The following is a 57,671-nucleotide window of genomic DNA, read 5'->3' on the forward strand; positions in this document are numbered from 1 at the left end:
CGGGCCGAGTGCGAAGCCGGCCCTTCACGGCGATGCAATATTCACTCCTGAGGTCCCCCGCGCGCGCGTGGACATCCCCCGCTTCGGGATCGAAGACCACCTGAACGGAGCCGCTGTAATCCCAGAGTTCCAAAAAGATGATGCCTCCCAAATCACGGCGGCGGCGAACCCAGCCGTTGGCCCTTACCGAACTGCCGATCTCGACCGCCCCGAAATCCCCGCACCGCGAAGACCGCTGCCAGGATTTATCGAAAAAATCCGTCCGCATTCCCTCCAGCTCCTTCTCATTGGAAAACAACATACGATCGAGCCGCCTCCGTCCTCATCTTATGCCCGTTCCCGGGCCAGTATCCCCCAGAGCTCCTCGTGCATATCCGTCCGACAGGCCCCCCGAGGTTCCACAAAACGTCCTATAATTTTTGAATCGATGCCTTCATGGGCGAGGCAGGCTCGGGCTTCCTCCGCGCCATCGGGCGGCAGGGCCGCCACCAACATCCCCGAGGAAATCAGGTGCAGGGGATCGAAGCCGATTGCGGTGGCAGCCCGGCGCGTGAGGGGCGAAACCGGGATCGCGTCAAAGTCCAGCGCGATGCCGAGCCCGCAGGCATTGCGTATCTCCAGCAAGCCCCCCTCCAAGCCTCCCTCGGTCGGATCGTGCAGATAGCGCGCGAAGTCCCGAAGCAGGCGGGCCTCCCGGACGACCGACAGGTCCCCCTGCCAGGACCGCACCTCCTCCAACTCGGAGGGCTCGAGGCAAGACAAAAGATCCGGCCTGTCATGGGCCAGGATGGACATCCCCTCCAGTCCGGCGTGCCCGGTCACCAGGACGAGATCTCCCTCCTCGATCCGATCGGCACTCAGGATACGACGCGAGGGACCCAGCATGGTCCCCACGATGACCGGCCTGTCGTAGCGGTCCGTCAGTTCCGTGTGCCCTCCGACAACGGCAATGCCCATATCCGCGCAGGTCTCGTGCACCTCAGCCATGATGCGCTCAATCAAGGGCAACCCCTCGTTTGAGGGAACGATGAGCGTAACGATCAACCAAGCGGGGTCCGCCCCCTTGCAGGCGACATCGTTGGCATTGATGTGCACCAAAAGGCGTCCCGCACCGACGGTGGCTCCCACCACGGGATCCGACGCCGCGACGAGATAGGGAGCGTCTGACCACTGGATCACCGCCGCATCCTCCCCCAGACCGCCGCCGACTGGGACGTCGGGGCGTGGCGCGCCGGAGTAGCGCAGCACCCCCTGCAAAAGCAGGTCGGGCGGCAATTTTCCCACGATCGTCTTCTCGCTTTCCAGCATGGCACCCTTCCTCCTAAGCCACAAATCGCACACCGTCTTCACACCCGGACGGAAAACTGCAGGCCGCTCTCTCGTTCAAGCATTTTAACACCCGACAAGACGACACGCATCCAGAAATCGCCGAAGCCCGGCTTCGGGCATACAGGATAAGACGGGGACCCCTTCCGCCCAGGGCGGAGGGCTCCCCGTTTGCCGTCCACGCGGCCGCGGGCCGCGAAAAGCGCCGTTCGATCGTCAGGACAAAAGCGTCAGCATGACTCCCGCGGCGACGGCCGTGCCGATGACCCCAGCCACGTTGGGCCCCATGGCGTGCATCAGGAGATAATTGCCCGGATTTTCGGCCTGCGCCACGCGTTGAACCACGCGGGCCGCCATGGGGACTGCGGACACCCCCGCCGAGCCGATCATGGGATTGATCCGCCCGCCCGTGAGCACCTTCATGAGCTGGCCGCAAAGCACGCCGCCGGCGGTGCTGAAGATGAAGGCCACCAGCCCAAGCAGGATGATGACCAGCGTACGGGCCTGGAGGAAATATTGGGCCTCCATCGTCGACCCGACGGCCAGCCCCAGGAATATCGTGGTGATGTTGAGGATCTCGTTCTGGGCGGCCAGGCTCAGCCGATCGGTCGCCCCGCACTCCCGCAGGAGATTGCCGAACATCAGCATGCCCACCAGAGGGACGGAGGCCGGGAGGATCAGCCCCGCCACGATGGTGCAGATGATGGGGAAGAGGATTTTCTCTCGCTTGCTGACGGGACGGAGCTGCCCCATTCGGATGGCCCGGTCCTTCTTGGAGGTCAGCAGTTTGATTATGGGGGGCTGGATCAGCGGAACCAGGGACATGTAGCTGTAAGCGGCCACCGCAATGGCCCCCAGGATCGCCTGCTGCCCCAGCTTCATCGTCAGATAGATGCTGGTGGGGCCGTCGGCCCCGCCGATGATCGCGATGCTGGCGGCCTGTCTGATGTTGAAGCCTATATCGAGGCCGAACTGGGCCGCGATGGGCCCCACCCAGTTGGCGCTGATAAAGGCTATGAAAACGCCGAACTGGGCCGCCGCCCCAAGAAGGAAGGTCGTGGGATTGGCGAGGAGCGGTCCGAAATCCGTCAAAGCTCCTATACCCAAAAAGATGATGATGGGATAGATTTCATGCTGGGCTCCAAAGTAGACGTAGCGCAGAAACCCCACCGCCCCCTCGGCGTCGGACATGATTCCGGACAGGGGCAGATTGACCAGGAGACATCCGAAGGCAATGGGCACCAGCAACAGGGGTTCGAATCCCTTGCCGATGGCCATGTAGAGGAGAACCAGGGCGACGATCAGCATGACCACGTTGCCGGTCCCCATGGACGAGAACAAAACGGAGAATCCCGAGTTGTTCACCAGGTCGCGTAAGGCTGTGAGATACACTTCCATGACTGCGCTATCCCTCCCAAAATCCCCCCGGCCAGCGACGGGGGCGTCGTCCCGTCGAAACGGGACAAGTTCGAACCCTTCGAGTTCGATTTGGCCTTCAAAAAGACAACTTGGGATAACATAACACAAAAAGCCCAAATAAGCACGCCGCCCCCTCGGGAAACGAGAAGAATGCCACACGAGCCGAAAAGGTATTGCCCCTCGGCTCGTCCTCTGCGTGAATTCCGCCCCATTGGCCGTTCCGTGTGCTAAAATAACGTGATTTGTCGGTTTCGTTCGAGTGCGGGTACGAGATATTCAATTCTGCAAGGACGGGGTGTTCTGAAGATGAAGAGAAACAGGGAGTTGCCCAAGGGCTATTCGCCCGACACGATGGAGGAGAGGTGGTACGAGTCCTGGATGCAGGAGGGATTGTTCGACGCGGAGGTCGATCCCTCCCGTCCGGCGTTCTCCATCGTCATTCCGCCCCCCAACGTCACGGGCTCCCTCCACATGGGACACGCCTTCAACAATACCTTTCAAGATATCCTCTGCCGGACGAAACGCATGCAGGGGTTCAACGTCCTCTGGCTTCCGGGCACGGACCACGCGGGCATCGCAACCCAGAACGTCGTCGAGAAAAGCCTCGCCGCCCAGGGGCTGAGCCGTCACGACCTGGGGCGCGAGGCCTTCGTGGAGAGGGTCTGGGAGTGGAAAAAGGTCTATGGGGATCGCATCATCACCCAGATGAAGCGATTGGGCAACTCCTGCGACTGGCGGAGGGAACGCTTCACCTTCGACGAAGGTCTGTCCCGTGCGGTCCGCTCCGTGTTCGTGCGGCTCTATAAAAAGGACCTGATCTACAGGGGCAAGTACATCATCAACTGGTGTCCGCGCTGCCATACGGCCCTCTCCGATCTCGAGGTGGAATACGAGGAGAGGCCGGGGAGCTTCTATTATGTGCGCTATCCGTTCGTGGATGGCTCGGGGGAGATCGTCGTGGCCACCACCCGTCCGGAGACGATTATCGGCGACGTGGCCATAGCCGTCCACCCGCGGTCGGAACAGTACCGCGATCTGATCGGCAAGAGGGTGCGTGTGCCGCTGACGGACCGCGAAATTCCCATCATCGAGGACAACATGGTGGATCCCGAGTTCGGAACCGGTTGCGTGAAGATCACCCCGGCACACGACCCCAACGACTTTCTGGTCGGGCTTCGGCACGACCTGCCGCAGCTGCAGGTCATCGATTCCGAGGGGATCATGAACGAGAACGCCGGAAAGTATCAGGGGATGACGATCGAGAAGGCCCGCAAGGCCGCGGCGGAGGACCTGGAGGCTCAGGGCCTGTTGGTGCGCTCCGAGGAGATCTCGCACTCCGTCGGGCATTGCCAACGGTGCAGCACGACCGTGGAGCCGTATCTCTCCGAACAGTGGTTCGTCCGCGTAAAGCCCTTGGCCGACCGAGGCGTTCAGGCCGTAAAGGACGGACGCATCGCCTGGATTCCCGAGCAGTGGGAGAGGACCTATTTTCAATGGATGGAAAACATCCGCGACTGGTGCATCTCGCGCCAGCTCTGGTGGGGACATCGCATCCCGGCATGGACCTGTTCCGAGTGCGGGCACATCACCGTCGCGGAGGAGGACCCGACGGCCTGTGAGCGGTGCGGGGCGCCCGATATTCTTCAGGACGAGGACGTACTGGACACCTGGTTCAGCAGCGCGCTCTGGCCCTTTTCCACGATGGGGTGGCCGGACGAGACCCCGGAGCTGAAATATTATTACCCGACTTCCCTGATGGTCACGGGATTCGACATCATCTTCTTCTGGGTCGCCCGCATGATCATGATGGGACTCGAATTCATGGACGAGGTGCCGTTCCGGGACGTCTACATCCACTCGCTGATTCGGGACGAACACGGACAGAAGATGAGCAAATCCAAGGGGAACGTGATCGACCCGCTGGACATGATCGACAAATACGGCGCCGACGCGCTGCGCATGGCCCTCGCGGCGCTCTCCACCCAGGGGCGCGACATCCTGCTCTCGTCCGGCAGGATCGAGACCTATCGACTCTTTATGAACAAGCTCTGGAACGCGGCGCGATTCGCCCTCATGAACCTCGACGACGAGCGCCAGGCCATCGACCCCGCACAGTTGCGGCTTCAGGACCGCTGGATTCTGGACCGCACTCAGGAGATGACGGAGCGGATCACCGGCCTGATCGACGCCTACGACATCGGATCCGCCGCCCGGGCCCTGTACGACTTCCTCTGGGGTGACGTCTGCGACTGGTATCTGGAGATGGCCAAGCCGGCCCTCAGGGGCGACGAAGGGGAGACCCGCAAAAAGGCGGTTCAGGGCACCCTCGAGGAGGTTTTCCACACGACCCTGCTTCTCCTTCACCCCTTTATTCCCTTCGTGACGGAGGAGCTGTGGTCCGCCTTCGGCTACGGCGGGACCTCCGTCATGCGCACGGCATGGCCCAAGCCCAGGGAGGAGTTCCGATTCGAGGTCGCGGAGGCCATGCGCAACGTCCAGGAGACGGTACGCGTCCTGCGCAACCTGAGGGCCGAGGCGCGGGTTGCCCCCCAACAATGGATGAACCATGCGACCATCCGGATGGACGACGCCGAACTGAGGGATACCCTCGAGGGGGCCCTGCAGCAGATTGCCGGATTGTGCCGCATCCGGGAGATCGCGATCCTTCCGATGTCCGCTCCGCGCCCCGCGGCCTCGCTCTCCTCCGTCGTCGCCTCCGCCGAGGTCAGCCTGCCCGTAGGGGATGTCTTGGACGTAACGGCTGAGATTGCCCGGCTGACTCAGGAGGTCGCCTCGATAGAGAAGACCGTGAATGCGAGCCGGGACCGGTTGAACAAACCCGATTTCGTGGCCAGGGCCCCGCAGGAAGTCGTGGAGAAGGAGCGTAACCGTGTCGCGGAGGGTACGGCACAGATCGCCCGGCTGAAGGAAAATCTGGAGAGCCTCAGCCGCTGACCCCGGCGGGCACAAGATTCGAAGCACAAGACGAGGACGCGGGGCCCGTGTTTTTTCCACAGGCTCCGCGTCCTCGTCTCATGCCTCGGGGTTGTTTCCGCCCCCGGATACTTGTTCCATGGTCTCGGGGCTCATCTGGGCAAAGCCGACCTTCCAGGCCATGACCGCCGCCTGGGTGCGGTCTCGAAGCTCCAGTTTCTTGAGCATGTGACTGACGTGGTTCTTCACCGTCTTCTCGGAAAGCACGGTTTTCTCGGCCACCTCGAGGTTGCTGTAGCCCTGGGCCAGCCAGTAGAGCACCACCTTTTCCCTGGGAGAGAGCTCCGCCAGCAGGTCGCTTTCGCTCTTGCGCTTGGCGAAGCTGGTCATCAACTTTCCCGCCACCCGCGGATCGACGTAAGGCTCCCTTCGATACGCGGCACGAATCGCCGCGATCAGCTCCACACGGCCGGAGGACTTCAGGACGAACCCCATCACCCCCTCGGCCGAGAGGGTCGCCAGGCAATCCTCGTCGTCATAAGCGCTCACGGCGATGGGGACGACCTTCAATTTGAGGCTGTTGATCTCGCGGGCCAGCTGGACCCCATCCATCTTGGGCATATTGATATCGAAAAGAACGATGTCGGGATTGTGTTCGCGGAGCAGCTGAAGTGCCTCCTCTCCGTTGGAGGCCTCGCCCACGACCTTGACCTCGGGTTCCAGTTCCAGGATTTTACGCAGACCGTCACGAAAGAGCTTGTGGTCGTCCGCCAGAACAATCTGGATCACTATAAGCCCTCCTTCAGCAAAGATGTCGGCCGTGAAGACAAGCGGGCCGCGGACTCGAGAGCCGGAAGGATGAGAATTTCTCCGAACAAGGCCGCCATCGCACCTTCTTTTTTTGAGAAAATGTGGTATAGTGTTCCGGTGCTCAAGTTCCATGCGCGCCTGTAGCTCAGTGGATAGAGTGACGGCCTCCGGAGCCGTAGGCCGGGCGTTCGAATCGCCCCAGGCGCGCCAAATCTTCCTCCCATTTTTGAATTCTTTCGTTTCCTCCCAGTCGGGCAAAGGAGCAACTTCATACGGTCAATGATCCGGATGCCCTTGGGCTCCGGTTGCCGAGTCGCTCAGAAAACGTTCAATGAAGGCTTGCAGCTCCTCGATTCCCGCCCGATTCTCCCCCGAGGTGACGATGGGAACGTCTATGGAGCGAAGCCCCTCTTTCACATAGTGTTGCAGCATCGTCCGATGCCGTCCCCTGGCGATCTTGTCCGCCTTTGTGAAGACCACCAGGATCGCTTTGCCGCAGTCGCCCAGCCATTCCTGGAGCGCGCGGTCGTTCCCCAGCAACCCGTGCCGAAAGTCCACGAGGTGACAGATCAGGCACAGCGTCCTCCGGCGTTCGACGTAGGACGCTATGAGCCGCGACCATTCGCTCCTCTCCGTCTTGCTGCGGGAAGCGTAGCCGTATCCGGGGAGGTCGACAAGCCGAAAGGGAACGGAGCACTGGACGGAGTAGAAGTTGATGCTGCGCGTCTTGCCCGGAGTCGCCCCCACGTGGGCCAGCCGCGTCCCCAGCAGCGTGTTGATCAGCGTCGACTTTCCGACGTTGGAGCGTCCGGCGATGGCGATCTCCGGTGCCGCCTCGGGCGGCAACTGAGAGGACGCGAAACAGGTCGCCTCGAGCGAGGCCCTCCAGCGCATCAGTCCTCCAGCCCTTTTCCGAAGACGGTCATGACGTCCTCGGCGTAATCGAAACGCATCCCCTCGGTATAGTCCCTGGAGATCTCCTCGACGTCCACCCGGTTGGCCGAGGGCAGGACGATATGATGGATCCCATGGCGCCGGGCCGCCAGAATTTTCTCGCGGATTCCTCCGACGGGAAGGACCTTCCCCCTGAGGGAGATCTCCCCCGTCATGGCGATGCCCGGGCGTACCCGACGGCCGCTGACCGCGGACAGGATCGCCGTCGCCATCGTGATTCCGGCCGAGGGGCCATCCTTCGGCACCGCCCCCTCCGGAACATGGATGTGGATGTCCACGGACTTCCAATCGAACGCCCCAATCCCGAGGGCATCGCTTTCGGAGCGGAGGTAACTCACGGCCGCCCGCGCGGATTCCTGCATCACCTCGCCCAGGTGGCCCGTCAGGACCAGTTCCCCCTTGCCCTTCATCGTCACGACCTCGATGAGAAGGACGTCGCCCCCCGCCTCCGTCCAGGCCAGACCGACGACGTTGCCCGTCTCGAAATCCTTGGGGACGGAAAGGTCGTAGAGTTTTTTGGGGCCCAGGTATTCCTTGAGATCGTTCACCTTGACCGCGACCGGAAGGATCGGGGCCTCGGACTTGTCCGCCGCCTCGACGAGACGTCGGGTGATCTTGCGCACGATGGTCGACAAGGCGCGGTCCAGGCCGCGCACCCCGGCCTCCCGCGTGTAGGAGGCGATCACCTTCTTGATCACGGAGGCCGAGATCTTTATGTCGGAGCGCTTCAGCCCATGCTCCTTCAAAATACGCGGAAGGAGGTAGCGCAGGGCGATCTGCACTTTCTCCTCGGCGAGGTATCCCGGAAGAGGGATCAGTTCCATACGGTCCAAAAGAGGCTTGGGAATCGTATGGGTGACGTTGGCCGTAGTGATGAAGAGCACCTCGCTCAGGTCGAAGGGGACCTCGAGGTAGTGGTCGGTGAACGTGGCGTTCTGCTGCGGATCCAGGACCTCCAGGAGCGCGGAGGCGGGATCGCCCCGAAAATCGTTCCCCAGCTTGTCGATCTCGTCGAGAAGCACGACGGGATTGCAACTGCCGGCCCGAGCCAGCTTCTGAACGATCCGACCCGGCAGCGAACCGATGTAGGTCCGACGGTGTCCCCTGATCTCCGCCTCGTCCCGGACCCCACCGAGGGAGACGTTGACGAAGCGCCGGTTCAGCGAGTCCGCGATGGAACGGCCCAGAGAGGTCTTTCCGACTCCGGGAGGGCCGACGAAACATATGATCTGTCCCCTCATGTTCGTCCCGGCGTGCCGCCGGACGGCCAAAAATTCCAGAATGCGGTCCTTGGCCTTATGGAGACCATAATGATCTCGATCGAGGCGCCTCTCGGCCCGGGCGATGTTCTCGTTTTCCTCGGTTCTGAGGCCCCAAGGCAGATCCAGAAGCCAATCGAGATAGCTTCGGATAACCGCGGCTTCGGGGGAGATCGGCGACATCTTGGAAAGACGGGACAGCTCCCGCTTGGCCTTGTCGCGAGCCTCGTCGCTCATCCGCGAGGCTTCTATCCTCTCCGCATAGCGGAGCTGCTCCTCCTCCTCGCCCTGCCCCTGACCGAGCTCGTTCTGGATGATACGCAGCTGTTCTCGAAGATAATATTCCTTCTGATGCTTGTCCACGACGGAACGGACACGATTCTGAATGTCGTGCTCCAGCTCCAGGATGTCGATCTCCTCCGTCAGAAGACGCAGAAGAAAGGCAAGGGCGGATTCCACATCCTGAATCTCGAGCAGCGCCTGCCGCTCCTCTATTTTAACGGATATGTGCGATCCGACCAAGTTGATGAGCTGTCCCAAGTCGCCCAGTTCGGAGATCGATGCCATCACCTCGCCAGGAATGCGGGGCTGAAGCGTGTTGTAGTGCTCGAAGCTGCTCAGGACCCGCCTCCGCCAAGGCTCCAGGCTTGAGGAATCCGGCTGGTCCCACGCCATGGGGAACACGTGAGCCGTCAGGAACTCCTTGTCGAGGAGGTACTCCTCCACCCGCATCCGCGACACGCCCTCGACCAGGACCTTGGTCGTCCCATCGGGAACGCGCACCACCTGGAGGACGTTGCAGAGCGTCCCCACCCTGTAGAGATCGTCGCTTTCGGGGTCCTCCGTCTCGTTGTCCTTCTGGGCGACGACAAAGATCTTCTTGTCCTGGAGAAGCGCGGATTCCATGGCCCTGAGGGAGCGGGGACGCCCCACGAAAAGCGGCATGATGATCCCCGGGAACAGGACCATATCCCGAACGGGAAGTACGGGACAGACCCTCTCCTCCGGGGGAGGGGTCTCCTGCGAGGCCACGACCGCAATCCTTGCCGCCACCTCAGGCGACCTCCTTGGTCTCGTGAAGGAGGTTTTCGAGAGAAATCTTTCGGTCGACGAAGTCCGCCGTAATCGACAGGATGTCCGACTTGTCCTCCATCGAGGGCAGCTCGTAGAGGACATCCAGCATCAGGTTCTCCATAATGGAACGAAGCCCGCGCGCCCCCGTCTTCTTCTTGACGGCAAGTTCGGCGATGCGCGCAAGAGCTTCGGGCGTAAAGTCCAGATGAACCCCCTCCATGGAAAGGATCTTCTGGTACTGTTTTACCAAAGCGTTGCGGGGTTCCTGGAGTATGCGGATGAAGGCGGCCTCGTCGAGCTCCTCCAGGGCCACCAGGACCGGAATGCGGCCCACCAGTTCGGGGATGAACCCAAAGGCCATGAGATCCTCGGGCTGGATCTTGCGCACGATATCGTAACGCCTCTCCGATCCGCGCACGGAGAGCTCGCCCCCGAACCCCAGGGATCGGTGAAGCTCCCGCCTGGCCACGATGCTCTCGATCCCCTCGAAGGCCCCTCCACAGATGAAAAGAATGTTCTCCGTGTTGATCTGAATGAAGTCCTGGTGAGGGTGCTTGCGTCCGCCCTTGGGGGGAATGTTTGCGACGGTCCCCTCGAGGATCTTGAGCAAAGCCTGCTGGACCCCCTCGCCGGAGACGTCCCGGGTTATCGAAGCGGACTCCGATTTTCGCGCAATCTTGTCGATCTCGTCCAGATAGATGATCCCTCTCTCGGCGGAGGGAAGGTCGTAGTCCGCGGCCTGAAGCAGACGCACAAGAATGTTCTCGACATCCTCCCCCACATAACCGGCCTCGGTCAGGGTCGTCGCGTCCGCGATCGCGAAAGGGACGTTCAGCTTACGAGCCAGAGTCTGGGCAATCAGGGTCTTGCCGGACCCCGTGGGGCCCAGCAGCAGGACGTTGCTCTTCTGAAGGTCGATCTCCTCGTTGCGCAGCTCGATGTTGTTGCGCACCCTCTGGTAATGATTGTAGACCGCAACGGACACCACCCGCTTGGCCAACGACTGCCCCACGACGAACTGATCCAGGAAATCCTTCAGCTCGCGGGGTTTGATGGGGACAAGCTCCGCAGGGGACTCCTTCAAGCGCGGAGAAGGGGGAGCTTTCGTCTGCTCCGCCGCCTCGCCCTTTTCATCCGCCAAGATGATATTGCAGAGCTCCACGCACTCGTTGCAAATCCAAACGCCCGGACCGGCAATCAGACGATAGACCTCGTCCTGAGGTTTGCCGCAAAACGAACAATGGACGCTCTTTTGTTCGGTTTCGTTTCTGTTGATCCTCTTCAATGCCCAACAACCTCCACAAAGAAACGGGGGTCCGCCTCGCGGAAACCATCCCGTAAAGGGCCCTGTATCAAGAAACACGTTAAGGGGACGGCATGCCGCATCCCCTTAAAACTTTCCGTAATGGATTCGGTAAAGACCGTTCGTTCAAGCAGAAGATCGGCTCCCCAAAGACCTCCAAGCGCCTCACTCGATTTCTCTTTCGCCCGCCGTCGGACGCGCAACCCCTCGGTCCGACGTGCCCCCTTGTCGGCCCGACGAAAAACTGAGGAGACCTCAAAATCCAACGGCGCAGTCGCAGAAACCTGCTCGGCCCGAACGCCCTGCACCGTACCCGCTCACAGCCCGTCGACCGCGAACGGCCCGGACGCGTGAGGAATCGAGGTCGGAACCGCGGCGACTATCTCGCGTCGATGACTCGGTCGATCAACCCGTACTTCAGGGCCTCCTCCGCAGTCATAAAATTGTCCCGGTCCGTGTCTTGGGCGATGCGCTCCACGGGCTGCCCCGTATGGGCGGCCAATATGCGGTTCAAACGCTCCCGGGTTTTCAGTATGTTTCGCGCGTGAATCTCAATGTCGCTGACCTGCCCACGGGTTCCTCCGGAGGGCTGATGGATCATCATCTCGGCGTTCGGCAACGCGAGGCGCTTCCCCTTAGCTCCGCCGGCGAGCAAAACGGCAGCCATGCTGGCGGCCAGCCCCACACAGATCGTCGACACCGGACTTTTGATGTACTGCATCGTATCGTATATGGCCAGCCCTGCGGACACGCTGCCCCCGGGACTGTTGATGTAGAGGTGGATGTCCTTCTCGGGATCCTCGCTCTCCAGAAAAAGCAGCTGTGCGACGATCGCATTCGCCACCCCGTCCTCCACCTCGGTCCCCAGGAAGACGATGCGATCTTTGAGCAGGCGGCTGTAGATATCGTAACTCCGCTCTCCCCGCCCCGTCTGCTCGATGACGTAAGGAATGAAATAACCCATTCGGATGCTCCTATTCTTCGCCGGAGCCGCTCTCCGCCGGAGGAGCGGACAACTCGTCCACATCCCGGACCTTGATGAGGCTCATGAGCAACTTTCTGATCTTTCCGTAACGGATGTCGTCCAAGACCTGCATCATCAAGTTTCTGTCCTTGTACAGAAGCCCCAGAATCCTGTTTCGGTCAATGCCGTAGAGGGCCGAACGGCGGTCCACCTCCGACTCGAAATCGTCCTTGGAGACCTCGACGTCGCGCGCCTTGCCGATGGCATCCAGGACGAGGGTATGACGCACCATCTCGGCGGCCTTGGTCCGAAGAAGGTCCTCATAAGCGCCCTCCCCCTCGCCCGTCAGGCCGAGAACTTCCTTGAAATCCTTGCCGAAGCGTCGTTTTGCCTCTTCATCATCCCGTTTTCTGAGCACCTGAACCTGACGTTCCACCATGCTGTCCGGGACATCCACGACCGACCGTCTGGAGACCTCGCTTACCGCACGATCGACGGCATGGGCCTCGTTTTCGACCTTCAAGCGTTCCAAGATATTGTCGTAGAGCCGCGCGCGGAAGGCCTCTTCCGTAGCGATCTCCGTATCCTCTCCAAAAAGCTTCTTGTAAAACGCCACGTCCAGTTCAGGAAAAACACGTTTTCTGACGGACTCCACGGTCATCGAGTAATGGACGCGCTTACCGGCCACCGAGGGATCCTGATACTCGGGTTCCACGTCGAATTCCGTCTCCGTGGACTCGCCTGCGGCCTTGCCGAGCAACGCCGAACGCACCTCTCCGCGCACGACCTCGTCCGCAAGGTCGATATCGCTCTTCTGGGGGTCGCTCTCCTTGAGCGGCTCATCGTCCAGAATACGGGTCGTGAAGTCGACGGTAACGACGTCCCCCTCCTCCGCCGGGCGCTCCACCGGCTCCAGCCGGGAATGACCATGCATGACGCTGCGGACCAAGTCGTTCAGCATCTCGTCCGTGACCTTGGCGTTCAACCTCTCCACTTCTATCTCTTCGAGAGCGGGCAGCTCCGTCTCCGGCATGACCTCGAAGGCAAGTTCGCAGACCACGGGAGCCCCCTCCTGGATGTCGCTCACATTTATGGAAGGATCGGAGATCGTGTCCAGGGCGTAGTCCTCGACGACCTGCTGCAACGCCCCGGGGAGAATCTTCTCGAGGGCCTCGTTGTAAAGGGATTGGCGTCCTACGCGCATCTCGATCACTCGGCGCGGGGCGTGTCCCTTGCGAAAACCCGGTATGGCCGTCTCCCGGGAAATCTCTCCAAGCGCCTCGGCAAGGCCCTTGGAGAATTCGGCAGCCTCGAACTCCACCTTGACCCTGACGATATTCTTCTCCTGCCCCAACAACTCCGTCTTCATCTCTCATACTCCTTTCGACCTGTCGAACGGGCGTATTATACCAAAAAATCGGGCCCGGCCCCATAACACTCGGCTTTTTCAGGGAATATCCGCCTTTTTGAAGCCTCCTTTTCCGGGTCTCTATGCTAGAATGAAGCTCGTCCGGTTTTTCGAGGACCGTCTGTCGGTCGTTTCGTCAGCCACTCAAAATCAAGGAGGAAGTAGATCATGCCTATGCAAATAGGATTGGACGAGCTGTTGTCCATGCTGCTGGCCCGCGTTGACGGCCTCGCGATGGATTCCGAAAATCAGAAGAGCCGCTTCAATATCATGTTCCGCATTCTTTACAAGAAGGGACTCTTCTCCGAGGCCGACGCCCTTGAGTCGGTTCGTGAGGAGCATCGCATTCTCAAGGAGCTCGGGATGCTGGAGAAAATGCCCGAGGAAGAATCTCTCAAAGCCGCCGCCGATACTCTGATGCTGTGGGTCAAGGGCGATGTGGAGGCGATCCGCAGGTCCATCGAGGAGTACGACAAACGGCTCCAGGAGGCCATGGCAAAGCAGCAGAAGCCGAAGATCGACGTGGCGTCCGCAGCGGTACTGAACCAGCTGGACCGCATGGGCGGAAACCCTCAGGGCGGAAAAAAACTCATTCTCTAACCCTACCTTGCGTTGTTCCCAATGTCCCGCTTTGGCCTGGCGCTGGTAAGACTTTGGAGGCAAGCCGCGAGCCGCGCATATCTGGTGGCTTTGTTCGATGCGCTTCTCGTCTCGCTCGCCACGTATCTCGGGTACTCCATACGCCTGACCCTTTTCATCCCGGACCATTATGTCGTCGACTGCGCCCGAGCCGCACTTGCCTTCTCGAGCTGCACGTTGTTCGTCTTCGCCCTGGGAGGACAGTACAGGGTGATGTGGCTCCAAGCGGGATTGGAGGACTATCTTCGCTTCGCGAGGCTCTACCTTCTGGCCGCTCTGCTCTTTTTTCTCGCGCAGACCGTCTGGCGCTTCGCCCTGCTTCCGCGAACCTCGCTGGCAATCATGTTCTTCTCGGCATTCGTTCTCTGCAGCGCCCTGCGGGTCTCCTGGAGGCTGCTGCACGAACCGACTCCGGCTCAAGCCATCCGGCAAAGGGCCCTCATCGTGGGAGCGGGCGAGGCGGGCATCCTGCTGGCCCGGGATCTCAACAGAAACCCAGGTAACCTTGTCCCCGTAGCCTTCGTGGATGACGATCCCCAGAAGATCGGCAAAACGGTCGACGGGCTGGAGGTCGCGGGATCCACCGAACAGCTGCCCGAGATCATCCGCGACCGAGCGGCCAAGGTCGTCCTGATCGCGATCCCGTCGGCGCACGGACGAAAGATTCGTTCCCTCTACAACCGGCTCGCGCCTTTAGGCGTCGAGGTCCGCATTCTCCCCACCCTGGGGGAGCTCGCAGGAGGTCTCATCTCCTTCACCCGGCTTCGCAACGTCAAATTGGAGGACCTTTTGGGCCGGGATCCCGTGACGATGAACCTGAAGGAGACCCTGCACTACATCCACGGGCGCAGCGTCCTGGTCACGGGAGCGGGCGGATCCATCGGCAGCGAAATCGTTCGGCAGGTCGTCCGCAACGCCCCCAAGGAAGTCCTGCTCCTCGGGCACGGGGAACAGTCCATCTACCTTCTGCTCGAGGAAATGCAGAGGAGCGCCCCCTTCCTTCCGCTGCACCCGATCATTGCGGACGTCGCCGACGAAATTGCGATCGGGGACGTTTTTCGTCGATGGAGGCCTCACGTGGTCTTTCATGCCGCGGCACACAAACATGTCCCCCTCATGGAGAGCTCGCCCCGGGAGGCCATGCGGGTCAACGGGCTCGGGACGCGCACCGTTGCCAGGGCCGCCGGCCGGGAGGGCGCCGAACGCATGGTCCTGATCTCGACGGACAAGGCCGTCAACCCCTCGAGTGTCATGGGGGCCAGCAAACGTCTGGCGGAGAAGATTCTGGAGCGGGAGCAGAGGCTCCATCCGGGGACGGCCTACATGGCGGTGCGGTTCGGCAACGTCCTGGGAAGCCGCGGAAGCGTCATTCCGAAGTTCGAACGCCAGATCGCGGCCGGAGGCCCCGTGACCGTCACGGCGCCCCGTATGAAGCGCTATTTCATGCTGATCCCGGAGGCCGTGAGCCTGGTTCTGCAGGCGGGGGACATCAGCAGGGGCGGAGAGCTCTTCGTCCTGGACATGGGAGAGCCCGTCGTCATCACCGAGATGGCGGAGCTCCTGATCCGTCTTCACGGCTACGAGCCCTATCGGGACATTCCGATCGTCTTCACCGGAATCAGGCCGGGGGAAAAACTCGAGGAGGAGCTTTTCTACGATCCGTCCTCGGTCCACCCGACCCCCCATCCCAAGGTCTTCTCCGCCCATTTGCGGGAAAGCCAAGAGTCGGAGGATCTGGACTCCCGGCTGGAGCGAGGCATCGCCCATCCTGAACTCGCCCTTTCCCTGCTTTGCGAGCTGGTTCCGGAATACATTCCCTCCTCCCGGAGGGATCACTGAAGGGGCTTTTCCAGGGACTCGATCAATCGCAGCTTCTCCGCCCGCCTCAGCCTCTTGAGCCTCCACTCTCGGCTCATGGCTTCCTCACGGCTGGAACATTCCTCACTGTAGACCAGGACGACGGGACGGCGCGAACAGGTGTAGCGCGCCCCCGTTCCCGTATTGTGGCTGCGCACGCGCCCTTCCAGATCCGTGGTCCATCCCGTATAAAGGGAGCCGTCCCTGCAGCGGACGATGTAGACGAAGCAGGGCAAAAGAGTTGTCCTCAGACCTGCCCCTGCCGGACGGCGGGAGGATTTTTTGTCGCCGTCTCCCGCAGCCATTCCAGCCCTCCATGGTCCAGGAGGTGGGTGATCAGGATATTCAGCCCGATGAGGATCAACAGGGTGCCGCCAAGCAGTTCCACACGCTTGCCGAATCGGCACCCGACCAGACGACCGAAGTGAATTCCGGCCACGCAGGCCAGGGCGGTGACCCCTCCTGCCAGAAGGGCCAGGGGAAGAACAGGCTTGTCCACAAGGGCAAAGCCCGCCCCCACGACAAAAGCATCGACCGAGGTCGCCAGCGCCAGAGAAAAGAGCGCGCCCAGGGAGGCCGCTGCATCCTCACCGCAGGGTTCCGGGGGGCGAAAGGAGCTGCGGACCATCCCCCCTCCGACCACGGCCAAAAGTCCGAAGGCCAGCCAATGATCGAGCGATGTCATCAGCCTTGCGGACCATCCCCCCATCGTCCATCCCCCAAGAGGCATGAGAAACTGAAACAGCCCGCAGGCAATCCCCATCCGAAGGGAAACCCTTCGGAGCCGGTCGAAAATGCAGGCCCCCATGCAAACGGATACCGCGAAAGCATCCATGGCTAAGGAAACTCCCGAGATGGCGGACTCCCAATCCATTCCATCGCCCCCCCGATTTCTCGAACGCCAAACAAAGGGGGCGCCGAAAGACGACAAAAAGCGGCGCCCCAAAGGTCCCCCCACAGACCGATTGTCTTATCGTTCTTTTATTGCTCCATCAGAATCTTGCTTCCACCGATAAGGTATTCCATCCCCGACCAGACCGTCAGGATCATGGCGATCCACATCAGGACCATGCCGCCCGGGATCTTCAGGATCAGCATCGTGAGGGCCAGGATCTGAAAGACCGTCTTCAGCTTCCCTCCCTTGGAAGCCGCAATAACGACCCCCTCCGCCGCCGCGACCAGCCGCAGCCCCGTCACGACGAACTCGCGGGTGATGATGACCAGTACGATCCAGGCCGGAATGCGGTGGAGCTCGACCAGAGCGATCATCGCCGCGATGACCAGCACCTTGTCCGCAAGTGGATCGATAAATTTGCCGAGGGTCGTGACCAGACGATGCTTGCGCGCGATGTACCCATCAAGCGAGTCCGTCAACGCCGCGACGACGAACACCGCCCCGGCCAGAATGTCCCCCCAGGCAGGAGGATCGTCCTCGAGGAAGCCCAGAAAAGGAACGGCCCCGCTGATTTTTAACGAGAGAAACAGCAGTACGAGAGGGGCCAGAAAGACGCGGACCAAGCTGAGCATGTTGGGCAAGTTCAGAGCCTTCGCACTCAAAATTGGATCACACCTCCAAGGTTCGCTCGCGCAGACCACAGATATTCGGACGTCAGCCCGGTGGTTCAAAATTATAGCTCAAAAAACGGAGAAAACCTCCTTCCCCGCCTTCAGACGAAAAAATTCCTGCGAAGATTGTTCCAACGATCCAATCGGTCACAGGCTTCGTTTGACAAGGGAAGTCCCGGTTGATATCATAGCCCTCAATTCTCAATCGAGAAGCAGTTGTTCATCTTTTTTGAAGGCGTTCAGTTTATTAGAGGGAGCGGAGTTCCAAATGGGCGGTTCGCGCATTTTCATGCCTGCGGCAGCAATCATAGGTACGATGGCTATTCCGTCTCCGGGGGAAGGACGGCGCGGATCGTGTCCTTTTTGATTTAACCGGCATGCCTCAAACGGCGGCTGAAATTCAAGGGGAGGGCGAATCCGTACGAGGTTCCCCCTTCCCGATTTTTTATCGGGAGGAGCGATCGATATGGGAAAACACAAGATGAAGTTCGACAGAGAGGTTCTGGAGGTGGACATCCCGGACTCCGATCTGCTGGGCGTCCTGCGGAGCCGTGAAGTCCCCTGCGCCCCCTCGGAAGAAGAAGCCGTCCGGGAGGCGCTGGCCAATCCGATCGGCAGTCCCAGACTCGAGGACATCGTCAAGCCGGGGGAGAAGGTCTGCATCGTCACCTGCGACGTCACCCGGCTGTGGCAGCACCCCAGCGTCTATCTTCCCATTCTGGTGGAGGAGCTCAACGCCATCGGCGTGCCGGACGAGGACATTTTCTTTCTTTCGGGGACGGGGACGCACCGCAATCAGAGCCCGGAGGAGCACAAGGCCATCCTCGGCGAGGACCTGTACCGCCGCTGCAAGATCTACGACCACGACAGCCGGAGCGACGCGATGGCCGACTTCGGCGTCACGAGCCGGGGCACGCCCGTCCGCTTCAACAAGCGTGCTGCAGACAGCGACCACGTGATCGTCACCGGAGGCGTCGTCTATCACTTCATGGCCGGCTGGGGCGGGGGCAAGAAGGGCATCCTTCCCGGCATCGCGGCCTACGAGACCGTCATGGCCAACCATGCCCTGGCGCTCGACCCCATCCCCGGAAAGGGACGCAATCCGGTCTGCCGGACCGGCAATATCGACGGGAACCTGATTCATATGGATATGGTGGAGGCGGTCGAAAAGCTGAACCCCAGTTTTCTCCTGAACGTCGTCATGAACGCGTCGGGCAAGATCGGTTGGGCGGTCGCCGGCGACTGGAAGGAAGCCTACAGGAAAGGCATGGAGATCGTGGACAGCGTCGATGCCGTCGAGATCCCCGAGAAGGCCGACCTGGTGGTGGCCTCCGCCTGCGGATACCCTAAGGACATCAACTTCTACCAGACCTCCAAGACCTTTTTCAACGCTCAGGAGGCCCTGAAGCCCGGAGGCTCCATGCTGATCCTCAGCGCCTGCACCGAGGGCTACGGAAATGCCGAGGTCCAAACGATGCTCCTCGACTTCAGGGACAACGGCGCAAGAGAGGCCGAACTGCGGCGCGAGTTCACCATCGCCAAGCACGTCGGGTTCTGCACCGGGGAGGCGGCGGAGAAGTTCGACTTCCACCTCGTGACGAAGATGGACCCCGCTCTGCTGGAGGGCACAGGGGTCATCGCCTCCAGGACGGTGGAGGAGGCCATGGAGAAGATCCATGCCAAGCACGGCAGGTCCCTGAAAACATGGCTGATGCCCCAGGGGGCCAACACTCTGCCCAAGCTGCCGGGACAATAAAAACACCTCTAACGGAGCGCCCAACGATTGGATATTGTCGGGCGCTCCAATCCCCCAGCCAGGTACTCTCGAGACCATCCGCACGCTGCGGCTGACCCCACAGGACCAAGCTGTCGCCCCTCCCCTCTTCTGACACTGTTTATGGTACGTCCCCCTCTCCAAGAGTGGCAAGCTCTCCTTAGTTTTTTGTCCCCTGGATGTGAGTATCCACGAAGACGATGTCATAATATTTTTTGATTCGTTTGCTTTAACGATCTACATTCGATATCCAGCCGTCCAAGTCCACCGCTACACTGTCCCCCAACTTGTCCGTAGTCGTTTTAACAACGAAACAACATTATCATTGCAAATATTTTGTTGCTTAGATTTACAATCTAGCTTGCTTTTTATTTACAGCATCAACAAGCCTGTTAAAATGTTTTTGGAAAAAATCGTTAAAATCATTTTATGTTATTTTTTGAGTTATTCATAACAAGAAAGCAATATTTTGACAAAGAAAATAAGCCTTGCTGCACAGGGGAAGGAAGTTTGTTTTCTGGACTCGAGCTCGTCCCATCCAACCTAAGGCTCGTGGAAGGTGGCAGTCTGCTCAAACGACGCATAAAAATGACCTGGAATTCAAATCGGAGGAGACCAAGTGGATGTACAACAAAACCTGTCTCTTTGTCTTTTTGCTGTTAGGGCTGTTGGTTGGGGCATGGAGTGCGCGCTTCTTTCACACCGATTTTGAAGACAGTTCCAAGAGGACTCTTTCCTCCTCGAACACAAATGAAAAGAGAGCAACAGAGACATCGACACTAGCGGTGGAACTGGACTACCGGGGGGAACCTTTTTATGTGCTTTATCCTGTATCTGACGAAGAGCGCGTGTGGTACGCGTTCAACTGGGCCAACGGACCTCTCGGAGAAAGCAAAACATCACGCTACAGTTGCAACTACGACTCCGATTATTTCAAGACAGAGTTGCTCTACGGGCTTTACCTTGGATATCCCATTCTCTACGAGCTAGGACCTAGAAAGTATCTGGACTACTTTACAGACAGCGCAGGCTGGGGGATGCTTGTCGCCAAGCCCCTCATCTACCTCTACCCGGAGTCTGAGACGGAGGTGACCGTGCGGCTGGACTACAAGGGCAGGCTCACCTGCACTTACCCCGCGCCCGACCCCGACGGCGCTTGGCGCGTTGTCGCGCGGCCCGACGGCACCCTCACCGACAGGCAGGGCCGGGAGTACAGCTACCTCTTCTGGGAGGGGGCATCCGACGGAACCCCGCCCGACTTCTCCAGGAGCTTCGTCGTCAGGGGCTCCGATACCGCCGCGTTTCTGCGCGAGAAGCTGTCGTATATGGGCCTCACCCCGCGCGAGTACAACGAGTTCATCGTCTACTGGCTGCCCCGCATGCAGCACAACCCCTGGAACCTCATTGCCTTTCAGGGGAAGAACTACACCGACTCCGCCCCCCTGACCGTCACGCCGGAGCCCGACAGCGTCCTCCGCGTCTTCATGGCCTACCGGCCCTTGGACGCCCCGGTCTCCGTACCCCCGCAGGAGCTGACGCCCTTCGTCCGCAGGGGCTTTACCCTCGTCGAGTGGGGCGGTCAGGGGCCGGAGGAAATAGTCCAATAGGCGATTGGGAGAAGGAAGCGGAGACACCTCCGCAGAAAGTATCCGGCCCCCCTCGAGGGGGGGCCGGAATGGTTGATGGTCGACAGAGAAAACCTGTCTACTCCTCCTCGTCCTCCTGCTTGTGGGCCGCGATGACCTTCTTGGCGATCTCGGCCGGGACCTCCTCGTAGTGCGAGTATTGCATGGAGAAGCTGCCCTGCCCCGAGGTCATGGAGCGCAGCACGATCGCGTAGCGGAACATCTCCGCCAGCGGGGCCTGAGCCTTGACGACCTGGAGCCGGCCGTGGGCCTCCATGCCCATGATGCGGCCGCGGCGGCTGTTGAAGTCGCCCATCACGTCGCCCATGTACTGGTCCGGGACGGTCACCTCGACGTTCATGATGGGCTCGAGCAGCACGGGCGAGGCGTCCATGATCCCCTTCTTGAAGGAGAGACGAGTCGCCAGCTTGAAGGACATCTCGGAGCTGTCGACGTCGTGGTAGGAGCCGAAGTAGAGCTCCGCGCGGAAGTCCACCACCGGAAAGCCCGCCAGGGGCCCCTTGACCATGTACTCGCGCAAGCCCTTCTCGACCGCGGGAATGAAGTTGCGCGGCACGGCTCCCCCCACGATGCTGTCGACGAACTCGAACCCGGCGCCGCGCTCCAGCGGGCTGTAGCGGATGTGGACGTCGCCGTACTGCCCATGGCCGCCGCTCTGCTTCTTGTGCTTGCCCTGAGCCTCCGCCGTCTTGCGGATGGTCTCGCGGTAGGGCACCTGAGGCGTGCGGGTCTCGAGCTCGATCCCGTAACGCTCCTTCATGCGGGCCAGGACGATGTCGATGTGCAGGTCGCCCATACCGGACAGGACGTTGTCGTGCGTCTCCGGGTTCTTCTCGAAGGTCAACCCGCGATCCTCGTCCAGAGTCTTGGAGATGGCGTTGCCCAGCTTGTCCTCGTCCGCCCGGCTCTTGGCGATCACGGCCACGCTGTAGACGGGGTTCGGGTACTCGATCCTCCCGTACTGGAACGAGGAACCGCCCTTGGTCGCCAGGGTGTGGCCGACCTTGGTGCTCTGGAGCTTGGGGATCGCCACGATGTCGCCCGCGATGACCTCCTTGACGTCCTTGCCCTCCTTGCCGCACATCAGCTTGAAGGAGCTGATGCGCTCGTCCTCGCCCTTCTTGACGTTGTAGATGTTGTTCCCGTCGGAAGAGAGGGAGCCCGAATAGACGCGGATGAACGAGAGCTTGCCCACGTAAGGGTCGACCATGACCTTGAAGCAGAGGGCGGAGAAGGGAGCGTTCACGTCAGGACGCACCTCTACGGAATCCTCGCCTTGCATGGCCTTGACCGCACCGATATCGACGGGGGATGGGAAGTAGTCGGCGATGAAGTCCAAAAGCTGATGCACGCCGATATTGAGGGCGGCAGAACCCGCCAGGACCGGCATGACGCGACGCGCCACGATCGCCGCACGCAGCGTCCGGGCAAGGTCGGCGTCGGAGACGGACTCGCCCTCGAGATAGCGCTCCATAAGTGCGTCGTCCATCTCGACCGCGGCCTCGATCAGGGCCTCTCTGGCCGCCGAAGCGGCATCCGCCATTTCGGCCGGCACGTCGCCCTCCGCAAACTTGCCGCTGCCGTCCGTCTCATAGATGTAGGCCCTGCCCTTCAGGACGTCGACGATGCCCTTGAAGTGCTCCGCCGAGCCGATGGGCAGGAAGACGGGAAGCGCGTTCTCCGAGAACTGCTCCCGGATATCCGCCAGAACCTTATCGAAATCCGCGTTCTCGCGGTCCATCTTGGAGATGTAGAAGACGACGGGCTCGTGGTTTGCCGAGGCGTACTCCCAGGCACGGCCCGTCTGGACCTCCACCCCGCCCACCGCACTGACCAGCAGCAGCGATGCGTCCGAGACGCGGATGGCCGCACTCATCTCCCCCGCGAAGTCGGCAAAACCGGGGGCATCCAGAGCGAAGAAGGTCTTCCCCCCTCGCTCCATCGTCAGAAGGGAGGTGCTGATCGAGATCTGACGCTTCTGCTCCTCGGTCTGAAAGTCGCTGACGGTGTTGCCGGCATCCGTCTTGCCCATACGACCGATCTGACCGTTGCAGAAAAGCATGGCCTCGGCCAGGGTGGTCTTTCCCGCCCCGCCATGGGCGCAGAGCGCAAAACTTCTCGTGTTCTCCGGTTGACGTGCTCCCATCCTCCAACTACCTCCTCTGAAAATTGACGATTTGCATCACCGTAAAAACGGCTGCGGATGTCGAAAAAAGCCCGCCCCTCCCCTTGCGGAAGCAAGGAGAGAGGCGGGCGTACATCATTTGGGATCGACTTGAACGGCCGACTCGAGCGCGGCCGCCACCTCCGGCGGACGAGCCTGGCCCTTCGTCTCCTTCATCACGAGCCCCTGAAGGAACTTCATCTTCTTTCCCTTGGGGTCGCCACCGGAGCGGATTTCAGCCACGACGTCGGCATTCGCCTCCAGGACGCCGCGGATCGTTTCCGCCAGGGCATCTCCCGCAACACCCCCCTCGGTCACACCGCAGGCCTTTACGGCATCGGCGAGGGAAAGCCCCTCCTCCACCATCCGGTCGAACACGGCCTTGGCCTGGGTCGTCGAGAGGCGCCCCTCCTCGACGCGCCCGACAAGTTCGGCAAGGGCTGCAGGACGGACGGAAAGGCCGTCGAGGGAGATCTGCCGGTCGTTCAGAACGCGCAGGACCTCCGTGCGAACCCAGTTCGAAGCGCGCAGGGGAGCCGCTCCCGCGGCGACGCAGTCCTCAAAGTACTCGGCCAGATCGCGCGACTCGGTCAGGACCAGGGCCGCATCCTCGGGAAGCTTCAGCTCGCGGACATAGCGCTCGGCCTTGACATCGGGCATCTCGGGCATCATCGCACGAACCCGGTCCTCCCACTCCTTTGAAATATGAAGGGGCGGAAGATCCGGATCGACGATGAACTTGCGGTAGAACGCCTTCGCTCTGGAGCCCGTCGTGACGCCCTTGGCGTCGTTCCAGTGGCGGGTCTCCGGCAGGACCTCTCCGCCCTGCATCATGATCTTCTTCTGACGCTTGATCTCGTACTCGATGGCGCGCTCCAGGGCGCGAAAGGAATTCATGTTCTTGACCTCGACCTTGCGCCCCCAGCGGCCGTCGGAACACTTCATGGAGACGTTGGCGTCAAAGCGCATCATGCCCTTCTCCAGATCGACATCCGAGGCACCGGAGTAGCGCACGCGACGACGCAGCGTCGTCACGTATTCCACCGCCTCCCGGGCCGAGGAGACGTCGGGCTCCGATACGATCTCGGCGAGGGGCAGTCCGGCCCGATTGTAGTCGACGTAGGAGGTATCCGCCCCCTCCAACCGTCCGTCCGAAGCGCTGTGGTGGAGCTTTCCCACATCCTCCTCGAGGTGCAGGTGGTGGACCCGGATCCTCTTGGGCCTTCCCTCGTCGTCATGCACCTCGATGTAGCCCTCGGCGACGATCGGCAGGTCGCACTGGCTGGTCTGATATCCCTTCGGCAGGTCCGGATAGAAATAGGACTTGCGGAAGAACAGGGAGCTGTGCTGAACCGAGCAGTTCAGGGCCATTCCCGCAAGCAGGCCCTGCTGAACCACGCCCCTGTTGAGAACGGGAAGCGTGCCGGGCAAGCCCATGCAGACGGGGCAGACGTTCGTGTTCGGCTCGGCGCTCGTGTCCGTGGAACAGCCGCAGAATATTTTGGTGTCCGTCTTGAGCTGGATATGAATCTCTATCCCGATGACGGGCGTAAAGGTCAGTTCCTTGTCCATTTTTCCCCTCTCCTCGGACATGATCAAAGCCCCCCCTGGGCGATGCGCGGCGAGCCCAGAAGCTCTTCCAGAGTCAGGCCCGCCCCCAGCAGCTTGGCGTCGCTCCATCGGGGGCCGACGAGCTGGAGCCCCACGGGCAGACCGAGGGGCGCATAGCCCGTAAAGAAGCTCAGGCTGGGCAGCCCGGCCATGTTCACGGGAAGGGTATAGAGGTCCGACTCGTAGCCTTGCATCGCATCCGTTCGCTCCTCGCCGAGGTGGGCGGGCAGCGCAGGAGTCACCGGCTGGAGAATGAAGTCCGCGCCTTCGAATGCCGTGGCGAACTCCCGGGCAATGAGGGTGCGCACCTTCGTCGCGGCGACATAGTACTCCTCGCTCCGCACCGGCTCGGTGAGGCAAGTGCCCGCGATGATGCGGGACTTGACCTCGCTGCCGAAACCGTGGGACCTTACCCGCTCGAACATGTCCTTGATCCCATCGGCCTCGTCCACGGTATAGCCGTAACGGATACCGTCGTACCGTTCGAGGTTCGTGTGAGCCTCGGACATCGCGATGGCATAGTAGCAGGCCACAGCGTAACGGGCAACCACCGGAAGAGTGACCTCGACGATCTCGGCCCCGGCCTCCTTGAGGAGCCCGCTCACACGCGCCATGGCGTCGGCGATCGGCTGATCCAGAGAGAACCCCTCGAAATCCCTGACCAGACCGACACGCTTGCCGCGGAGATCCGCAGGGCGCGGCGAGAAGTCGGGCGTCTTGCCCCGAACGCTGCTGGAGTCCATGGGATCGTGGCGTGCCAGGACGCTCATGACGCAACACAGGTCCTTGACCGTTCGTGCGAAGGGCCCAACCTGGTCCAGGGAAGAACCGTAGGCGACCACGCCGTAACGGCTGACCATTCCATAAGTCGGTTTGAGCCCGTAGATGCCGCAGAAGGAAGCCGGCTGCCGGATGGATCCCCCGGTGTCGGTGCCGATCGCAAAGGGAGAGTATCCCGCGGCTACCGCCGCCGCACTGCCTCCGGAACTGCCGCCCGGCACACGTGTGATGTCCCACGGATTCCTCGTGGGGCCGAAGGCCGAGTTGCCGCAGGTGTTCCCCATACCAAACTCGTCCATGTTGGACTTCCCCAGCAGGACGGCCCCGGCCTCCCTCAGAAGAGCCCAGACGGTTGCATCGTAGGGCGGGCGCCAATTTCCCAGGATGGCACTCCCCGCCGTGGTGCGCACGTCTTTGGTGCAGATGTTGTCCTTCAGCACCGCAGGAACCCCGGCCAGAGGAGCGAGGTCCTCCCCCCGCGCCACCTGTATGTCGACCCCACGGGCCATCTCGCGCCCCGCCTCCGCCGTCGTGGTGATGAGCGCACAAAGGTTTTTATCGCATGCCGCGGCACGGGCAAGGCAGGACTCGAAAAGTTCGAGCGCCGAAAACTTCTTCGTCCGAATGCCCTCGGCAGCCGAATGCAGGCAAAGATCGTAAAGTTCCATCAGCTATTCCTCCATGATGCGGGGGACCTGGAAATACCCCGCTGCCCGATGCGGCCCCTCGTCCAGGATTGCCTTCACATCTCCGAAGGGCGCCAGGATGTCGTCCCGCAGAGGACACTCCGTCGTCTCGGCGAAACAGAAGGGCTCCACTCCCTCGAGGTCCAGCTCCTTGAAACGGTCCAGCATGGCCAGGAAGTTGTTGATGTACTGAACTGCCTTTGTCAACTCGTCGTTGCTCAGTCTGAGACGCGCCTCCGTGGCGATGCCGAGCACTTCGTCGTCGCTCAGTTTCATTGCCGCACTTCCTTTCGAAAAAACACGGCCGCCCCCTCGGACGCGGTCGATTTAAGCACACAATAAGGAATTATAGCAGTTAGCCTCGGGCTTTCAAAGCATCGCCTCCGTCCCGGCAAGTCTGGAACACGAGTACAAGTCTGAAACACCTATAAAATTCGTTTCTCAATTCGACAACAGACAGGGCCGTAAAAAACTCGGGTAAGCGTCGACTCAGAGAAGGGGTTCGAAATCGACGCTTACCCAAGGGCCCTAATCCACAGGAAAAATCTTTAGCATGGCGCAAAGACAGGCTTCATACAATTATTTTTACACCCCCCGGGGGTGCAAAAATAAAGTTTGCTTACCTATGCGATAACGCACTCCGTTCTCAATAAGGATATCGTACCCCGTAGATTTGGAAAGGAGCTCCGCATATTGGCTCCTTGTGAGGAAGATCTGAAACCATGCCGTTCATCTTCTTCGGACATCCCAGTGTTCCGATCCCAACAACTCGGGACCGGCAAGAGGCCCCTGAAGACGTTCCACGCAGGCCCCGTCCCCAACGAGCATGTCCCCATGTCCCAGCAGGCACTGGGCCTGAGTGAACCCCTCGCCCAGGATAATCTGACTGTTGCTCCGGCTCGCCACCTTCAGAGCGACGCGCAGCTGCAGATTGGCCTTGATGACGCCGGTCACGACCTTCGCATCCGGGCGCTGCGTCGCCATAAGCAGATGGAACCCCGCGGCCCTGCCCTTCTGACAGAGCCTTTGGATGAAATGTTCGAGCTTCCTCGCCGTCCCCTTGTGCGTCATGAGGTCAGCATACTCGTCGACGATGACGACCCGGCGCCTCAGCCGCTCCCCCGAAGCGGCGTTGTAATCCGTCAGGTGGGAGACCCGCGCCTTCTCCAGCAGTCCGTAGCGCCGTTCCATCTCATCGACGGCTCCGCCCAGCGCCTCCATGGCCTCATCGGCATCACACAAGATCCTCCCCTCCTCCAGGGCGCTCAATTCCGCCAGGTCGGTAAAGGTGACCCGTTTGGGATCGATCAGGGTAAAACACACGCTGTCCTGCGGTGCGCAGAGTAGCAGCCCGATCACAACCGAACGGAGCAGTACGCTCTTCCCGCTCCCGGACGTGCCCCCGATCAGCGCGCTGGTCATGGCCGGCTCCGCCAGATCCGCCCAGAACACGCGGCCATCCACCCCCATCCCCAGCGGAAACGCGGCCTCCGAGCGGGGACGGTTCTCCGCACCCTTTCGAATCAGGGTCTCGAGGGAAAGCACCTGCCGACGGGTCCGCGGGACGTCGACGGACACGTAGCCGCCCTGAGCCTGAATCATGGGAAGAACGGGGAGCTCCATCTGCACCTGAAGGTCATCCGCCCGGGCCTCGATCTTGCGGACCGTCGTCCCCCTCGTCGCGTCGGGGCGCACCTTCAGCCGGACGAAACAGGGGCCGCAGACGAAACCCTCATCGGTCACGGAGAGCTTGAGGGCCTCCAGCGTCCTTAGCAGCTGTTTCATACGCTCCCGCCCTTCTTCCGTCTCCTCCGAGGCCGCCGGGGCAGCCCTCTCCTCAAGGAGCGGCCCCTCAAGAGATCCCCCTCCGATATCGGTACCTCCAGAAACTGGAACGGATTCGGGGGGAACCCGGGAAAGGGAGAAATCCCTTGCGCCCCACTCCTTATTGCATTCTCCGTCCCATGGACAGCGGGAACAGAGGCTTTCGGACGCGGGAGCGGGCAGGGGCTTCCGGCGGAGCAGGACGCTGCGGGCGGACTCGAAAAGAGGAGGGAGTCCTCTCAGCATGGAGGCCACGTCCTCCTTCGGAAATGCAAAGGGCCCGCCGCCCTCCAGGTAGATCAGGCGTACGGACGGCAACACCCCCGTCGCGCTCTCCACAAGCCAGGCGTAGATCAGGCTTTGCGACAGCGCCGCCGTGGGGTCCGTAGGCCGGTAGCCCTTGAACTCAAAAAGGCACGCCGTTCCCGAATCGGGGTTGAAGATCAGCGCGTCGCAGCGTCCCGAGACCTTCAGCATCGTCCCGTCCTCAGTGGAGTACAAGGCCCTCAGGGTTCGTCCCGCCCCCGCAAAGACGCGGCCCAGACCTCTCTCCGGATCCTTACGGAGAGAGGGAATCGCCTCCAATATACCCGCCAGATCGCGGACCCAGAACGCCGTCCCGTCGGCCATCGCCATGACGCAATCCGCGTTCAGCCTACTGCCGTGCTCCGCCAGAAAGGGATTGAAGTAACGGGTACGGATCAGGTCGGAAAGGCCCTCGCTCAGCCCCTTGCTCGTGCCGGAGAGAAGGAGGCGCATCGCCTCACGTCCGGGGGCGGCCGTCTCCCCCATGTCGGAGAAGAAGGCCTCCGCAACGTGCTTATGGAACAGTGAGCCGTACCGTTTCCCGCTCCCCTCGATGCCGACCCTCCAAGCGTTTCGCCTGCCCGCATCCTTATAGGCCAGAAGCCTGGGGCAGCGCTGGCAGAGCGCCAGGTCCGTCGCCGACAGGGTCAGGACGTTTTCTCGTTCTCCAGAGCCCATCGTCTCACGCTGCCTGGACGAGGCTGCCGTCCCCGGCGGGATATAGGGTGAAGCGCCCCTTCTCCCGGTTGACGAAGGCCAGAAGCCCGGCGTAGGAAAGGGAAAACCCGCTGCGATGCAGGATCTCCAGCAGCAGTTCTGCCTTCATGATCTTCATGGGGGAGCCGTTCAGAGCAGAAAAAATCGCCTCTCCCAGTCCAGCCTCATCCACGGAGCTCAGGGATTCGCTCCGTAGGTCCTCCTCCTTGTCGTCAGGGTCGTCCCTCAGGAGGTCCTCCGGAAACCCCTCCCTCATGAACCGGATAAAGTCCGCCTTCTCCGCCGGACGGAGACCCGATCCGAGGTAGAGTGAGATGTCGCCGTTGTACAGCTTGTTCCGCAGCGCCGCAAGAGCGTACCATCCCACCCGTCTTTCCTCGTCCAGAAGGATCGCCTGCCCCTTCCGAGCCCTGAAGTCGGACAGCTTTCGACGTGCCGTCGGCCAGCGCTTCAGATCCGACATCTCCTCCAGGTCCGCCGCAAAACAACAGAAGCCGCCGGCGTTCTCCTCCAGAAAATTCAGTCCGCGGTCCAGAGCGGCCCCCACGGCCTTGACGTTTTTGGCCACGCTGACGATGAAACGGCACGCCTTTCGGACGCCCTCCCACTCGCAGTGCCCCAGGAGTGCGGTATATTTATCCTCCTTCGCCCGCTCGACTTCAAACGTCCCTCTCGACTCCAGCCACGTCTCGAGCGCCAGGATCAGCATATCCCGGTTCGGCGGCCACATGCCGCGCTCCGCCATCACCCTCTCCCGCTCCTCGTGATAGGCGTGCCCCAAAGCGTCGAGAACCTCCTGGGCATCACCCTCCGTACCGAAAGCCGTCTTCCCCGCCGGCGTTTCCGATCGAATCTCGGGAGAAACTTTTTGTGAGATCGCGCGACTCGCCAGATCGATGACCGTCCGGGGCGAGAGGTCCGTCCGCAGCACGCCCTTCAGGCGGTCCATGAGCCAGCGGTACATCTCCTCCGAGGTATCGCCGAAGAAGGCATCGACGCGGTTCCGGATCAGTTTTCGGGCCTGCTCCAGAGTGCAGTTCTGCATCGAGGAGAAATCTGTCCCGAAACGCTGGCGGACGGAGTCGTCGAGAAGGGGTACAAAGCGGTGGTTCCACGTGTCGGCCCTCAGGAAGGCCAGGGGCAGAACACCGTACATGTCGTTCACCAGCGTATGGATGACGCTACCCCAGGTGTTGACGAGCTCCTTCTTCTCCATGCAGTCCAGCTGGTCGAAGCAGACGACCATGGAGACCCTGCAATAGCGCAGCAGGTGTCCCAGGGACAACAGCAGTTCCCGGGCCTCGCTCTCGAGGGCTTCGGGACTCATCGCATCCCGGTCCTTCACGCCCAGCAGCTCCGGGTGCGTCTCGTCGCTCTCCCCCATCAGCCAGGAGGAGATGTCGTCGCGCAGATCCTCATCCCCGGCCTCGGCATAAAGGAGGACAGCGCGCAAGAAATCCTCGTCGATCCCCAACATCGCCCTTCTGAGGGCTTTGTAACGGGAGCTGCCCTCCCGGGGCTCGCGCCGCTCCTCCGCACACCGCTCACGGTAACACTCCAGCAGGTGGTCCGCAAGGAAATGGAGCTGCGTCCTCCCATCCCGCCGCCTTTGGTTCAGGTTGACGAAAACCTCCCGCAACAAGTGCCTCATGGCGCTCTCGGGGTCCAGAAAGGCCCGAACCGTGACGAACAGGGCAGCCTGATCCCTCTCCCGTATCGTCTTCAGCAGGCGCTTGAGCATATGGGTCTTTCCGCTGCCCGCCTCTCCCAGGACCAGTCCGGCCATCGGGCTTTCGGGAGCACGCCGTTTGTCGCGCATCATCTGGTCGATTCGGTCGAAAACGTCGCGGTTCAGGATATCCAGATCGGGGCTCGTGTTGTCCCACGGGTTCGGTGCGGCGGAGGAGGCAAAGGGGTTGCGTTCCAGCAGCTGACGACGAATGGCTTCCGATCTTTCCTGAGACGTCTGGGCTTCCGTCAGCCAGGTCATTTTTTAAGCGTCACCGTCCCTTTTCGAGAGCCGAATTCATCCACAAAGCAATCCTCAACCTCGCCCGGCGCCATCGCCGTCACGTCCCCGGAATGGAGCTGGACGGCCTCGTCGTCGCGCAGGGCGCGGAGCACACCGTCGAAGACCTCGCGCGGCCACATCAGGCGGCGGCGCAGATCGGGGATGCGGATAAAGACGCGCCCGCCGTCGAGTTCCCGAAAGGCCGAGAGAAACTCCTCCCTCCTCCGGTCCATCGAGTCCCCGTTCAAGCCCGGTCCCGCGCTTGCGGACATTGCCTCGGCCCCCGCCGAGGTCTCGGAGACGAAGAAACGCGCTTTGTAATCGTCCTTTAAGCTGGCATAAAGGCGTCCGTCCTTCATCAGCTCGTTGAGCAGGTTCAGGAATTCCGCCTTCTTGAAGGGAAGGGAAGAGGCCAGCCCCCCGGCCTGCTTGCCCGGGTTTTTCCTTATGAAGTCCACGATCAGCCCTCGGAGATCGCCCGCGGCCACGAGATAGGTGTAACGGCCGTTCTGACGAATCTCCAGTTTTTCATTCAGATGCGGCTCAAAAATATCCTTCAGGTCCAGGACCGTCAGCTTTCTGCCCTTCACCCCCAGCTGTCCGCGAAGCTGCGAGCTCATCTTATCCCTGACCGCATTCAAGGTCATGAACCTCTTCCCGTTTGCCCTCAAAATCCCCAAAAATTCCTCTGCAGCATCCAAAGCCCCGTTTGTCCCTTCCCTGCTCACGTCTTCCCCACCCATCCAATCCTGTCTGGTTTTGTCTGTCGTTAAACCTCGATTTTTACCGTTTCCATTATACACACGTATCCGGTCGAGACTGCCCTTCGTTGCCGCGGAGGCGCACCGGGACGGAGCACAAAAAACGGGACGGCGTCCTTCCCTTTTTCAAGGAGAGAAGAACGCCGTCCCGTTTCCCGCTTCATTTTCTCAATTTCAAGGCTTCATGTCCAAAGAAACGATAACCGGCATGCCCCGCCACACCTTCACGATCGCCTCGATGCGCCCTGCCCGGGCGGCGTCCTCCAGACGGCGCCCCGTATTCTCCCTGACGTAGAACCGTTCCAGGCCGGGACCGAAATCGAGCGTCACGGGATCGTAGGCGTATCGCACCGTCCCATGCAGGTAGCCTCCCTTGTCCGGCGGGAAAGCCCAAGCCCCGGCAGCTCGAAAGAGGCCCAGCTCATCCCGCTCCAGCGGCACGTACCAATCTTTCACGGCAACCACGCGATCCAGTTTTCTGGACCGATCCTCATTTTCTCTCCTCGCTTGGGCCGTCATGGGCTCCAGCGGATCAAGGCCTCCCGATTCTTTCGGGGTCGACACGGTCGAATCCACCGACTCCAGGATACGCTCCCCCCTCTCGGGGGAAAGGTCGAAAGAGGCCAGAGGAACCGACTCCACTGCGAAACGAAGCGTCACGTAATCGCCCCGGAAGACGTCCCGCGGATCCACCGGCACCGTGGCGAGGCGCACCTCCTCACCGAGCATCAGGACCAGCGCGGGCTTCACCGGAGCGGCCAGCAGCACGCACAGAGGCAGGAGAGCCGCAAGAAGATAGCGTCCGAATCCCTTCATGTTCTCTCTTCCTCCTCTCCCACCTCACGCCCTCTTCCCGCTCTGCGGCGCAGCCGTCCCATCAATGTCCCCAGACCGATCAGCAGCAGGCCCCCCACCGTGAAAAACGCGGCCTTGGGCATAAAATCGTAAAAGCGGTCGAAATAATAGCGCAGCACCAAAAGACAAAAGAAAAAGGTTGCCGCAGCATGCCCCTTGCTGGTCAGCCCGAGCATAAGAAGGCAGAAGATCAGGGCCGACATTACGGCAAATCCCGTTCCGGGCAAAGCGAATCCCATTTTGGAGAACAACGAACTGACGGCAGGAAACCATTCGAGCACGGGGGATTCGCTCCAGACATCGGGAATCGTCAGCAACAGGCCGCCGACGCCGGCCAGAAGAATCCCCCATCCCGCCATGTCGTCTTTTCGCTCTCCAAACGCACAGAGAACCATCAGAATTCCGACGCCGCTCAGCGCCGCCAGGCACAGGGCAAGGTCCTCAAAGTACATGGCGGCCGGAAAGGCGAAAAAGACAAGGGTGATCAAAATATTCATGCCGAACCCCAGGCGTCTGCGTTCCTCCAGGAACCGCCAGGCCAGCCACGAAGAAAGCGTGACCAAAAACCTCTGGGGAGGCCAGAGGAGAACCCAGAAAAATTCCCATGGGTAAAAGACGCTCACGCCGAAGGAACGGCGGAACAACCAATGCATCGGCACGTAATCCCCCCACAGAAAGACAAGCGCGATCACCTGAAGCAAAAGCACCTGGAGGGGGTCGCGAAAGAGCAGGGCGACCGGCAGCACTCCGGCAAACCACCAGGCCAGGGCCGTCGTCCAGTGCCCGCCCTGATGAAACATCTGGGCCATGAGAAAGATCCCCCCGCCATAGACGAAACTTCCCAGCAGGAGTAACGCGCGCGACGTTCGGGGCAATGCCGTCTCCATCCGCCAGGCCGCCAGGAGGGAGAGCAGGTAGCAGGCCAGGATCAGAGCGGCGCGAAACACGCGGGGGATGTCCAGCCAGTTCGCGGCCACGGCGCTCAGGAGGCCCAGCCCGACGAGCATTCCTCCCAGCCCCAACAGGATCTGCGAAAAATGCCCTCTTCGAGGAGCGTAAAGCCTCTCTATGGCCGAGGCCTGCTCCTCGTCGATGATCGCGGCGTCCCGCCAGAGGGCCAGTTCGCGCAAGAGAAAGTTCAACTCCTTCCTCTTGACGAAGCGCTCGGGGAGGATCCTCTCCATGAGTCAGCCGCCCTCAGCTCACCCGGCTGCCCAGCGGGATCTCCCCTGCGGGGACCACCAGGGTCAGGGCCTCGCTGTTGCCGTCCACCTTGACGCTGGCCGCCAGGATCATGCCGTTGCTCTCGATGCCGCAGAGCTTCGCCGGCTTCAGGTTCGTCACCAGGACGACGCGCCGTCCCTCCAGTTCCTCGGGCTTGAAGAACGCCTTGATGCCGGAGCAGACGGTGCGCTTCTCGTAACCCAGATCGACCTCCAGCTTATAGAGCTTCCTCGACTTCGGAATCTCCTCGACCTTAACGATCTGGGCCACGCGCATCTCCACGGCCCGGAACGCTTCGATGCCGATCTCGGGCTCGTGCTCCATCTCGCCCGGTGAGGCCGCCTCCGCCTTCCCGGCCTTCGGCAGCTCGCCCGCACGCACCTTTTTCCAGGCCTCCAGGTCGATGCGGGGAAAGAGCACCTCGGCCTTGCGCACCACCGCACCGGAGCCCTCCCCCCAGGCGAAGTCATCATAGACGCGCTCGAGCGGCGTCCCCTCCAGCCCCAGCTGATCCCAGATGCGCCGTGACGTCCCCGGCATGTAGGGAGCGACCAGAAGAGCCGAGAGACGAAGTGCCTCGTACAGGCTCGACAGCACGGAATCCAGCCTCTCCGAGGGGCCCTCCTTGGCCAGCTTCCAGGGCATGGTCTCGTCGATGTACTTGTTGGCGCGCCCGATAAGCGCCCAGATCGCCTTCAGCGCATCGTCGAAGGCGAAGCGCTCCATCGCTTCGTCCACGCGTCCCAAGGTCGTCTCGGCAAGCGCGCGGAGCTCGCGGTCCAACGGGTCGTCGAGCCCGGCAGCCGGGACCACGCCGTCCCGATAGCTGACGATCATCTGCAGCGTTCGGTTCAGCAGGTTGCCCAGGTCGTTCGCCAGATCGCTGTTGATGCGGCCCACAAGAGCCGCCTCGGAGAAGTCCCCGTCGTGGCCGAAGGGGACCTCACGGAGCAGGAAATAGCGAAAGGCGTCGGCGCCGTAGAGCTCCACCATCTTGAAGGGATCCACCACGTTGCCCTTGGACTTGCTCATCTTCTCGCCGTCGACCGTCCACCATCCGTGAGCGACGACCGAGACCGGAGGCTCGAGGCCCAAAGCCAGGAGCATGAGCGGCCAGACGACGCAGTGAAAACGGATGATGTCCTTGCCCACCACGTGCCGGACGGACGGCCAGTACTTCCGGAACATCGCGGGATCGTCCAGGTAGCCCGACGCCGTGGCGTAGTTGATCAGGGCATCGAACCAGACGTAGATCACGTGCTTTTCGTCGCCCGGGATCGGGATGCCCCATTTGAGGGTCGTCCGGGACACGGACTGGTCCCGTACCTCCCCCCGCAGGAAGCTCATGATCTCGTTGTAGCGGACCCTGGGCATCACCCCATTCAGATGCTTCTCGTAATGGGCGATCAACTGGGGCACGTACTTGGAGGCGCGGAAGAAATAGCTCTCCTCCTGCATCAGGGTCAGCGGCCTGCCGCAGTCCGGACAGGTATTGCCCTCTCCAGCGCTGGACTCGGGAACGTAGGTCTCGCAGGGGACGCAGTATTGCCCCTCGTAGGTCCCCTTGTAGATGTCCCCCTGGTCCATCAATTTTTTGAACATGGCCTGAACCACGCGGACGTGACGCGGCTCCGTCGTGCGGATGAAGTCGTCGTTGCCGATGTCCAGAACCTTCCAGAGCTCCTTGAAGTTGACGTGAATCTTGTCCACCAGCTCCTGGGGGGTCATCCCCTTTGCCTCCGCGGCGGTCTGGATCTTCTGGCCGTGCTCGTCCGTCCCGGTGAGAAAATGCACGTCGTACCCCTTCATCCGCTTGTAGCGGCTCATCACGTCGCAGGCGATCGTCGTGTAGGCGTGTCCGATGTGGGGGATGTCGTTGACGTAATAGATGGGGGTGGTGATGTAAAAATTTCTGCCGTCCATACAAAAAACCTCCATACTCCCGTGTTCGGGATGCAATTTCCTCAAGGAGCCTCGGGCGCCTTCCCTCTGGCGGGTTTGGGAGCGATCGTTTTGAGGTTGAAGCATTTCAAGGCCTCGTTGATGTCGGGCAAGCCGAATACCTGCCGCTCCATGCAATAAAGGACGATCATATCGTAAACTTCGTCCGGCAAAAACGCATACCCCGCCGAGGCGAGGAGCCGATCCGCCTCCTCCCGATCCAGCTCCAGGGCCAGGCCGAATGCGACAGCCGCCTCCTTGGTGGGACAATAACGCTCGTCGGTACGCAGCCCGTTCAAGTCGTCCAGGGTCCAGCCCACCCGGGAGGCGACATCGGCAAAAGCGGCCCCTTTTCTCTCCATCATCTCGAAGAGGGTCTCCATAAAAGAACGCCTGCGCCCCTCTTCCACCGCAATACCCGCCAGAATGTGGGGTACAGAGACCTCCTCTCCCTGTCCCCCATCCGCCAGATCGCACAGAGTCGTCAGGGAACGCTCCTCCAGAGCCTTGAGAGCCTCGGATACCCTTTCTGCCAGATCCAGAAGAAACTCCAAAGACAGCATTGATGTACCCCTCCACGACGTCGGCTTGGGCGTTATTTTATCACTTCCGTCAGCGCCTCCCCCTGAGTAGGGGGGAGGCGAAAAAGGCAAGACTCAACAGGGGCAGCAGGCCCAGGAGCAAGGTCGTGTTGTGGATGCCGACCCAGTCCGCAAACTTTCCCAGAGGATAGAGCGCCGCATTGGCCACTCCCCACGCAAGGCCCATGACCACAGAACTCGCGATGCTCCGGGCATGGGGCATCAGCGTCTGGGCCAAAACCACGGTCAGGGGCATGGTGGAGAAGACGCAGGAGACCCCGATGATGTACAGAACGGTCGAGATCAAGCCCGAACTGAGGGCGGCTGCGGTTAAGGACAACGACCCCAGCACCATCGATGCCCCCAGAATTGTCCCAAAGCTCACCCTCCGTGCGATGCGCTCCGCGGGAATCATGGCGAGCGTACCGCCCAGGGTGATGCAGAAGAGCACGGTCCCGATCGTCTCAAGGGAGCCCCCCTGGGCGGCCACCTTGAGGGGCAGAAAAAAACGTACCCCCTGGAAGACGATATCCCGAATGACGGAGACGCCCCAGACGGGCAAAAGCGTCCGGAACACACCACCGAAGCTCCTCCAGAACCCCGAGGCCCTACGGTCTGGCTGGGGAAGCGTCTCCCTGAGAAACGGCATGGAAACGTAGAGGAGCGGGGCGAGCAGGAACGGGGGAAGAAGGGTAACCCAAAGCCCGCCATAACCAAACTTCTGAACGGCAAAAACCGCCACTACAGGGCTGATTAGGGCTCCGGCCGTCCCGGAAATGTTGAAAAGCGTCATCGCGAACGTCAATTTTTCCGGCTTCGAGACGTAACCCACCCCCCCACTCCCCTGAGGATGGAACATCGCACTTCCCACCCCCCAGAGCCCGGCACAAAACAGGGCTCCGCCGTAGCTGCCGGCATTCGGAAGCATGACGGCCCCCGAGCCGCAGAGCAGAGGACCGACGATCATCAGGTAGGGACGTCTGATGCGGTCGCACAGGAAACCGATCATGGGCTGCCCGACGATATGGCAGAACCCCACGATGAGGCTCAGCGTGCCCGTCAAAGCATAATCCAGTCCCAAAGAGGCTTTGATATAGGGAACAAACGTAGGCAAAAACGCCGCATACATGTCGTTGACTCCGTGCGCCAGGGAGATCAGGACCACCTTTATCTCCGCCGAGAGCGCAAAAAAGCCCTTCCCCGAAGGAAGGGATATCTTCTCGCTCAAGCTGCTCCATCTCCGTTCCATCTAAAACATATCCCCCAACGGGCGGGATACCGGGTTGGGGGAAAACGATCAATCCTTCTTGATACATACAGCCTTCATCGGCAGCCTCACCACGATATTTTCGTCCGGATCGACGCAAGAGAGCCACCGGGCCACCGGCGCATCGGGCTCGTCCTCCGGCGGAACGATGACCCCGATGGGAAGCAGTCCACCCTCCCGAAGCTTTCCAAAGAGCTCTTTTATGCTCTTCCCCTCGAATTCCTTTGAGACATCGAGGGAGGCAAAACTATGCCCCTTGTCCGTTACGGAGAAGATATCCCGAATAAAAGAGGAGATTCCCTCGTATCGAGTACAAACCGACGTAATGTCCGCGATCAATTCGTCGGAATAGATGACGTCATCCACCCGGGCAAAACGGGCGTAGCGTTCGTTGTCCGGGTTGTGAAGCTCCATGACGCTGTACACCGAGGGATTGATCGACTCTACGGCCAGGCCGGTCAGAATCGTCCGCGAGTCATCGTTTCCAAACCTGGGATCGGACAGAATAATCGCGGCTGCGGCCGCATCGAGACCGCCGCGTAGCAGAGTTTCCTTCTCCGAAGGGTTTCCCGCTACGAAGAAAACCTCTGAGGCAAGATTCACGGGACGCTCTTCGGTCACGAGCGCAACCTGTTTTCCGGAGGCCAGGAGCTGCCGGACGATAAGGTCTCCGCGATTGTTCCACCCGCAGATCACAATGTGTCCCCGGTACTTGCAACAGCTCATCCCCATCATCTCCCTCAGCTTCCTGCTCATCAGATTCTGAACAATCTCCGAGAAGATGACCCCGAAGAGAGCCACTCCCACGATGGAGAGCAGAAATACAATCACGCGCCCCAAAATGGTCCTTGGAGCGGTGGCAAACTCCCCCTGACCGATCAGCGTAAAGAGAACGGTCCAGAGGGCGTCGGCGTAGGAGCCCGAAAATCCGCGCTCCTGCTGCCAGACAAACCAAGCCGATCCGAACAGAAGGATGAACAACAAAAACAGCGCGCCCAGAAGGCTGTGCCGAAACCTTTTCGAAAAAGCCCTTCCCCGGCGCGCACTCTTCACCAGCTTGACGAATCGGGAACTCATCGGCGGACGATTTTGCTTATTCTATGAGGGTCAGCTTAAGGCTTCGATCGAAGAAAAGCCTGGCCATCCTCTGTTTTCCCCTCACCAGCAGGTAGGAATAGGGCGAGTCCAGCGCCGTGGGCACATAGCGTTTGTTCAAAAGGAGGGAGTACCCCGCGTGATCCGCTATGGCGTAGATTCGGTCCAGGGTCAGTCCCACCTGAGCTGAGCTGATGATCGGAATCAGGGGGTCGCCGGAGGGCACGACGCGCCCTGGGGTGCTGGGACTCACCGCTGCGCCGTCGGGTTGGGGCTTGGATTCCTTGGGCGCCTCCCCACTGGGAAGGGTCCCGGCGGGGAACCCGGTAAACGTCGTCGCCTTTTTTTTGGGGGTGGCGATCGCTTTGAGATCCGATCCCCCTTCCGCTTTTTCCGCAGCCTTGTCCGCCGCGGCGCGCTTTGCCCGGGCCGCCGCCACTGCTCCCTGCTCAGCGCCGAAGGCACAAGTTCCCCACAAAAGCACGGACAAACTCAGAAACACAGCCGTCATCCTCGAAGCAGCCATTCAGAAACACCTCCAAACAGGTTGGAAAACATCTAAATAACCTTCAATCCAGAAAGTCCTTGAGTTTGCGGCTGGGTTGACGCAGCTTTCTCAAAGCCTTGGCTTCAATCTGGCGAATCCGTTCCCGGGTCACGTTGAACTTGCGTCCGACTTCCTCCAGGGTATACGAATGACCGTCCTCCAGGCCGAAACGATAGTGCAGCACCTCCCGCTCACGACTGGAAAGAGTCGCAAGCATCTCCTCGATCTGTTCGTGGAGCAGGTGCCCCGCAGCCGCCTCGTCCGGGCTCGGCAGGTCTCGATCTTCGATGAAGTCCCCCAACTGGCTGTCCTCCTCCTCTCCTATGGGGGTCTCCAGCGAGACCGGCAGCTGCGATATACGGCGAATCTCCTCCACGCGGGCGGGATCGATCTCCATCTCCGCCGCGATCTCCTCGTCCGTCGGCTCGCGTCCCAACTGCTGTACGAGCTGACGGGAGATACGCACCATCTTGTTGATGGTCTCAACCATGTGCACCGGAACGCGAATCGTTCGGGCCTGATCCGCTATGGCGCGGGTGATGGCCTGACGGATCCACCATGTGGCGTAGGTGCTGAACTTGAAGCCACGGCGGTAATCGAATTTTTCCACGGCGCGAATCAAACCGAGATTTCCCTCCTGAATCAGGTCCAGGAAGAGCATTCCACGGCCGATGTACTTCTTCGCGATGCTGACCACAAGGCGGAGGTTCGCATCGATCAGCTTCTGTTTCGCCTTGACGTCGCCCTCCTCCATCCTTTGAGCCAGGACGACCTCTTCCTCCGCGGTCAGGAGGGCGACCTTGCCGATCTCCCGCAGGTACATGCGTACAGGATCGGTCAGCGGAATGTCGTCCAGCTTGCCGAGGTCCCCATCCAGGGACGGAAGGAGCTCCTCACCGACCCCCACGGAGGTCTGGATCTTGCCTCGCCCCTCCTCCTCGACAACCTCGATGCCCAGCTCCTGCAGATTGCTCAGGATGTTGTCCAAGGTATCCGGGTCCCACACCTCGACCGGGATATGCCTCTCGATATCGCGATGCGTGACGAAACCACGCCCCTGTCCCTCGTGGACGAGGCTCCTCACCTTTCCCAGATACTCCGGTGAATCGCTCTTCGAGGCCTCGGTTTTGATATCGCGTTTATTCTGTTCCTGCACGGTATATAACCTCCATTTTGGCCTCACGCTCCCCAGGATACGCCCAGGAAGGGGGGAAAAGAAACTTCCGGCGAGGGGCCGACCATCTGACGCGTCTCGGCGAATTCCATCTCATAAAGCAATTTGCTGATCCGGAGCTGAAGCGGATCGTCCGTCTCGTAAGCCATACAAAAACGCCGATAACCGAACCTCTCCGCGAAAAAAGCAAGGTTTGCCTTGCATCGCCCGGGAGTGAGCAATTCCTCGAAGTTCGTCAGAAATTTCTCCTCGTCAAAAAAAATTTCCTCGCTCACCAGAACGATGACCTTCAAATTCTCCATCAGCATCCCCTTGTTCCAGAGGGAGCAGAAAGCGACTCCGGCAGACAGTTCTCCCGAGTCGCGAAGTCCGGCGGAGATCAATCGCTCCATACGCGAGGAGTACCCAAGGATCATCATAAACCCCAGACTGAGGCCCCTCTGTGGCTCGACTCTGTAGAAATTGTCGCGCATGAGGCTTCCGATGCAACCGGTCTGAGGCGAGGACATAAAGAAAAATTCACTCTCCCGTTCGAGGCAGGAGGCCGCAATTCTCCTCAGCTGCGGGCTGTAGAGACGGTTGATTGAGATCGGTTGATAATCCACCCCGAAGGGAAACCAGGACGCGATCTCGAGGTCCAAGTCCGAATTCCAATAAGGCAGCAAAGCGTCCCCCTCGTTCCGCCAACCAGAAATGGAAAACCTGGGGCCCCGATCATCACGCGCACCGAAACCGAAAGACGTTGCGGCAAACGTTGCGCGGCCTCGAGGCACCCGCAAAACAGATCGAAGCCCCCCGCGTCCTCCACGGGGGCAAGCCCCAACGGTCAGTTCAGTGGACTGCGACGGTCTTGTCCTCCTGCTTTTCCCGAATGATCTGAACCACGTACTCCACCAACTGAGCGATCTCCGGTTTCGTGATCTGATAACGTGCCCCCACGCTGGCGGCCTTGACCTTGATGTCCTCCGCCATAATGGACGAGAACACGATTATGGGAAGATCCTTCGTCGCAGGGTTCTCCTTCAGGCGGCGCGTCAGGGCGAGCCCATCCAACCGAGGCATCTCCACATCCGTGATCAGGATGTCGAAATCTGCTCCGTCCTGCATGATCGCCTCATAGGCCTCCTTGCCGTCCGCGCAAAGCAGAAGGTTCGAAAAACCGCCCGACGCCAGGGCATCCTTGATCTGCTTACGGATCAAAGGCGAGTCCTCGGCCACGATGATCCGATAATCCGTCGGGTTGCCGATCCCCTCCATCAAGGCCGTTGCCCGAGAGGGGTCCCACTTGTTCTGCATCGAAAGCTGAGGGCTGATCGTCTGAACGATCGCCTCGTAGTCCAGCAAGAGGACATTACGGCTGTCGCGCTTGATGACGTAGAGAATCCACTCCCCGAGATACTTTCCGGTGAGGCTCGAGTCCAAGTCTTCGGAATTGATGCGGTAAATGCGTTCCACGGCATCGACGACAAACCCCAGCTTGACCTCGTTGAACTCGGCGACGATCACCTTGCTCTGCTCGAGGTCGACGGAAGGTTCAATTCCCAGAAAAACGCGCAGGTCGACCATGGGGAGCACCTCGCCCCGAACGGAGGTGATGCCGATCAAGGCCCTTGGCGAATCGGGAATGACCCGACACCCCGGCCACCGAAGAATCTCCCGCGTCTTATCGACGTTTATGGCAAAGGACTGGTCCCCCAGAAAAAAGACCACGACCTGCCATTCGTTCGTGCCAACCTCCGTGATAACCTTCTTGACTTCCTGCATTCGTATACCCTCGTTTCCTGAGCGACGAAACCCCGACAGAGCTCTGCACACCGTCGGATCCTCGCCTCTGCATACCTCGGTACAGTCGTGACTTAATATACCACCATTTCGTCCGAAGCGGCAACCCGATGTCCGCAAAAAGCAAAAACGTACGGGTCACAAAGAGGCGGTTCTTTTTTCCTTTCTCGACTGGACGAGCCAGATCAAAGCGAGGACGAGTATCCCCGCCAGGTCGGATTTCCATCCGGGGATCATCAACCCCAACGCCCCTCCCAGGGCGAGGATGCGCAGGAGCAGAAAGATTGGAGCCTTGAAAAATCCTATCGTGGACATGCCCAACAGGAAGACGCCGATCAGAGCGGTGAGCACGGCCAGGAAAAAGGAGAACGGCTCGAAATTGACCAGGACGAGCATGGGGTTGAACACGTAGATATAGGGGACAAGGAAACCGGCCAGAGCCAGTTTCGTCGCCGTCGTCCCCGTCCGGATGGCGTCGGCCCGGGCGATGCCTGCCCCGGCATAGGCCGCCAGGGCGACGGGCGGGGTGAGGTCCGCCGCAATGCCGAAGTAAAGCACGAACATGTACGCCGCCATCTCCGGAATCCCCAACTTGATGAGGGCCGGGGCCGCCATCGTACTCGTCACGATGAAGTTGGCCGTGGTGGGCAAGCCCATGCCCAAGAAGATGGAAGCAACCATCGTGAAGACCAGGGTCAGGAACAGGCTGCCTCCCGCCAGGGTGACGATGGCGAGAGCCAGCTTCAGCCCAAGTCCCGTGAGGGTCGCCGTTCCGATGATCAGCCCGACCGTCGCGCAGGCACAGGCCACTCCCAGCGCGCTGCGCGCCCCGTTTTCCAGCCCCGTCCAGAGCTTGGCAGGGGTCAGCCAGGTATCGCGTCTGAAATAGGAGGTGACGACCGTCAGGACAATCCCCCGAAACGCCGCCTGGAGAGGCGTGTATCCGGCGACGAGGAAGTAGATGATGCCCGCCAGGGGAATCAAAAGATGCCCGCGCTCCAGCAACAGCGTCTTCAAACGCGGCAGCCGTTCCCGCGGCAGCCCCTTGAGCCCCAGGCGCGTGGCCTCGTAATGGACCTGCACGATGACCGCGATGTAATAGAGAAGCGCGGGCACGACCGCCGCCAGCGCCACCTCGACGTAGGAGACCCCCATGGTTTGGGCCATGATGAAGGCCGCCGCCCCCATGACCGGCGGCATGATCTGCCCTCCGGTCGACGCCACGGCCTCGACCGCACCCGCAAAATGCGGCTCGTATCCGACACTTTTCATCAAGGGGATGGTGAACATCCCGGTGGTGCAGACGTTGGCCACGGAGGACCCGGAGATCGTCCCCATGATCCCGGAGCTGACCACCGCCACCTTCGCCGGTCCCCCGGCCGACCACCCGGCCAGCGCCATGGAGAGGTCGATGATGTATTTGCCGAGCCCCGTCTGCTCCACGATGGAGCCGAAGAGGATGAACATGAAGACGAACGTCGCGGAGACGGCGAGCGGGGTGCCGAAGATTCCCTCGGTCCCCAGGTACATGTGATTGATGATGCGATAGAAGTTATAACCGCGGTGCTGGAACAGAGACGGAGCGTACCGGCCAAAGTAGCAGTAAACGAGGAAAAAGAGCACGATGATGGGCAGGACCGGGTTCGAGACCCTTCGAGTCGCCTCCAGGACCACGATGATCCCCAGAAAACCGACGGCCAGATCGAGGTTGTTCGGCATCCCGGCCCGGGCGAGCATGGGGCCGTAAAACTGCGCGACCATGTAGAGGGTCACGAACGCGCCCAGCGCCGCCCAGAGATAATCGTACCAGGGAATACGGTCCCTTGGGCTCTTCGAAGTCGCAGGATACAGCAGGAAGACCAGGATCAGGACGAAACAGAGATGGACAGGGCGCTGCCACATCTCCTTGAGCAGGCCAAAAGCCGACGTGTAGAGATGAAAGAGGGACATCAGCACCGCGATGGCGGAGATCATCCTTCCCGTCCAGTCCGAAGGGGAGCGGAAGCGGGATTCGCTGTCGTACCTCCTCTTGATCTCCTCCACATCAATGTCGTCCGGAGCGTTGGTCACTACCTGATCGGTCACACACATCTCCCCCTATCCCCAAAGATTCAAAATGTCGCTATATGCTCAGTCCCCCGTCAGCGAACGCTGAACGTCAGGCGACGCCCCGGATGGAGTCCGAAAAGAGGCAGTACCCTCCCGGATGGCAGGGTCAGAATGTTCCGGCCCACATGCTCGTCGCCAACCCTCAAGTGAAAGGAACGGAACGCCCGCCCCCCCCCGATATAACGATACCAGGGCGGGAAGTGGACGAAACGCCCTCTCGGCGGCGCCTCGGTCGGCAGACCGGCGTTGGTGGACTGGGTGCGCTCCTCCCAAAGCCAGATCCTCCGTTTGTCCGCCTGATAGATGTCCACGACGGGACAGAGCTGGACGGAGTGGATGTACTCCGTCCTGAAGGTATCGCCAAGATAAAGAGGAAAGGAGAGGAGTTTTTTGCCGTTTTCGTCGTGCACAAAAACTCGGGGCGCCAATGCGGAAAGGCTGAGAACGATTGCCCCGCCCCAGAGGAGGGGAACCCAGAGCAGCGCCCATCTCGTTTTCACGGCAGCTTTTCCAGGACGCGCATCCAGTTTTCCCCCAGCAATTTGTTCGCGGCCGAGGGGGAGAACTCTCTACGCACCGCCTCGATAAAGGGCGCCACGTGCCTGTAGGAGGGAAACACGCTCTTGATGCGCGCCTCCTCCGGGAGGGCGAACTCGCAGAGGTCGAGCCCAAGGCCCACGTGGTCCTCCCCCGCGACCTCGAGAATGTGCCGGGCGTGATCGAGCAGGCCCGCGTAACGCGGCCGCCCCTCCGGAAGAGGGGGAAGCTTCGGGGCCACAGCCTCTGGGGCTCCCGGTCTGTCGTCCTCGCCCGGGTAGACGAAATGCATCATGTTGTTGAGCCCCATGACCCCGCCGCGTGCGGCCAGCGCCGCGATCTGGGCGTCCGTGAGGTTGCGGGCGACGCCGCAGAGGGCGCGGCAATTGGAGTGCGAGGCGATCACGGGCCCCTTGAAAAATCTGAACACATCCTCAAGGCCGACGTCGTTCAGGTGGCTGACGTCGAGGATCATCCCCAAGCGCTCGATCTCCTTCAGCAGAGTCACGCCGAAGGGCGTCAGCCCCCCGACGACCCCTTCCTCCAAAGGCCTGAAATGGCAGCCGTCGGCAGCGGCGTTGCGCCGGCTCCATACCAGCCCGACGAGACGCACGCCGAGCTCGTAAAAGACGGAGAGCAGCTGAGGTTCGTAGCCCAGCGGATCAACCCCCTCAAAGGAGAGAAAAAGGGCAAGCCGTCCCTCATGAACGGCACGTCTTGCCTCACCGGCCGTACGGCAAAGGGCAAACAACCCCGGAGACTCCCGCATCTCCGTGTGCAGGTAGGCAATCTGGGTCAAAGCGACGCGCAGCGCCATTTCCGGAACGTAGTCGTTCGACACGAAGAGAGAGCAGATCAGCACGTTGACCCCGGCAGCGCGAAGGTCATCCAGATAGAAACGCTCTATGACGCGCGTCTCTCCCTTTCTGCGAAGGCGAAACACGTCCATCAGAAGATCGTAATGGGCATCGACGATGATGGAGGACACGAAAGATCACACCTTTGCAAACTTGATCGTTCAAAGCCTATCAAACAATTGAAAACACTTGAAAAGTATACGGCATTGAAGGGAAAACGCAAAGAATATTTTTGCGGACGGCCTCTCGGGGACCGCTGACGGACGAGGGGGGCGGATGCCCCCCTCGTCCGTCAGCCAACGTCTATTCCCGCCCTTTCACAATATCGGTGAAATCCGACCAATCCTCCACTTTAAAGGCCCGGATGTCGCGAACGGAATTTCTGAACCATTCAATCCTAGAGAGAGCGTTGATCGCCTTGTACACAGCGGTAAGGTTGTTTCCCCCCTCTTCAGAGAGGTAGATACTCCCCTGCGTCCAGTCAAATCCCACTTTTTTGAGTTCTTTGTTGATCTCCTGATAGGCGCCGTTGTAAGGCTCCCCATAATGCTTCTTGAGCTCCGCAACCTCCAGGTCAAACGCAATCGCGTACACAGCCGTGCCTCCTTTCCGCATAAGGCTATTCCCAACGCCATTCTATCACGAAAAGCCCCAAGAGAGGCAAAGGCCTTCTCCAACGCTTCAAAGCCGCTTTCAGTTCAGTTAATTATCCTCTGATAAGGCTCAGTACGGTCTGGGGCAGCTGGTTCGCCTGGGCGAGCATCGCCGTACCCGACTGAGACAGGATCTGCAGCTTCGTGAAGTTCAGCATCTCCAGGCTCATGTCCGCATCCCGGATGCGGCTCTCGGCCGCAGAGAGGTTCGTTCCCGTCGTCGTCAGGTTCGTCACGGTATGCTCCAGGGAGTTCTGGAACGCACCGATCTTCGCGCGCTGCGTCGAGACCTTGTTGATCGCGTTGTCCAGGATCGAGATCGCACGAGAGGCGGACTCGCGGTCCGTCACGATCACGCGCGTCACCCCAAGGGCGTCCGAGGACATGTTGCCGATGTCGATCGCCACGTCCTCGCCCTCGTTCGCCCCCACCTGGAAAATGGTGCTGTTGTCCACAAGGTGCAGGATCGTCTCGTAGGGCGTCGATATCTTTTTGAGCTCGAAGTTCCGAAGGTTCTCGTTCCACGCGACCTCGATGTTGGCCATCGGATCGAACTCCACGTCCACGTTCGGGTGGATCACACCGATCAGCTGATTGCCCGACACCGTCACGCTGTTGACCACCGTCGCCCCGTTGTGCGCGTCGTAGATGGACGCGGTGAACGCGTTCTCCTTCGACTCCTGAACCACGTTCAGCGACAGCGCCTTGATCAGGTCCTCGTCCCCGGAGAAGGAGAGCCGCCCTGCGTTGCCCGCCACCATGGAGCGGATGATGAAGGTGCCCGGAACCGTCTCCAGGCCGTAGGCCTGCCTCGTCTCCTCCTCGACGAAGGTCACGAAGCTGTTGGCGTGGCTGACGGCGAAGCGCGCCTGTCCCAAGCCGTTGGCGATGGCGTCGTTCAGCTTGCTCCGCAGCTCCGACAGCGTGTCCGTGGCGTAGAGCGTGATGGACGTGTTCTTGCCGTCGCCCTGCGCAATGTTGATGGTCTGGGGATCGGTCAGCAGGAAACGCCCCTGGCTGTCCCAGAACTTGTCCAGGTCGCGCAGGTGCACGTCCTTCTTCGCCACCTGACCGACATACGCGGCCTCGAAGGTCGCCAGCGTCTTGTCCGCCGTCATCTCCGTGGCGTTGGTGTTCAGGACGATGTCGCCCTCATAGACCGTGCCGTTCTTGCTGTTCAGGTAGAAGTTCCGGAAGTGCAGCTCCTTGCTGGTGACCTTCTTGGTGTCCAGGCCGAACTTCAGGTTCTCGTCCGTGACCGCCGCCCCCCACTTGAAGGGCCAGCTCTGGGTCTGCGTTCCGGCGATCTCCACCGTGACGCCGGCAGCCGCATTGACCGGGGCCGTGCTCGCCTTCTTATTGACGTTGTGGACGAACTTGTTGCCGATGCTGAAGATACTCGTCATGCCCTCCTTGAGGGTCATCTTGAAGGCCCCGGCAGTCCCCAGTCCCAGGCTGACGCTGAGGTCCACCTCCCCCCCCTCGGTGAGGACGATGTTGTCGTTCACCTTGTTGAGCACGGTGCCGTCCGGCATCAGGATGTTGGCCGTGGCCTTCAGCGTCACGCTCTTCGCCTCGGCGTTGACCGACACCACCTCGTACAGGATGCTGGCGTTGTTCTCGAGCTGGGCATCCGTCACGACGCTGGTGAGCAGATCGGAGAAGGTAAGAGGCGTCTCGGTGGAATTCTGCACTGGAAAGACCGTCCCCACAGCAGTAGCGAGATCAACATCCGCTATCGCGATAGCCCCCTTAGTGGAGATGAGGGTAATCTTACCTCCCGCTTCTTGAACGGCAAGATCTGCAATATCGGCCGCCCTGATCGCATTGGCAATCTCCGCCGCCGAAGGATTTACCGCAGCCGCAGCAGGTACAGTGACCTCGACGGCCGCCCCTCCCGCCACGGAAATCGAGAATTTCTTCCCGATATCGGCTGCCAACGCACCGGTTGTGACTTCCAACTTATGATACTTCTCCGGAAAGCCGTACGTGCCCGTCAGCGCGACCCCGGAGTTGGCCTCCGTCGCAAGCGTCTTCATGGTGTACGTTCCCGCCGGGACGTTGTCCACCCGCAGCGCGGCAACTCCCGCAGGCTCGTTCAGGCTGACGTCCATCACGACGTTCTTGTGTTTGATCTTGAAGATGTCCGTCTTCATCGCCTCGGCCTGACCGGGCTTCGCGTTGATCTGGATCTTGTAGTTCCCCTCGAACGCAGCCTTCTGCCCGAACCGGTCGATCTTGCGCAGCGATCCCCGGATATACGCCTTCGTCGCAAGGTCGTTGGAGGACCAGATGCCCGCGGCGCTCCCGTCCAGCAAACGCTTCTTGTTGAACTGCGTGGACGTCGAAATCCGGCTGATCTCGTCCTTCAGCTGGTCGACCTCCAGCTGGATGTACTGGCGGTCCTGCTGCGTCAGCGTGTCGTTGGCCGCCTGCACCGAGAGCTCCCGCATCCGCTGCAGGATGCTGTGCACCTCCGACAGGGCCCCCTCCGCCGTCTGGAGCATCGAGATGCCGTCCTGCGCGTTCCGCACCGCCATGTTCAGGCCGTTGATCTGCGAGCGCATCTTCTCGCTGATGGCCAGGCCCGCCGCGTCGTCCGCCGCGGAGTTGATCCGAAGCCCCGTGGAAAGCGTCCGGATGGACTTCTGGAGCGCGTTGTTGGTGGAGCTCAGGGCGTTGTAGGCGTAAAGTGCCGGTATGTTGTGGTAAATCCTCATATCAACTTAACCTCCTGCGTCCGAGGCATCCTGCCTCGTCTCACAAAACAAATCCCAGACCTTCCTGGTCTCCCACAGGGCGCCAAAAACAACACACGTTCAACCTTGCTTTTCGGGCATTCCACCTTTCCTTCTTTTTCAATCTCGTTCCCAAAATCCGTCGCCTTTATTTTTCGCCCTTCGGCCTCGAGGGCCGCACGGTGCGTATCTTGGAGAGCCTTGAGAAGGTCGATATCGGCAGCTGCGGCGTTTCGGAAGCGCCCCTGGGCGCCTCTCTCGCCGCCTTGGCCGCGGCCCTGTTCTCCTCGACGATCACATCCCAAAGCTCCTTACGCCAGATCTGCGTCCTCTGCGGCGCGTTGATGCCCAACCGCACCACGTCGCCGCGAACGTCGATGACCGTGACCTCGATATCCGTCCCGATCTGTATGGACTCGTTGATGCGTCGGCTGAGGACCAGCATCAGCTCGTCTCTCCCTGCAGAATCGCCCCCCGCTTCATCGTCTCTCGGACGTCCTCCGGAAAAACGACGTGTCGGATGGGATACTCCTCGTTCAGGGCGATCACCTGTACCGCCCTTCGGGTCTTGAGGTTCAGAAGGATCGGGGCCCTCAAATTCGCCGTCATGTTCCAGGGCGCCCCCTCGGGGATGGACACCACGATCAGCAAAGCCAGGTCCGAGGGGTCCAAAGACCCGACCAACTCCAGCTCGTCCTCGGGAATGCGCGCATTGTAGTCCGGCATCACGGCGTCCGGGGTCGTCACGGGCAGAGCCAGAGCCCCGTCCTCGATGTTCTGCAGCCACTTGACGGCATTGTCCTCCTCCCCCACCAAGACCCAGCTCCGGTTGTTCTCGAACGCGGGGATGCCGCGCGGGAAGGAGAGGACATCGTCCTGCGTGTAGACGATCTCTCCAAAACGTTCGCTCAAGAAGGTTTCTGCCATTTCGTCCTCTATTCTTCGGCCCGCCGCCCTTGCCGGCACAACCGAAAATAATGATCTCGAATGATCTCGCCCTTATCTCAAAAAGTCCAGCAACGTCGGCTGGACGAGCTGCGAGACGACCGCCAGGCTGGCCTCATGCATGAACTTCGCCATCATCAGCTCCGTCGGGACCCGCTCCGGATCGATCATCACCAGCTCCTGGTAGGCCTCCGTCATCACCGCATCGTCGGCGACCAGGCGTTCCTTGTTGCTCTCATAGCGGTTCTGCAGGGCCCCGTTGGTGGAAAGGACCTTCAGGACGTTGTCGATGAAGCGATCGATGCGCGGCAACATGGTCTCCGAGATCGCCGTACGGTTCTCGGATTTCACGGCGGCGACCACATCGTCCAACACTCCGAAGATATCCTGTTTTCTCTGGTTGGCCCCGCTTCGTACCGTCGCGTTCTGCGTGTGGATGCCCGGCGCCTTTCGTGCGGCGTTCTCGAGATCGTACCCGCCCCGATACGCAGTGGACGCAGCCCCCCCCCCAAGGAAGTCGGCCGTTATGTCGGAACCGAACGTCCCGTCCGCCTTCAGCTGCGAGGCCTTGACGGTTATCGAGTACCCCCGAGGGGACCACAGGACGAGGCGCCCGTCCTTGTTCAGCTCGGCCCGGACGTCGTAGTCCTGCATTCGGGCGTTGATCGTGGCCACCAAGTCGGCCGGGTTCATCCTGCCATTCCCGTCAACGTCACGCATCGCCGTCAGATCGATGGTGTGGGTGTAGCCCGCCACCGAGATGTCGAAGGTCCGGGCCGGAGACTGGCCCACCTCCCAGCTCGCGGCGCTCACGTCCACGTCGCCCTGAATCCCTGTGCCGAGCAGAAGTTTTTTTGCCGCCACATCGCCTTTGACGTCCAGTACATTGACGGCCGCTCCGTCCCGGGTCGCGATGGAGATGATGGGAAAATTCCCCGCCTGTCCGTTTCTGTCCCCCATCTCGGCGTCGAAGTAGTTGACATAGAGCCACTCCCCGGCCTGAGAACGCAGCCGGTCCATGACGCTCTTGACCGTGTCGTCGGCGGTGACGTCGATCTCCACCCTGCGTCCCAGGGATTCGAAGCGAATCGTACCCGCACGGCCGATTTTCTCGCCATCCTTGAGGCCTGCGACGGCGCCGCCGGCATCCTTCGCTCCCATATTGCTCGTCACGCCGGTGTGGATGCCCATCTGGGCGGCGATACCTCCGGAGTAGTCCGTCCACCTCGGGTCGGAGACGGGGAGGTCCACGACCGAGAAAGAAACCCCCGTGACGGCGTAAAGGGACGCGGAATCCGGGAGCTCCTTGCCGTTCTCGTCCACGGGGACGGCGACCTTCATCAGCTCCTCGCCCGCCTGCTCGTTGACCTGCCTCGCGATCTCACGCATCACCTTGACCCGATCGACCAGGCCCGTCGCGGGATCGGTCACGTCCTTGCGCGAGAGTCGGATATCGTACTCCTTGCCGCAGGTCATCTGGACCCGCATCCGAACGCCCAGGTCGTCGTCGAGACAGGGCGCCGTCGGGAACCGTATATTTTTGACCCCCATGCCGGGGTCCGTACGCACCGCCGTCGAAAGCCCCATCTCCTCGGCATAGCGCTGGTCGTTCATGTCCAGAAAGAGGACGGGGGCTCCCCCGGGAGCACGGATGACCAGGCGGCTGGTCTCCCGTTCCTCGTTATGGCTGGTCCCGAGGCCCTTTTCATGATCGTCCGCGCTGTAAGCGCCGGGGCCGCGGAAGACGTCCACCGTCACCTCAAGCCAGCCCGATCCTGCGTTCTTCAAGCGATCGGCCAGCTCGGACATGGTGTACTCGCCGGGATTCAATTTGATGTCCGCGACGCGCGCCCCGCTCATCACCCGCCAGTGCAAGGGCTTCCCGGCGGGGACGACCAGCTTTCGGTCCGGCCCGAACTCCACGCTCTTCATACCCGTCTCCATCCCCAGGACGTCGAAAACATCCATGTGACTGTGGTCGACGGGACGGGTCCGCTCCTTGGAGGCCACGACTCCCGTCTCACGTCCGGTCTCGGGATCCGAGGAGAAGGTGTAATCGAAAAGCGCCATTCCCATCCCCTCGCCCTTCAGGGTAAAGGAAGGATAGTGCGGCTTCTCCGCCGCCGCATTCACGGACAGGGGATCCTTCGGCAGGGGGCCGACACGTCGCGCCACGACGACCAGCTGGTCCCGGTCCGCCGAGGTCCGAGCGTAAACGCCCTCGATGGCGTTGATCTTCTCCGCTATCCTCGTCAGGTCGTCGCCGGCATTGGCATAAATCTTGAGGGGCTGTTTCCCGTCCAGCTGGACCGTCACGGAGCTCGTGGAGCTCCCGACCGGCCCCGCATAGCCCAGAAGCTGCCGGACACCGCCAGCGGCTCCGTGATCGGACACCGTAAGCGATCCCCTGGAGGACTGGAGCACCAGTCGGCCCGCGACGAGGGAGGCAACGGGGAGGTCCCCGGCATCCCTGGGGACGGCCGTATTGATCGCGTCCACCAAGTCGGTGATGGATTTTTTATCGGCGAAGCCGAAATCGTAATCGGCACCGTTCAGCGTGATGCGGATCCCCTTGCCCAGGGCATCGTCGCGCCAGCCCAGGGTGTTGACCGTTCCCATCATCCCGTGATATTTGCTTTTTTCACTCGCATGGACGCCGCCGAAGAGTTGTTCGGCAGCGGTACCGTCCACGCGGATAGCACTGCCGTTCGCGGAGGTCAGCACCAGCTTGTCGTTCTGGATGCCGGCCTTCACCCCGGCGGGGAGGACCCCGGCACCGTTCAGTTCCGCCACGAGCGCATCGAGATCTCCTGGGGCCGCCGCAAAGGTATGATTCTTCGCCACTCCGTCCGTCACAACGGTCAGCGTCTTGCCCGCGAGGTCCTTCAGATCTGCGGGCGCTCCCCCGACCAGCATGGCGTGGTTCCAGTCCGGCACGACGACCTTGAGGTCGCCGCCGGCCGTCGTGCCCGTTTTGGGAAACGCGATCCCCGCGATGGACTGAGCCATCGGCAGGTAGTCCGTATCCGGCCAGCCGGTGATTCCGACGGGCTCCCCCGTATTGCTCCTGATCAGCATACGCTGCGTCCCCGAGGAGTGGTCCTTCTCCACCACGGCCGTGACCAGCATGTCCGCGCCCTGCTCCTTCAGCGCGCGGTTCACCAGCGCCGCCAGGTCGTCCAGGGAGATGCCCGACAGCTCGCCGGGATCACGGAACCGGTTGTAGTCCGTGGGTTTGGTCCTGCCCGTCGCCACCTCGTCGATCCATTGTTCCGGGATAAACACGGCAAGGGTACGGTTCCCCACCGTGATCTGAACCTTCTCCTCCCGCCCCGTCCACTTCCAGTCGAGCGGAACCTCGTGGCTGCAAATGAAGTGGGACCTCTCCCCTTTAGGCATCACCTCGCTGCCCGTGAAGGAGACGTCGGCCAGCAGCCCCTCCTCGATCTCGTACTTGATGCGCTCGTCCGACCCCTGATATTTGATGCGCCCGTCGGGGCCGACCACGAAAGGCTTCGTCCCCGTGTCCGTTCCCCCGAAAAGATACTTGCCCGCGACCTTGGTGTTCAGCGCGTCGAGGATCTCCCGCTTCTTCGCCTCGATCTGATCCGCAATCTTAGTCAAGTCGTCCCGTCCAAGGGCGCCGTCCCCCGCCTGGATCACGAGGGTGCGTATCTTCTGTGCGGCGTTCAGCACCTTGTCGAGAGCCGCCTCCGAATGCTTGAGCATCGTCAGAGCGTTGTCGTGGGTCCCACGGTACGCCTCGTTGGCCCTCAAAGAGGACTCGAGGGAAAGGGAGCGCGCGATGGCCGAAGGATTGTCCGACAACCTCGCATATTTGCGCATCGTCGACATCTGACGCTGCAGATCCAGCAACCTCCTGGAGTTCTCTTGCAGGGAATTCATCAATGTGCCATACATCATCGAGGTCGTGACGCGATTGTGCATTGGCTTACCTCCGCTCGGCAGAGACTGCGCTCTGCCGCTCATCCTCCTGAATTTTTACGAGGGGCTCCGCCCCTTGTCCGTTTTCACTCGTCGCCCAGCGGGCGTTCGGCGGGTTGTCGGCTGCGGCCGTCGGGTCCAGGGGCTTTGCCCCTGGCTACCGGCCCACCAATCCGAAGCCGTTGATGATTCGGTCCAGCATCTCGTCCACCGTAGTCGCGTAACGCGCCATGGCGCCGAACGCCTTGTTGAGCATCATCATGTCCATAAGCTCCTCGTCCATGTTGACGCCCATGACGGATTGCCGCTGTTCGTCGATCTGCGTCGCCATATTCTGCTGTGCCTTGTGCATCAGCTCGGCGTGCCCCGCCTCGGAGCCGATCCTGGACAAAAAGGCATCATAGTACCCGCCGAGGGTCGTGCTGCCCCCCTCGAGCAGCCGGGCACTCTTCAGCCCGGACATCCGAGCGGCGTTCTTGCCGTTGCCGGGGCCGCCGCTCTTTCCGTAGACGGCCCTACCCGCCGCGTCCAGCTTGCCCATCGCCGCGCCGATCAGGCTGTTTGCCGCATCGACCGCGTCGTTGACCGCAAGTCCGGAGGCGGCTCCCGCCTTGAAACGCAATGGCTTGAAGAACGCCACCCCCGTCGTCTCCTGATTCTCTCCGATGCCGTACCCGGAGTATTGATAGGCGTTGAGGTGCTTGGCCAGCTCCCAGGCCAAGCCGTCGAGAGCCCCGACAAGACCGGGAATCACTCCGTCGCGAGCCTCCTCCAGCCCCTTGATCGAGCCTCCCTTGACGTGATGCCGGACGGTGATGGCGGTGCTTCCCACTCCCTTGAGGTTGAACCACATCCCCTCTCTGACGGTGGAGAGCGTCTTGGCCCGATAGTCGGCGTCGTTGCCGAGCGCGGGCACCCGACGCGCCTTTTCGAACTTGTTGTCCGAGGAGAGATAACGCACCCCGTCGAACGTAAAGGAAGCGTCCTCGGCCACCTGGGAAAAGGCCGTGACCTCGCGATAGATCGGCTCGTTCGCAGCCGTTTTCCCGATCTCTTCAAGTCTCACCAGCCCAAGCCGGCGAAGCGTCTGCAGGTTGCCGTCCTCCCCGCCCAGCAGGGTGATGCGCTGGGCCTCGCCCGGTACGTCGGAGGCAAAGGTCAGATACCAGGATTGGTCCGTATCCTGTTTCAAAGAGGCGTGTACCCATTGCTCCGGGGCCGTCAGCCCGAACTCCGCCTGATACTTCTCGTTGATCTTGTTGCGGATGACCTCGAGGGAATCCCCCTCCTCGACATCGATCGCAATAGTGGGACTGGGGTTGGCCATTCCCAGCCGAGCGGCCAGGTTCCCCTGAACATCCGTGATGGAGATCAGCCAATTATTCTTGGACTCGACGGCAAATTGCGTATCGCCGTGCGCAGGGGGCTGCGCGCCGCCGGAATGGATGGTAAAGGCGTTGGTCCCGCTCTGGGGCAGCACGCTTCTGAGGAACCCCGTCAGATCGTCCACCGTCAGCCTGTCACCCGTCCCCAATGCAGGATAGGGGGACGGAAGAGGAGCGTTCGAGGCACCGCCAACAGCAAAGATGTCGCTGGTCAGCTCCCATTTCTTATTCGCGTCGTTCCAGCTTACGGTCACATCGTACTGGCCGTCGTGCGCCCCTATGCGGAGGGTGTGGGACTCTCCCGCCTTGCCCCGACCAAGGATATCGCCCTTGGCAAGGTCCGGGGACCCCGTATTGTTGAAGATGCTGGACGATACCCGCGTCCCCTGCGTGCCCACCTGGATGCGGAAGGAGCCCTTGATCCCCAGGGCCTGCCGAGGGGACATCGGCCGCTCTCGCATGGAGACCCCTTTCTTGACCACCCGAGTCGGCGTCAGGGGGCCAAGCAGCCGGCCCGCATCCGCAATTTCGATCGCACGGCCCTCCGCGGCCGATACCGTGAGGGAGACGAACGTCTCGGGCGGCGTTCCGGCGGTCGTCGTCTTCGCCGCCGCGACGAGACCGGAGTCGGCGGGAAAGACGCCGTTCAGATAGTCCCTGAGCTCCTCCACCGACAATTCCCCGTCGCCGGAATCGGCTCCGGCCCCGATGGCCGAGCCGTCGGCGTTGTCCACGGCGCTCAGCGACCACCTGTTGTTCGCCGCATCCCACGTCACCCGAACGGAAATGTCTACGACCGAGCCGTCCGCCTTGGTGGTCTTGAAGGTGAGCGTCCGGGGATCTTTGGACGACGTGTCGTTCAACAGGACGCCATCCTTGAAGTTCGAGGACGTGAGGGCCCGAGTCTCCAGGCAGGCGGCGTCGCCCCCGCCGATCGCCCACTCCTCGCCATTGGCCAACCGGTCGACGATCAGCTGATGGACGCCCTCCGGCCCTACGGCCAAGATGTCGGCAACCTTGCAGTTCTCGACGATGTCGAACTCGTTCTCCGCAACCTGGACATCGTAGTAGACCTTATTGTCCCAATAAAAGGCGTGGGCGCGCAACTCCCGCACCCGGTCCCCCTGAATGAGGGTCCGACCGTTCAGAGTCAGAAAGAACTCCCCCGTCGTCTCCCCCACCTTGAGGGGTTCCTGGAAGGTGACGTCCATCAGCCCGGAAATTTTGTCGAGAAGCAGGTCTCGTTTGTCCAGCAGGTCGTTGGGATTGTGCCCCAACGCCTTGGCCCGATAAATCTGCTTGTTCAGGGAAGCGATCTCGTGCAGAATCCGGTTGGCCTGATCGACCGAGCTCTTGACCTCGTCATTGATGGCCTTGGAGTAGGACTCCAGCCCCTTGACGACGCCGCTGAGGGTTCCCCCCAGAGATTTGGCCGCCTCGACGAGCGCACGGCGCGCGGCGGCGTCCTCGGGGTTCTCCTGCAGCGTCTGCATGGCACCGAAGAACTTGTCCATGGAGACGCGGACGCCGGGCTTGGCCGGCTCCGGAATGTAGTTCTGTACCGCGGTGTAAAGCGCGTGGATTTTATCCCAATACCCCAGGGTCGCCAGACTCGAGCGGTATTGAAAGTCCAGGAACTCGTCCCGGATGCGGACGATCTCGTCGACCTTGACGCCCATCCCGATCTGGCCGGGAATGCCGGGATCCGCGTAGGGCGGCATCGTAGAGAGGTTCACCCTCTGTCGGGAGTACCCCTCCGTCTTCATGTTCGAGACGTTGTGCCCCACAGTCTGAAGGCCAAGCCTGAAGGCGTTGAGGGCGCGTTTCCCCATCTCGAGCCCGTAAAAGCTGTTCAACATTCCCGTCTACCCCCTGAACTCCGCCCCCGTCGGCCGCGGAAGGCCTCCCTCGATACGCCGCCATTCCGACAGAATCATCGAGGTAAAACGTTCATTTTGGTCGATCAAGCCGCTCAGAATGACCATTTCCGACTTCAAGCCGAAGACGGATTGACTCAGCCGATCCGCCGCACCATTGAAAAGTGCGCGCTCATCCTCTTCGAAGGCATCGCTGAGGGACGAGGCATGAGGCTCGCACCCCAGATCCAGGGCCAACTCCCTCGCCATCCGGTCCCGGACGCCTTCCAGGGCCTGGACATCGAAAAAGATCTCGCGAAGCTCCCGCATCAGGTCCTGCAGGACCTCGGCCCCCTCGCTCCTCATGGCCTCGCGCTGCTCACGAAC

44 protein-coding genes and 1 tRNA gene (2 of these 45 cut by a window edge) are annotated in these 57,671 nt (G+C 61.1%); 6 read left to right on the forward strand and 39 right to left on the reverse strand.

Annotation, left to right across the window (positions count from 1 at the left end; translation table 11 throughout):
* From aspS to EII26_RS02875, 3 genes are all read right to left on the reverse strand, one after another.
* Positions 1 to 301, reverse strand: the start of a protein-coding gene (aspS, locus tag EII26_RS02865) for an aspartate--tRNA ligase (protein ID WP_233572566.1). The gene continues 1,535 nt to the left of window position 1, outside the view; only the first 301 of its 1,836 coding nucleotides appear in the window; the start codon lies at positions 299 to 301; its stop codon lies beyond the left edge, outside the window.
* 26 nt (positions 302 to 327) lie between these two features.
* Positions 328 to 1,308, reverse strand: a complete 981-nt coding sequence (locus EII26_RS02870; RefSeq protein ID WP_124887634.1) for an AIR synthase related protein — start codon at positions 1,306 to 1,308, stop codon at positions 328 to 330.
* Positions 1,309 to 1,542: 234 nt separating this feature from the next.
* Positions 1,543 to 2,724, reverse strand: a complete 1,182-nt coding sequence (locus EII26_RS02875) for a sodium ion-translocating decarboxylase subunit beta (RefSeq protein ID WP_124887635.1) — start codon at positions 2,722 to 2,724, stop codon at positions 1,543 to 1,545.
* Between the two features lie 327 nt (positions 2,725 to 3,051).
* Between EII26_RS02875 and EII26_RS02880 the strand changes: the two genes are divergently transcribed.
* The gene (locus EII26_RS02880; RefSeq protein ID WP_124887636.1) at positions 3,052 to 5,700 is read left to right on the forward strand and encodes a valine--tRNA ligase; all 2,649 of its coding nucleotides are present in this window, start codon (positions 3,052 to 3,054) and stop codon (positions 5,698 to 5,700) included.
* A gap of 78 nt (positions 5,701 to 5,778) precedes the next feature.
* Here EII26_RS02880 and EII26_RS02885 read toward each other — a convergent pair whose 3' ends face one another.
* Positions 5,779 to 6,468: a response regulator gene (locus tag EII26_RS02885; RefSeq protein ID WP_158612119.1), complete on the reverse strand. Its 690-nt coding sequence runs from the start codon at positions 6,466 to 6,468 to the stop codon at positions 5,779 to 5,781.
* Between the two features lie 155 nt (positions 6,469 to 6,623).
* Here EII26_RS02885 and EII26_RS02890 point away from each other — a divergent pair.
* A tRNA-Arg gene (locus EII26_RS02890) sits at positions 6,624 to 6,699 on the forward strand.
* Positions 6,700 to 6,765: 66 nt separating this feature from the next.
* On the opposite strand, the gene yihA is transcribed toward EII26_RS02890, so the two are convergent.
* From yihA to tig, 5 genes are all read right to left on the reverse strand, one after another.
* Positions 6,766 to 7,383, reverse strand: a complete 618-nt coding sequence (gene yihA / locus EII26_RS02895) for a ribosome biogenesis GTP-binding protein YihA/YsxC (RefSeq protein ID WP_124887638.1) — start codon at positions 7,381 to 7,383, stop codon at positions 6,766 to 6,768.
* On the reverse strand, positions 7,383 to 9,755 hold the full coding sequence (gene lon, locus EII26_RS02900; protein ID WP_199735034.1) for an endopeptidase La: 2,373 nt from the start codon (positions 9,753 to 9,755) through the stop codon (positions 7,383 to 7,385). The genes yihA and lon overlap by 1 nt, the downstream gene beginning before the upstream one ends.
* A gap of 1 nt (position 9,756) precedes the next feature.
* A complete protein-coding gene (gene clpX, locus EII26_RS02905) occupies positions 9,757 to 11,061 on the reverse strand; it encodes an ATP-dependent Clp protease ATP-binding subunit ClpX (RefSeq protein WP_124887639.1) in 1,305 nt (434 codons plus the stop codon).
* A gap of 397 nt (positions 11,062 to 11,458) precedes the next feature.
* Complete coding sequence (clpP, locus tag EII26_RS02910) at positions 11,459 to 12,043, reverse strand: ATP-dependent Clp endopeptidase proteolytic subunit ClpP (protein WP_124887640.1); 585 nt, start codon at positions 12,041 to 12,043, stop codon at positions 11,459 to 11,461.
* A 10-nt stretch (positions 12,044 to 12,053) separates the two neighbouring features.
* Complete coding sequence (gene tig, locus EII26_RS02915; protein ID WP_124887641.1) at positions 12,054 to 13,412, reverse strand: trigger factor; 1,359 nt, start codon at positions 13,410 to 13,412, stop codon at positions 12,054 to 12,056.
* A 207-nt stretch (positions 13,413 to 13,619) separates the two neighbouring features.
* Here tig and EII26_RS02920 point away from each other — a divergent pair, with 207 nt between their 5' ends.
* Together EII26_RS02920 and EII26_RS02925 are read left to right on the forward strand one after the other, a co-directional pair.
* On the forward strand, positions 13,620 to 14,051 hold the full coding sequence (locus tag EII26_RS02920; RefSeq protein WP_124887642.1) for a hypothetical protein: 432 nt from the start codon (positions 13,620 to 13,622) through the stop codon (positions 14,049 to 14,051).
* Positions 14,052 to 14,135: 84 nt separating this feature from the next.
* Positions 14,136 to 15,929 (forward strand): polysaccharide biosynthesis protein, encoded by a 1,794-nt coding sequence (locus EII26_RS02925; RefSeq protein ID WP_158612120.1) that lies wholly within the window; start codon positions 14,136 to 14,138, stop codon positions 15,927 to 15,929.
* On the opposite strand, the gene EII26_RS02930 is transcribed toward EII26_RS02925, so the two are convergent.
* The 3 genes from EII26_RS02930 to pgsA all read right to left on the reverse strand — a co-directional run bounded on the left by EII26_RS02930 (position 15,923) and on the right by pgsA (position 17,504).
* The gene (locus EII26_RS02930; RefSeq protein ID WP_233572567.1) at positions 15,923 to 16,183 is read right to left on the reverse strand and encodes a GIY-YIG nuclease family protein; all 261 of its coding nucleotides are present in this window, start codon (positions 16,181 to 16,183) and stop codon (positions 15,923 to 15,925) included. The two genes, EII26_RS02925 and EII26_RS02930, sit on opposite strands and share 7 nt — an antisense overlap.
* An 11-nt stretch (positions 16,184 to 16,194) precedes the next feature.
* Positions 16,195 to 16,821 carry a manganese efflux pump MntP gene (locus EII26_RS02935; RefSeq protein WP_124887645.1) on the reverse strand — a complete coding sequence of 209 codons (627 nt, stop codon included), beginning with the start codon at positions 16,819 to 16,821 and terminating at the stop codon, positions 16,195 to 16,197.
* Positions 16,822 to 16,928: 107 nt separating this feature from the next.
* On the reverse strand, positions 16,929 to 17,504 hold the full coding sequence (gene pgsA / locus EII26_RS02940) for a CDP-diacylglycerol--glycerol-3-phosphate 3-phosphatidyltransferase (RefSeq protein WP_342447296.1): 576 nt from the start codon (positions 17,502 to 17,504) through the stop codon (positions 16,929 to 16,931).
* A gap of 475 nt (positions 17,505 to 17,979) precedes the next feature.
* Here pgsA and larA point away from each other — a divergent pair, with 475 nt between their 5' ends.
* Both larA and EII26_RS02950 read left to right on the forward strand, forming a co-directional pair.
* The gene (larA, locus tag EII26_RS02945; RefSeq protein ID WP_124887646.1) at positions 17,980 to 19,269 is read left to right on the forward strand and encodes a nickel-dependent lactate racemase; all 1,290 of its coding nucleotides are present in this window, start codon (positions 17,980 to 17,982) and stop codon (positions 19,267 to 19,269) included.
* 803 nt (positions 19,270 to 20,072) lie between these two features.
* Positions 20,073 to 20,894: a hypothetical protein gene (locus tag EII26_RS02950; RefSeq protein ID WP_199735029.1), complete on the forward strand. Its 822-nt coding sequence runs from the start codon at positions 20,073 to 20,075 to the stop codon at positions 20,892 to 20,894.
* A 97-nt stretch (positions 20,895 to 20,991) separates the two neighbouring features.
* Here the strand turns inward: EII26_RS02950 and fusA are convergent, their stop codons facing one another.
* From fusA to flgN, 27 genes are all read right to left on the reverse strand, one after another.
* On the reverse strand, positions 20,992 to 23,079 hold the full coding sequence (fusA, locus tag EII26_RS02955; RefSeq protein WP_124887647.1) for an elongation factor G: 2,088 nt from the start codon (positions 23,077 to 23,079) through the stop codon (positions 20,992 to 20,994).
* 114 nt (positions 23,080 to 23,193) lie between these two features.
* Positions 23,194 to 24,669 (reverse strand): Asp-tRNA(Asn)/Glu-tRNA(Gln) amidotransferase subunit GatB, encoded by a 1,476-nt coding sequence (gene gatB / locus EII26_RS02960; protein WP_233572568.1) that lies wholly within the window; start codon positions 24,667 to 24,669, stop codon positions 23,194 to 23,196.
* 23 nt (positions 24,670 to 24,692) lie between these two features.
* The gene (gene gatA, locus EII26_RS02965; RefSeq protein WP_124887649.1) at positions 24,693 to 26,156 is read right to left on the reverse strand and encodes an Asp-tRNA(Asn)/Glu-tRNA(Gln) amidotransferase subunit GatA; all 1,464 of its coding nucleotides are present in this window, start codon (positions 26,154 to 26,156) and stop codon (positions 24,693 to 24,695) included.
* Between the two features lie 3 nt (positions 26,157 to 26,159).
* A complete protein-coding gene (gene gatC / locus EII26_RS02970; RefSeq protein WP_124887650.1) occupies positions 26,160 to 26,450 on the reverse strand; it encodes an Asp-tRNA(Asn)/Glu-tRNA(Gln) amidotransferase subunit GatC in 291 nt (96 codons plus the stop codon).
* Positions 26,451 to 26,903: 453 nt separating this feature from the next.
* The gene (locus tag EII26_RS02975; protein WP_124887651.1) at positions 26,904 to 28,982 is read right to left on the reverse strand and encodes a DNA translocase FtsK; all 2,079 of its coding nucleotides are present in this window, start codon (positions 28,980 to 28,982) and stop codon (positions 26,904 to 26,906) included.
* 4 nt (positions 28,983 to 28,986) lie between these two features.
* The gene (locus EII26_RS02980) at positions 28,987 to 31,011 is read right to left on the reverse strand and encodes an ATP-binding protein (RefSeq protein WP_124887652.1); all 2,025 of its coding nucleotides are present in this window, start codon (positions 31,009 to 31,011) and stop codon (positions 28,987 to 28,989) included.
* Positions 31,008 to 31,703, reverse strand: a complete 696-nt coding sequence (locus EII26_RS02985) for a hypothetical protein (RefSeq protein WP_233572569.1) — start codon at positions 31,701 to 31,703, stop codon at positions 31,008 to 31,010. Before EII26_RS02985 ends, EII26_RS02980 begins: the two co-directional genes overlap by 4 nt.
* A gap of 264 nt (positions 31,704 to 31,967) precedes the next feature.
* The gene (locus tag EII26_RS02990) at positions 31,968 to 32,609 is read right to left on the reverse strand and encodes a GDYXXLXY domain-containing protein (RefSeq protein WP_124887654.1); all 642 of its coding nucleotides are present in this window, start codon (positions 32,607 to 32,609) and stop codon (positions 31,968 to 31,970) included.
* Positions 32,606 to 33,832, reverse strand: coding sequence for a DUF2157 domain-containing protein (locus tag EII26_RS02995; RefSeq protein WP_124887655.1), 1,227 nt, complete (start codon positions 33,830 to 33,832; stop codon positions 32,606 to 32,608). The genes EII26_RS02990 and EII26_RS02995 overlap by 4 nt, the downstream gene beginning before the upstream one ends.
* A 13-nt stretch (positions 33,833 to 33,845) precedes the next feature.
* The gene (gene metG, locus EII26_RS03000; protein WP_124887656.1) at positions 33,846 to 35,795 is read right to left on the reverse strand and encodes a methionine--tRNA ligase; all 1,950 of its coding nucleotides are present in this window, start codon (positions 35,793 to 35,795) and stop codon (positions 33,846 to 33,848) included.
* A 41-nt stretch (positions 35,796 to 35,836) separates the two neighbouring features.
* Positions 35,837 to 36,376 (reverse strand): hypothetical protein, encoded by a 540-nt coding sequence (locus EII26_RS03005; protein ID WP_124887657.1) that lies wholly within the window; start codon positions 36,374 to 36,376, stop codon positions 35,837 to 35,839.
* Between the two features lie 49 nt (positions 36,377 to 36,425).
* Positions 36,426 to 37,622, reverse strand: coding sequence for an MFS transporter (locus EII26_RS03010; RefSeq protein ID WP_158612121.1), 1,197 nt, complete (start codon positions 37,620 to 37,622; stop codon positions 36,426 to 36,428).
* A gap of 69 nt (positions 37,623 to 37,691) precedes the next feature.
* Positions 37,692 to 38,738 carry a potassium channel family protein gene (locus tag EII26_RS03015; protein ID WP_124887659.1) on the reverse strand — a complete coding sequence of 349 codons (1,047 nt, stop codon included), beginning with the start codon at positions 38,736 to 38,738 and terminating at the stop codon, positions 37,692 to 37,694.
* A 16-nt stretch (positions 38,739 to 38,754) separates the two neighbouring features.
* On the reverse strand, positions 38,755 to 39,282 hold the full coding sequence (locus EII26_RS03020) for a hypothetical protein (RefSeq protein ID WP_124887660.1): 528 nt from the start codon (positions 39,280 to 39,282) through the stop codon (positions 38,755 to 38,757).
* A 43-nt stretch (positions 39,283 to 39,325) separates the two neighbouring features.
* A complete protein-coding gene (rpoD, locus tag EII26_RS03025) occupies positions 39,326 to 40,459 on the reverse strand; it encodes an RNA polymerase sigma factor RpoD (RefSeq protein WP_199735031.1) in 1,134 nt (377 codons plus the stop codon).
* 23 nt (positions 40,460 to 40,482) lie between these two features.
* Entirely contained in the window at positions 40,483 to 41,142 is a 660-nt protein-coding gene (locus tag EII26_RS03030) for a hypothetical protein (protein ID WP_124887662.1), read from the reverse strand.
* A 166-nt stretch (positions 41,143 to 41,308) separates the two neighbouring features.
* Complete coding sequence (locus EII26_RS03035) at positions 41,309 to 42,241, reverse strand: chemotaxis protein (RefSeq protein ID WP_124887663.1); 933 nt, start codon at positions 42,239 to 42,241, stop codon at positions 41,309 to 41,311.
* 156 nt (positions 42,242 to 42,397) lie between these two features.
* Positions 42,398 to 44,350, reverse strand: coding sequence for a TRAP transporter permease (locus EII26_RS03040; RefSeq protein ID WP_124887664.1), 1,953 nt, complete (start codon positions 44,348 to 44,350; stop codon positions 42,398 to 42,400).
* Positions 44,351 to 44,400: 50 nt separating this feature from the next.
* Complete coding sequence (locus EII26_RS03045; protein ID WP_158612122.1) at positions 44,401 to 44,868, reverse strand: DUF1850 domain-containing protein; 468 nt, start codon at positions 44,866 to 44,868, stop codon at positions 44,401 to 44,403.
* On the reverse strand, positions 44,865 to 45,893 hold the full coding sequence (locus EII26_RS03050) for a dipeptidase (protein ID WP_124887666.1): 1,029 nt from the start codon (positions 45,891 to 45,893) through the stop codon (positions 44,865 to 44,867). Before EII26_RS03050 ends, EII26_RS03045 begins: the two co-directional genes overlap by 4 nt.
* 172 nt (positions 45,894 to 46,065) lie before the next feature.
* Complete coding sequence (locus EII26_RS03055; protein WP_124887667.1) at positions 46,066 to 46,356, reverse strand: virulence protein; 291 nt, start codon at positions 46,354 to 46,356, stop codon at positions 46,066 to 46,068.
* A 112-nt stretch (positions 46,357 to 46,468) separates the two neighbouring features.
* Positions 46,469 to 49,135 (reverse strand): flagellin N-terminal helical domain-containing protein, encoded by a 2,667-nt coding sequence (locus EII26_RS03060; protein WP_124887668.1) that lies wholly within the window; start codon positions 49,133 to 49,135, stop codon positions 46,469 to 46,471.
* A gap of 166 nt (positions 49,136 to 49,301) precedes the next feature.
* Positions 49,302 to 49,598 (reverse strand): carbon storage regulator CsrA, encoded by a 297-nt coding sequence (gene csrA / locus EII26_RS03065; RefSeq protein ID WP_124887669.1) that lies wholly within the window; start codon positions 49,596 to 49,598, stop codon positions 49,302 to 49,304.
* Positions 49,598 to 50,065, reverse strand: a complete 468-nt coding sequence (fliW, locus tag EII26_RS03070) for a flagellar assembly protein FliW (protein WP_233572571.1) — start codon at positions 50,063 to 50,065, stop codon at positions 49,598 to 49,600. Before fliW ends, csrA begins: the two co-directional genes overlap by 1 nt.
* A gap of 87 nt (positions 50,066 to 50,152) precedes the next feature.
* Positions 50,153 to 54,088 (reverse strand): flagellar hook-associated protein FlgL, encoded by a 3,936-nt coding sequence (flgL, locus tag EII26_RS03075; RefSeq protein ID WP_124887671.1) that lies wholly within the window; start codon positions 54,086 to 54,088, stop codon positions 50,153 to 50,155.
* Between the two features lie 112 nt (positions 54,089 to 54,200).
* On the reverse strand, positions 54,201 to 57,287 hold the full coding sequence (gene flgK / locus EII26_RS03080; RefSeq protein ID WP_124887672.1) for a flagellar hook-associated protein FlgK: 3,087 nt from the start codon (positions 57,285 to 57,287) through the stop codon (positions 54,201 to 54,203).
* Between the two features lie 6 nt (positions 57,288 to 57,293).
* Positions 57,294 to 57,671, reverse strand: partial view of a flagellar export chaperone FlgN gene (gene flgN / locus EII26_RS03085; RefSeq protein ID WP_158612124.1) — the 3' portion only. It continues 75 nt past the right edge of the window; only the last 378 of its 453 coding nucleotides appear in the window; its start codon lies off the right edge, out of view; it ends in the stop codon at positions 57,294 to 57,296.

It is taken from the genome of Fretibacterium sp. OH1220_COT-178 (genome assembly GCF_003860125.1).
Taxonomy (GTDB): Bacteria; Synergistota; Synergistia; order Synergistales; family Aminobacteriaceae; genus CAJPSE01.

Coding starts and splice junctions, on each gene's coding strand:
- EII26_RS03060 (WP_124887668.1), bottom strand. CDS start 49,135: ATGAGGATTTACCACAACATACCGGCACTTTACGCCTACAACGCCCTG.
- gatB (WP_233572568.1), bottom strand. CDS start 24,669: ATGGACAAGGAACTGACCTTTACGCCCGTCATCGGGATAGAGATTCAT.
- tig (WP_124887641.1), bottom strand. CDS start 13,412: ATGAAGACGGAGTTGTTGGGGCAGGAGAAGAATATCGTCAGGGTCAAG.
- EII26_RS03015 (WP_124887659.1), bottom strand. CDS start 38,738: ATGAGTTCCCGATTCGTCAAGCTGGTGAAGAGTGCGCGCCGGGGAAGG.
- flgL (WP_124887671.1), bottom strand. CDS start 54,088: ATGAGCGGCAGAGCGCAGTCTCTGCCGAGCGGAGGTAAGCCAATGCAC.
- EII26_RS03035 (WP_124887663.1), bottom strand. CDS start 42,241: ATGCAGGAAGTCAAGAAGGTTATCACGGAGGTTGGCACGAACGAATGG.
- EII26_RS02975 (WP_124887651.1), bottom strand. CDS start 28,982: ATGGGCTCTGGAGAACGAGAAAACGTCCTGACCCTGTCGGCGACGGAC.
- csrA (WP_124887669.1), bottom strand. CDS start 49,598: ATGCTGGTCCTCAGCCGACGCATCAACGAGTCCATACAGATCGGGACG.
- EII26_RS02880 (WP_124887636.1), top strand. CDS start 3,052: ATGAAGAGAAACAGGGAGTTGCCCAAGGGCTATTCGCCCGACACGATG.
- gatA (WP_124887649.1), bottom strand. CDS start 26,156: ATGGAACTTTACGATCTTTGCCTGCATTCGGCTGCCGAGGGCATTCGG.
- EII26_RS03005 (WP_124887657.1), bottom strand. CDS start 36,376: ATGCTGTCTTTGGAGTTTCTTCTGGATCTGGCAGAAAGGGTATCCGAG.
- flgK (WP_124887672.1), bottom strand. CDS start 57,287: ATGTTGAACAGCTTTTACGGGCTCGAGATGGGGAAACGCGCCCTCAAC.
- gatC (WP_124887650.1), bottom strand. CDS start 26,450: ATGAAACTGAGCGACGACGAAGTGCTCGGCATCGCCACGGAGGCGCGT.
- metG (WP_124887656.1), bottom strand. CDS start 35,795: ATGGACGGCAGAAATTTTTACATCACCACCCCCATCTATTACGTCAAC.
- clpP (WP_124887640.1), bottom strand. CDS start 12,043: ATGGGTTATTTCATTCCTTACGTCATCGAGCAGACGGGGCGGGGAGAG.
- EII26_RS02875 (WP_124887635.1), bottom strand. CDS start 2,724: ATGGAAGTGTATCTCACAGCCTTACGCGACCTGGTGAACAACTCGGGA.
- EII26_RS03020 (WP_124887660.1), bottom strand. CDS start 39,282: ATGGCTGCTTCGAGGATGACGGCTGTGTTTCTGAGTTTGTCCGTGCTT.
- EII26_RS02990 (WP_124887654.1), bottom strand. CDS start 32,609: ATGAAGGGATTCGGACGCTATCTTCTTGCGGCTCTCCTGCCTCTGTGC.
- EII26_RS02870 (WP_124887634.1), bottom strand. CDS start 1,308: ATGCTGGAAAGCGAGAAGACGATCGTGGGAAAATTGCCGCCCGACCTG.
- larA (WP_124887646.1), top strand. CDS start 17,980: ATGGGAAAACACAAGATGAAGTTCGACAGAGAGGTTCTGGAGGTGGAC.
- EII26_RS03040 (WP_124887664.1), bottom strand. CDS start 44,350: ATGTGTGTGACCGATCAGGTAGTGACCAACGCTCCGGACGACATTGAT.
- yihA (WP_124887638.1), bottom strand. CDS start 7,383: ATGCGCTGGAGGGCCTCGCTCGAGGCGACCTGTTTCGCGTCCTCTCAG.
- EII26_RS02935 (WP_124887645.1), bottom strand. CDS start 16,821: ATGGATTGGGAGTCCGCCATCTCGGGAGTTTCCTTAGCCATGGATGCT.
- EII26_RS02980 (WP_124887652.1), bottom strand. CDS start 31,011: ATGACCTGGCTGACGGAAGCCCAGACGTCTCAGGAAAGATCGGAAGCC.
- EII26_RS02995 (WP_124887655.1), bottom strand. CDS start 33,832: ATGGAGAGGATCCTCCCCGAGCGCTTCGTCAAGAGGAAGGAGTTGAAC.
- EII26_RS02920 (WP_124887642.1), top strand. CDS start 13,620: ATGCCTATGCAAATAGGATTGGACGAGCTGTTGTCCATGCTGCTGGCC.
- fusA (WP_124887647.1), bottom strand. CDS start 23,079: ATGGGAGCACGTCAACCGGAGAACACGAGAAGTTTTGCGCTCTGCGCC.